Annotated in this window: 56 protein-coding genes (2 of these 56 only partly in view); 34 read left to right on the top strand and 22 right to left on the bottom strand. The window is 70.7% G+C overall.

Annotated elements, in window-relative coordinates:
* Nucleotides 1-51 carry the end of a hypothetical protein gene (locus AB0G04_RS26200; protein WP_360987662.1) on the top strand. 573 nt of this gene lie to the left of the window's left edge, so the window shows 51 of its 624 coding nt (coding positions 574-624); the start codon falls outside the window, past its left edge; it ends in the stop codon at nucleotides 49-51.
* 48 nt (nucleotides 52-99) lie between these two features.
* On the opposite strand, the gene AB0G04_RS26195 is transcribed toward AB0G04_RS26200, so the two are convergent.
* A complete protein-coding gene (locus tag AB0G04_RS26195; RefSeq protein WP_360987660.1) occupies nucleotides 100-885 on the bottom strand; it encodes a GNAT family N-acetyltransferase in 786 nt (261 codons plus the stop codon).
* Between the two features lie 101 nt (nucleotides 886-986).
* Here AB0G04_RS26195 and AB0G04_RS26190 point away from each other — a divergent pair, with 101 nt between their 5' ends.
* The 4 genes from AB0G04_RS26190 to AB0G04_RS26175 all read left to right on the top strand — a co-directional run bounded on the left by AB0G04_RS26190 (nucleotide 987) and on the right by AB0G04_RS26175 (nucleotide 6,838).
* Complete coding sequence (locus tag AB0G04_RS26190) at nucleotides 987-2,342, top strand: BNR repeat-containing protein (protein ID WP_360987658.1); 1,356 nt, start codon at nucleotides 987-989, stop codon at nucleotides 2,340-2,342.
* A 219-nt stretch (nucleotides 2,343-2,561) separates the two neighbouring features.
* Entirely contained in the window at nucleotides 2,562-4,796 is a 2,235-nt protein-coding gene (locus AB0G04_RS26185; RefSeq protein WP_360987656.1) for a beta-L-arabinofuranosidase domain-containing protein, read from the top strand.
* A 438-nt stretch (nucleotides 4,797-5,234) separates the two neighbouring features.
* On the top strand, nucleotides 5,235-6,158 hold the full coding sequence (locus AB0G04_RS26180; RefSeq protein WP_360987654.1) for a hypothetical protein: 924 nt from the start codon (nucleotides 5,235-5,237) through the stop codon (nucleotides 6,156-6,158).
* 158 nt (nucleotides 6,159-6,316) lie between these two features.
* Nucleotides 6,317-6,838, top strand: a complete 522-nt coding sequence (locus AB0G04_RS26175; protein WP_360987652.1) for an AAA family ATPase — start codon at nucleotides 6,317-6,319, stop codon at nucleotides 6,836-6,838.
* Here AB0G04_RS26175 and AB0G04_RS26170 read toward each other — a convergent pair.
* The gene (locus AB0G04_RS26170; RefSeq protein ID WP_360987650.1) at nucleotides 6,825-7,790 is read right to left on the bottom strand and encodes a helix-turn-helix domain-containing protein; all 966 of its coding nucleotides are present in this window, start codon (nucleotides 7,788-7,790) and stop codon (nucleotides 6,825-6,827) included. The two genes, AB0G04_RS26175 and AB0G04_RS26170, sit on opposite strands and share 14 nt — an antisense overlap.
* A 94-nt stretch (nucleotides 7,791-7,884) precedes the next feature.
* Between AB0G04_RS26170 and AB0G04_RS26165 the strand changes: the two genes are divergently transcribed.
* From AB0G04_RS26165 to AB0G04_RS26155, 3 genes are read left to right on the top strand one after another with little or no spacing between them, the layout of a single operon-like run.
* Nucleotides 7,885-8,523 (top strand): isochorismatase family protein, encoded by a 639-nt coding sequence (locus AB0G04_RS26165; protein WP_360987648.1) that lies wholly within the window; start codon nucleotides 7,885-7,887, stop codon nucleotides 8,521-8,523.
* A gap of 21 nt (nucleotides 8,524-8,544) precedes the next feature.
* Nucleotides 8,545-8,754 carry a hypothetical protein gene (locus AB0G04_RS26160; RefSeq protein WP_360987646.1) on the top strand — a complete coding sequence of 70 codons (210 nt, stop codon included), beginning with the start codon at nucleotides 8,545-8,547 and terminating at the stop codon, nucleotides 8,752-8,754.
* Nucleotides 8,755-8,762: 8 nt separating this feature from the next.
* Nucleotides 8,763-9,596: a hypothetical protein gene (locus AB0G04_RS26155; RefSeq protein ID WP_360987644.1), complete on the top strand. Its 834-nt coding sequence runs from the start codon at nucleotides 8,763-8,765 to the stop codon at nucleotides 9,594-9,596.
* Nucleotides 9,597-9,669: 73 nt separating this feature from the next.
* Here the strand turns inward: AB0G04_RS26155 and AB0G04_RS26150 are convergent, their stop codons facing one another.
* Entirely contained in the window at nucleotides 9,670-12,000 is a 2,331-nt protein-coding gene (locus tag AB0G04_RS26150) for a glycoside hydrolase family 9 protein (RefSeq protein WP_360987642.1), read from the bottom strand.
* A gap of 138 nt (nucleotides 12,001-12,138) precedes the next feature.
* Here AB0G04_RS26150 and AB0G04_RS26145 point away from each other — a divergent pair, with 138 nt between their 5' ends.
* From AB0G04_RS26145 to AB0G04_RS26130, 4 genes are all read left to right on the top strand, one after another.
* Complete coding sequence (locus AB0G04_RS26145; RefSeq protein ID WP_360987640.1) at nucleotides 12,139-12,849, top strand: hypothetical protein; 711 nt, start codon at nucleotides 12,139-12,141, stop codon at nucleotides 12,847-12,849.
* Nucleotides 12,850-12,925: 76 nt separating this feature from the next.
* Nucleotides 12,926-14,299, top strand: coding sequence for a cellulase family glycosylhydrolase (locus AB0G04_RS26140; protein ID WP_360987690.1), 1,374 nt, complete (start codon nucleotides 12,926-12,928; stop codon nucleotides 14,297-14,299).
* A 113-nt stretch (nucleotides 14,300-14,412) separates the two neighbouring features.
* The gene (locus AB0G04_RS26135) at nucleotides 14,413-16,185 is read left to right on the top strand and encodes a HEAT repeat domain-containing protein (protein WP_360987638.1); all 1,773 of its coding nucleotides are present in this window, start codon (nucleotides 14,413-14,415) and stop codon (nucleotides 16,183-16,185) included.
* Between the two features lie 57 nt (nucleotides 16,186-16,242).
* Entirely contained in the window at nucleotides 16,243-17,247 is a 1,005-nt protein-coding gene (locus AB0G04_RS26130; protein ID WP_360987636.1) for a MerR family transcriptional regulator, read from the top strand.
* A gap of 463 nt (nucleotides 17,248-17,710) precedes the next feature.
* Here AB0G04_RS26130 and AB0G04_RS26125 read toward each other — a convergent pair whose 3' ends face one another.
* A complete protein-coding gene (locus AB0G04_RS26125; RefSeq protein ID WP_360987634.1) occupies nucleotides 17,711-18,490 on the bottom strand; it encodes a response regulator transcription factor in 780 nt (259 codons plus the stop codon).
* A 231-nt stretch (nucleotides 18,491-18,721) separates the two neighbouring features.
* Here AB0G04_RS26125 and AB0G04_RS26120 point away from each other — a divergent pair, with 231 nt between their 5' ends.
* Nucleotides 18,722-19,069, top strand: a complete 348-nt coding sequence (locus AB0G04_RS26120; RefSeq protein WP_360987632.1) for a hypothetical protein — start codon at nucleotides 18,722-18,724, stop codon at nucleotides 19,067-19,069.
* A gap of 3 nt (nucleotides 19,070-19,072) precedes the next feature.
* Here AB0G04_RS26120 and AB0G04_RS26115 read toward each other — a convergent pair whose 3' ends face one another.
* The 5 genes from AB0G04_RS26115 to AB0G04_RS26095 form a co-directional block, all read right to left on the bottom strand.
* Nucleotides 19,073-20,089 (bottom strand): phosphotransferase family protein, encoded by a 1,017-nt coding sequence (locus tag AB0G04_RS26115; protein WP_360987630.1) that lies wholly within the window; start codon nucleotides 20,087-20,089, stop codon nucleotides 19,073-19,075.
* Nucleotides 20,086-20,820 (bottom strand): SDR family oxidoreductase, encoded by a 735-nt coding sequence (locus AB0G04_RS26110; protein WP_360987628.1) that lies wholly within the window; start codon nucleotides 20,818-20,820, stop codon nucleotides 20,086-20,088. The genes AB0G04_RS26115 and AB0G04_RS26110 overlap by 4 nt, the downstream gene beginning before the upstream one ends.
* A complete protein-coding gene (locus AB0G04_RS26105; protein WP_360987626.1) occupies nucleotides 20,813-21,586 on the bottom strand; it encodes an SDR family NAD(P)-dependent oxidoreductase in 774 nt (257 codons plus the stop codon). Before AB0G04_RS26105 ends, AB0G04_RS26110 begins: the two co-directional genes overlap by 8 nt.
* On the bottom strand, nucleotides 21,583-22,806 hold the full coding sequence (locus AB0G04_RS26100; protein WP_360987624.1) for an acyl-CoA dehydrogenase family protein: 1,224 nt from the start codon (nucleotides 22,804-22,806) through the stop codon (nucleotides 21,583-21,585). The genes AB0G04_RS26105 and AB0G04_RS26100 overlap by 4 nt, the downstream gene beginning before the upstream one ends.
* Nucleotides 22,807-23,352: 546 nt before the next feature.
* Complete coding sequence (locus tag AB0G04_RS26095) at nucleotides 23,353-24,297, bottom strand: FAD-dependent oxidoreductase (protein ID WP_360987622.1); 945 nt, start codon at nucleotides 24,295-24,297, stop codon at nucleotides 23,353-23,355.
* A 24-nt stretch (nucleotides 24,298-24,321) separates the two neighbouring features.
* Here AB0G04_RS26095 and AB0G04_RS26090 point away from each other — a divergent pair, with 24 nt between their 5' ends.
* Together AB0G04_RS26090 and AB0G04_RS26085 are read left to right on the top strand one after the other, a co-directional pair.
* Complete coding sequence (locus tag AB0G04_RS26090) at nucleotides 24,322-25,266, top strand: inositol-3-phosphate synthase (protein ID WP_360987620.1); 945 nt, start codon at nucleotides 24,322-24,324, stop codon at nucleotides 25,264-25,266.
* 51 nt (nucleotides 25,267-25,317) lie between these two features.
* Nucleotides 25,318-25,956, top strand: coding sequence for a hypothetical protein (locus AB0G04_RS26085; RefSeq protein ID WP_360987618.1), 639 nt, complete (start codon nucleotides 25,318-25,320; stop codon nucleotides 25,954-25,956).
* Here AB0G04_RS26085 and AB0G04_RS26080 read toward each other — a convergent pair.
* Together AB0G04_RS26080 and AB0G04_RS26075 are read right to left on the bottom strand one after the other, a co-directional pair.
* Nucleotides 25,944-27,422: a GGDEF domain-containing protein gene (locus AB0G04_RS26080; RefSeq protein ID WP_360987616.1), complete on the bottom strand. Its 1,479-nt coding sequence runs from the start codon at nucleotides 27,420-27,422 to the stop codon at nucleotides 25,944-25,946. The two genes, AB0G04_RS26085 and AB0G04_RS26080, sit on opposite strands and share 13 nt — an antisense overlap.
* A 54-nt stretch (nucleotides 27,423-27,476) precedes the next feature.
* Complete coding sequence (locus AB0G04_RS26075) at nucleotides 27,477-28,064, bottom strand: TIGR03086 family metal-binding protein (RefSeq protein WP_360987614.1); 588 nt, start codon at nucleotides 28,062-28,064, stop codon at nucleotides 27,477-27,479.
* 53 nt (nucleotides 28,065-28,117) lie between these two features.
* Here AB0G04_RS26075 and AB0G04_RS26070 point away from each other — a divergent pair, with 53 nt between their 5' ends.
* The 4 genes from AB0G04_RS26070 (at nucleotide 28,118) to AB0G04_RS26055 (ending at nucleotide 31,511) form a co-directional block, all read left to right on the top strand.
* Nucleotides 28,118-28,534, top strand: coding sequence for a MarR family winged helix-turn-helix transcriptional regulator (locus tag AB0G04_RS26070; protein ID WP_360987612.1), 417 nt, complete (start codon nucleotides 28,118-28,120; stop codon nucleotides 28,532-28,534).
* 74 nt (nucleotides 28,535-28,608) lie between these two features.
* A complete protein-coding gene (locus AB0G04_RS26065; RefSeq protein ID WP_360987610.1) occupies nucleotides 28,609-29,178 on the top strand; it encodes a hypothetical protein in 570 nt (189 codons plus the stop codon).
* Nucleotides 29,175-30,662, top strand: a complete 1,488-nt coding sequence (locus AB0G04_RS26060; RefSeq protein ID WP_360987608.1) for a glycoside hydrolase family 43 protein — start codon at nucleotides 29,175-29,177, stop codon at nucleotides 30,660-30,662. Before AB0G04_RS26065 ends, AB0G04_RS26060 begins: the two co-directional genes overlap by 4 nt.
* 261 nt (nucleotides 30,663-30,923) lie before the next feature.
* Nucleotides 30,924-31,511 (top strand): DUF4360 domain-containing protein, encoded by a 588-nt coding sequence (locus AB0G04_RS26055; protein WP_360987606.1) that lies wholly within the window; start codon nucleotides 30,924-30,926, stop codon nucleotides 31,509-31,511.
* 6 nt (nucleotides 31,512-31,517) lie between these two features.
* Here AB0G04_RS26055 and AB0G04_RS26050 read toward each other — a convergent pair whose 3' ends face one another.
* The gene (locus AB0G04_RS26050; RefSeq protein ID WP_360987604.1) at nucleotides 31,518-32,255 is read right to left on the bottom strand and encodes a GntR family transcriptional regulator; all 738 of its coding nucleotides are present in this window, start codon (nucleotides 32,253-32,255) and stop codon (nucleotides 31,518-31,520) included.
* A gap of 156 nt (nucleotides 32,256-32,411) precedes the next feature.
* Between AB0G04_RS26050 and iolC the strand changes: the two genes are divergently transcribed.
* From iolC to AB0G04_RS26020, 6 genes are read left to right on the top strand one after another with little or no spacing between them, the layout of a single operon-like run.
* Nucleotides 32,412-33,359 (top strand): 5-dehydro-2-deoxygluconokinase, encoded by a 948-nt coding sequence (iolC, locus tag AB0G04_RS26045; RefSeq protein ID WP_360987602.1) that lies wholly within the window; start codon nucleotides 32,412-32,414, stop codon nucleotides 33,357-33,359.
* Complete coding sequence (locus AB0G04_RS26040) at nucleotides 33,352-34,245, top strand: aldolase (RefSeq protein WP_360987600.1); 894 nt, start codon at nucleotides 33,352-33,354, stop codon at nucleotides 34,243-34,245. The genes iolC and AB0G04_RS26040 overlap by 8 nt, the downstream gene beginning before the upstream one ends.
* Entirely contained in the window at nucleotides 34,242-35,012 is a 771-nt protein-coding gene (gene iolB, locus AB0G04_RS26035; protein WP_360987599.1) for a 5-deoxy-glucuronate isomerase, read from the top strand. Before AB0G04_RS26040 ends, iolB begins: the two co-directional genes overlap by 4 nt.
* On the top strand, nucleotides 35,009-36,874 hold the full coding sequence (iolD, locus tag AB0G04_RS26030; protein WP_360987597.1) for a 3D-(3,5/4)-trihydroxycyclohexane-1,2-dione acylhydrolase (decyclizing): 1,866 nt from the start codon (nucleotides 35,009-35,011) through the stop codon (nucleotides 36,872-36,874). The genes iolB and iolD overlap by 4 nt, the downstream gene beginning before the upstream one ends.
* 8 nt (nucleotides 36,875-36,882) lie before the next feature.
* Nucleotides 36,883-37,761 carry a TIM barrel protein gene (locus AB0G04_RS26025; protein ID WP_360987595.1) on the top strand — a complete coding sequence of 293 codons (879 nt, stop codon included), beginning with the start codon at nucleotides 36,883-36,885 and terminating at the stop codon, nucleotides 37,759-37,761.
* Entirely contained in the window at nucleotides 37,758-38,804 is a 1,047-nt protein-coding gene (locus AB0G04_RS26020) for a Gfo/Idh/MocA family oxidoreductase (protein WP_360987593.1), read from the top strand. The genes AB0G04_RS26025 and AB0G04_RS26020 overlap by 4 nt, the downstream gene beginning before the upstream one ends.
* On the opposite strand, the gene AB0G04_RS26015 is transcribed toward AB0G04_RS26020, so the two are convergent.
* The 4 genes from AB0G04_RS26015 to AB0G04_RS26000 form a co-directional block, all read right to left on the bottom strand.
* On the bottom strand, nucleotides 38,794-40,380 hold the full coding sequence (locus AB0G04_RS26015) for a methyl-accepting chemotaxis protein (protein WP_360987591.1): 1,587 nt from the start codon (nucleotides 40,378-40,380) through the stop codon (nucleotides 38,794-38,796). The two genes, AB0G04_RS26020 and AB0G04_RS26015, sit on opposite strands and share 11 nt — an antisense overlap.
* A gap of 85 nt (nucleotides 40,381-40,465) precedes the next feature.
* Nucleotides 40,466-42,568 carry a glycogen debranching protein GlgX gene (gene glgX / locus AB0G04_RS26010; protein ID WP_360987589.1) on the bottom strand — a complete coding sequence of 701 codons (2,103 nt, stop codon included), beginning with the start codon at nucleotides 42,566-42,568 and terminating at the stop codon, nucleotides 40,466-40,468.
* 129 nt (nucleotides 42,569-42,697) lie between these two features.
* Nucleotides 42,698-42,871: a hypothetical protein gene (locus tag AB0G04_RS26005; protein WP_360987587.1), complete on the bottom strand. Its 174-nt coding sequence runs from the start codon at nucleotides 42,869-42,871 to the stop codon at nucleotides 42,698-42,700.
* A gap of 56 nt (nucleotides 42,872-42,927) precedes the next feature.
* On the bottom strand, nucleotides 42,928-43,578 hold the full coding sequence (locus AB0G04_RS26000; RefSeq protein ID WP_360987586.1) for a HAMP domain-containing sensor histidine kinase: 651 nt from the start codon (nucleotides 43,576-43,578) through the stop codon (nucleotides 42,928-42,930).
* 48 nt (nucleotides 43,579-43,626) lie between these two features.
* Between AB0G04_RS26000 and AB0G04_RS25995 the strand changes: the two genes are divergently transcribed.
* The gene (locus AB0G04_RS25995; RefSeq protein ID WP_360987584.1) at nucleotides 43,627-44,253 is read left to right on the top strand and encodes a response regulator transcription factor; all 627 of its coding nucleotides are present in this window, start codon (nucleotides 43,627-43,629) and stop codon (nucleotides 44,251-44,253) included.
* 37 nt (nucleotides 44,254-44,290) lie between these two features.
* On the opposite strand, the gene AB0G04_RS25990 is transcribed toward AB0G04_RS25995, so the two are convergent.
* Entirely contained in the window at nucleotides 44,291-45,484 is a 1,194-nt protein-coding gene (locus tag AB0G04_RS25990; protein WP_360987582.1) for an Nramp family divalent metal transporter, read from the bottom strand.
* Between the two features lie 161 nt (nucleotides 45,485-45,645).
* Here AB0G04_RS25990 and AB0G04_RS25985 point away from each other — a divergent pair, with 161 nt between their 5' ends.
* On the top strand, nucleotides 45,646-46,563 hold the full coding sequence (locus AB0G04_RS25985; protein ID WP_360987580.1) for a manganese catalase family protein: 918 nt from the start codon (nucleotides 45,646-45,648) through the stop codon (nucleotides 46,561-46,563).
* A 75-nt stretch (nucleotides 46,564-46,638) separates the two neighbouring features.
* Here AB0G04_RS25985 and AB0G04_RS25980 read toward each other — a convergent pair whose 3' ends face one another.
* On the bottom strand, nucleotides 46,639-46,881 hold the full coding sequence (locus AB0G04_RS25980; protein WP_360987578.1) for a hypothetical protein: 243 nt from the start codon (nucleotides 46,879-46,881) through the stop codon (nucleotides 46,639-46,641).
* Nucleotides 46,882-46,914: 33 nt separating this feature from the next.
* Nucleotides 46,915-47,217 carry a hypothetical protein gene (locus tag AB0G04_RS25975; protein WP_360987577.1) on the bottom strand — a complete coding sequence of 101 codons (303 nt, stop codon included), beginning with the start codon at nucleotides 47,215-47,217 and terminating at the stop codon, nucleotides 46,915-46,917.
* Between the two features lie 87 nt (nucleotides 47,218-47,304).
* On the opposite strand from AB0G04_RS25975, the gene AB0G04_RS25970 reads away from it, so the two are divergent.
* A complete protein-coding gene (locus AB0G04_RS25970; protein WP_360987575.1) occupies nucleotides 47,305-48,147 on the top strand; it encodes a DUF3626 domain-containing protein in 843 nt (280 codons plus the stop codon).
* A gap of 44 nt (nucleotides 48,148-48,191) precedes the next feature.
* Here the strand turns inward: AB0G04_RS25970 and AB0G04_RS25965 are convergent, their stop codons facing one another.
* Nucleotides 48,192-48,836 carry a ThuA domain-containing protein gene (locus AB0G04_RS25965; RefSeq protein ID WP_360987573.1) on the bottom strand — a complete coding sequence of 215 codons (645 nt, stop codon included), beginning with the start codon at nucleotides 48,834-48,836 and terminating at the stop codon, nucleotides 48,192-48,194.
* A 49-nt stretch (nucleotides 48,837-48,885) separates the two neighbouring features.
* Here AB0G04_RS25965 and AB0G04_RS25960 point away from each other — a divergent pair, with 49 nt between their 5' ends.
* Both AB0G04_RS25960 and AB0G04_RS25955 read left to right on the top strand, forming a co-directional pair.
* A complete protein-coding gene (locus tag AB0G04_RS25960; RefSeq protein WP_360987571.1) occupies nucleotides 48,886-49,008 on the top strand; it encodes a hypothetical protein in 123 nt (40 codons plus the stop codon).
* 15 nt (nucleotides 49,009-49,023) lie between these two features.
* Nucleotides 49,024-49,548, top strand: coding sequence for a DUF4262 domain-containing protein (locus AB0G04_RS25955; protein WP_360987569.1), 525 nt, complete (start codon nucleotides 49,024-49,026; stop codon nucleotides 49,546-49,548).
* 25 nt (nucleotides 49,549-49,573) lie between these two features.
* On the opposite strand, the gene AB0G04_RS25950 is transcribed toward AB0G04_RS25955, so the two are convergent.
* Nucleotides 49,574-50,332 carry an aminoglycoside adenylyltransferase domain-containing protein gene (locus AB0G04_RS25950; protein ID WP_360987567.1) on the bottom strand — a complete coding sequence of 253 codons (759 nt, stop codon included), beginning with the start codon at nucleotides 50,330-50,332 and terminating at the stop codon, nucleotides 49,574-49,576.
* Between the two features lie 106 nt (nucleotides 50,333-50,438).
* Here AB0G04_RS25950 and AB0G04_RS25945 point away from each other — a divergent pair, with 106 nt between their 5' ends.
* From AB0G04_RS25945 to AB0G04_RS25935, 3 genes are read left to right on the top strand one after another with little or no spacing between them, the layout of a single operon-like run.
* A complete protein-coding gene (locus tag AB0G04_RS25945) occupies nucleotides 50,439-51,089 on the top strand; it encodes a class I SAM-dependent methyltransferase (protein ID WP_360987565.1) in 651 nt (216 codons plus the stop codon).
* A gap of 58 nt (nucleotides 51,090-51,147) precedes the next feature.
* Nucleotides 51,148-53,376 carry a bifunctional diguanylate cyclase/phosphodiesterase gene (locus AB0G04_RS25940; RefSeq protein ID WP_360987563.1) on the top strand — a complete coding sequence of 743 codons (2,229 nt, stop codon included), beginning with the start codon at nucleotides 51,148-51,150 and terminating at the stop codon, nucleotides 53,374-53,376.
* Between the two features lie 29 nt (nucleotides 53,377-53,405).
* Nucleotides 53,406-54,872, top strand: coding sequence for a DHA2 family efflux MFS transporter permease subunit (locus AB0G04_RS25935; protein ID WP_360987561.1), 1,467 nt, complete (start codon nucleotides 53,406-53,408; stop codon nucleotides 54,870-54,872).
* On the opposite strand, the gene AB0G04_RS25930 is transcribed toward AB0G04_RS25935, so the two are convergent.
* A complete protein-coding gene (locus AB0G04_RS25930) occupies nucleotides 54,859-55,479 on the bottom strand; it encodes a maleylpyruvate isomerase family mycothiol-dependent enzyme (protein ID WP_360987559.1) in 621 nt (206 codons plus the stop codon). The two genes, AB0G04_RS25935 and AB0G04_RS25930, sit on opposite strands and share 14 nt — an antisense overlap.
* Before the next feature lie 195 nt (nucleotides 55,480-55,674).
* Here AB0G04_RS25930 and AB0G04_RS25925 point away from each other — a divergent pair, with 195 nt between their 5' ends.
* Nucleotides 55,675-55,701: the 5' portion of an ABC transporter permease gene (locus AB0G04_RS25925; protein WP_360987557.1), read on the top strand. It continues 2,835 nt past the right edge of the window; 27 of the gene's 2,862 nt are visible here — the first part of the coding sequence; its start codon is at nucleotides 55,675-55,677; the stop codon falls past the right edge of the window.

The raw sequence follows: 55,701 nt of genomic DNA, 5'->3' as shown, positions 1-55,701 counted from the left end.
GCCGGCAGGAATCGTATGAACCTCTTCCGCTCCCGGTCGCACCTGGCATGACCCGGACGTCGTCCTGGAGCAGCCGGAACGCGTACAAGACCCTGGTAATCAGTTCTGCAGGTAAAAGCATCGGCCGGGGTGTATCGGCGCCAGCTCGAAGCCGATCGAGTGATGAAGGTGGTAACCGTCCGGTGAGGGAAAGGTGACGGCCCGGACGGCGCCCCGGCGGGTGGCGGCGGCAAGCCTGACCCTGGTGAGCGCGGTTCCGATCCCGTGGCGGCGCCAGGGTTTCGCGACGCAACAGTGAACCAGCCACACACCGTCATCGAACTGGAACGAGGTCGCTGCCCCGACCGGAACACCCTGATGGCAGGCGGTCCAGTGCCGGATCGGCTGGCCCCGGCCGAATCCCAGGCGGGCCGCAGTCTCGACGCGCCGGTCAAGTTCACCGGGTTCGTCCCACCAGCCGTCTTCGGCGTACACGCGCTGGTTGCGGCGGAGATCCGGAACATCGTTCACTTCAAGGATCTGCCATTCCCGTACGGCAGGATCCGCGGCCTCAGTGTCGAAGCCGGGCAGGAGGCGGCCCATGTTGTTGCCGGTGCGCTCGGGGTGCAGTCCCTGGGCGATCAGCCGGGCGGTCAATTCCGCCTCCGGTGTTCCGGTGACGAGCACCGAGGCGGGTACGGCCTTCGCACGCAGCCAGCCGAGCAAGGTGTCCAGCTCGGCGGAGTCCGGCATCGACGCGCCGATGACGGCGCCGTTCTCGGTGTTGGAGTCCAGACCCGTCGACACCGCGAACCCGTCGCCGGTGCTGATCTGCGCGAAGCCGCGGGCGGCCAGGTGACGGAACCACGCCACCTGGGCCCGTAACGCCATCCCGGAGATGTCCACGAGCGCAGAGTAAACCGCCGCCGAGGCATTGACGGGCATGAAACGGCGTCCTACCGTCTCGGGCACCGCTCCGTCCCCCTTAGTTCTCGCTGTGAGGACCCATGAAACGATTCATCCCTCTACTCGTGCTGGCTTCTGTTGTCGTCGCGTTCCCCGCCGCGGCTGCCGCACCGACCGTCGCCCACACGTCCACCACGATCCTGACCACCAGCGGCCGGACCGCCCTGACCTACACCGGCTACATGAACGGCGAGTCGTTCCAGCAGGACGGCATCGTCACGTTCAACGGCTGGCAGTACGCCGCCTTCTGGGATCAGAGCGGATACGTCAACCTGTCCCGCCGCCTGCTGCCGTCCGGCGGCTGGTCGAACCTGCGGCTCACCGACTACGCCACCACGTCGACCGACTCGCACAACACCATCAGCATCGGGATCGCCCCGTCGGACGGCACCATCCACCTGGCGTTCGACACCCACTCGTCGCAGTTGCGCTACCGCAGGTCGGTCGCCGGGCTGGCCACCTCTCCGGCGGGCGCCGCCTGGTCCACCGGCAGTTTCGGGACCGTGCAGACGCGGCTGACCGGCACGAGCATGGACGTCGTCACCTACCCGCAGTTCTTCGCCCATCCGGACGGCACGCTGCAACTGGCGATCCGGACCGGCTACAGCGGCACCGGCGACGAGGTGCTGTACGAGTACCGGCCGGGCGCCTGGACGTACCTCGGGGAATTCATCGACGGCACCACGGCCGGCAACAACGCCTACCTGTTCGGCATCGAGTACGACAACTTCGATCCGGCCGCGCCGCTGCTGCACGTCACGTGGACGGTCCGGGAGACCTCCAACGCGAGCACCAACCACGACATCTTCTACGCCTACAGCAAGGACAAGGGGCGTACGTGGCGCAACAACGCCGGCACCGTGGTCGCCACCACCGCAAGCGCCCCGCTGGCCTCCGGTGCGGCCGGGCTGCGGGTCTGGGGGATCGGCCAGAACCGTGGACTGATCAACCAGGAGTCGCAGGTCGTCGACGCGGCCGGGGTCGTGCACGTACTCGCCTCCCACCTGCCGCCGTCGGCGGCGGACAACAGCGACTTCACGGTGGCGCGGGAGAAGGCGGTCCTGGTGCACTACTGGCGGGACAAGGCCGGCAAGGGCTGGCACCAGACGTACACCCCGTTCCTGGAACGCTCGTCCCGTGGTGACATCGCCGTCGACTCGCGGGACAACCTGTACGTGGTGAGCGGTGACTCCAGCACCCGCAGGCTGCACATCCAGACCGCGTCGAAGGCGTCCGGCTGGACCGACTGGGTGATCCGCCATACCTCGGCGGCGGTCTACTACAGCGACCCGCTGATCGACCATCAGCGCCTCAGGGGTCAGAACGTACTGAGCTTCTTCGCTCCCCGGTACGGGGGCAGCCGGATCGACGTCCAGGACTGGACAGCGAACGGCTGATAGAGCGATCACATCGACCGCTGGCACATCACTGATCGGACGGCAGCGGGGAGCCGGTTGCCGTCCATCGCTTTCCACCAGCGAGAATCCGTTACTCCCGGCCACCTCGGACAGTCGCGCGCAGGAGCCTTGACACATGCTTTGTTATCGATAACATTCTGCGCGTAACACAGGCGTAACTCCCCGTTCCCCTCCGCCTGAACCCGAGGAGACATCCCCATGCTTCCCGTCACCCGTCGCAGCATCCTCGGCGCCGCAGCCGGCGGAGCTGTGCTCTCGGTAGTGCAGCCCGCCGGCCCGGCCGCCGCCGCCGCCGAGACCGGCGTCTCGGCCTACCAGTTCCCGCTCGGTCAGGTGCGGCTTACCGCCGGCCGCCTCATGGACAACCAGTCGCGCACCCTGGCCTACCTGCGGTTCGTCGACGTCAACCGGCTGCTCTACGTGTTCCGCGCCAACCACGGCCTGTCCACCGGCGGGGCCGCGGCAAACGGCGGCTGGGACGCGCCGACCTTCCCGTTCCGTTCGCACGTGCAGGGCCACTTCCTGACCGCCTGGGCGCAGGCCTGGGCCGTCCTCGGCGACACCGTGTGCCGGGACAAGGCCAACTACATGGTCGCTGAGCTGGCGAAGTGCCAGGCGTCGAACGGTTACCTGTCCGGGTTCCCGGAAGCCGACATCACGGCCGTGCACAACCGGACCCTGACCAACGGCAACGTCCCCTACTACTGCATCCACAAGACCATGGCCGGCCTGCTCGACGTGTGGCGCCACCTCGGCAACGTCCAGGCGCGCGACGTGCTGCTGCGGCTCGCGGCGTGGGTCGACACCCGTACCGCCGCGTTGTCGGCCACCCAGATGCAGGCCATGCTGCAGACCGAGTTCGGTGGCATGAACGCCGTCCTCACCGACCTGTACCAGCAGACCAACGACACGCGCTGGCTGACCGCGGCCCGCCGGTTCGACCACGCGGCCGTCTTCAACCCGCTCGCGGCGAACACCGACAACCTGAACGGGCTGCACGCCAACACGCAGGTGCCGAAGTGGATCGGCGCGGCCCGCGAGTACAAGGCCACCGGCACCACCCGCTACCGCGACATCGCCCGCAACGCCTGGAACATCACGGTCGGCGCGCACACGTACGCGATCGGCGGCAACAGCCAGGCCGAACACTTCCGCCCGGCCAACGCCATCGCCGGCTACCTCACCAACGACACCTGCGAGCACTGCAACACGGTCAACATGCTGCGCCTGACCAACGAGCTGTGGGTGACCGAACCGGACCGGGCCGCCTACTTCGACTACTACGAGCAGGCGCTGCTCAACCACGTGCTCGGTGCGCAGAACCGATTCGACAGCCACGGCCACGTCACCTACTTCACGCCGCTGCGCCCGGGTGGCCGCCGCGGTGTCGGACCGGCGTGGGGCGGCGGCACGTGGAGCACCGACTACAACAGCTTCTGGTGCTGCCAGGGCACCGGCGTCGAGGTCAACACCCGGCTTGCCGAGTCGATCTACTTCTACAGCGGCACCACCCTCACGGTGAACCTGTTCGCCCCGTCGGTGCTCTCCTGGACTCAGCGCGGCATCACCGTCACCCAGACCACCACCTTCCCGGAGAGCGACACGTCGACGCTGCGGCTCACCGGGACGATGAGTGGCTCGTGGAGCATCCGGATCCGGATCCCGTCCTGGACCAGCGGCGCCGCCATCACCGTCAACGGGGCCGCGGTCACCACCAGCGCCCCCGGCACCTACACCACGATCACCCGTACCTGGGCGGCGAATGACACGATCGTCGTGCGCCTGCCCATGCGGATCGTGCTGCGCTCCGCCAACGACAACCCCGGACTGCAGGCCATCACGTACGGGCCGACCGTGCTGGCCGGCAACTACGGCGACACGGCACTCACCTCGCCGCCGTCACTGACGGTCTCCTCGGTCACCCGGACGACCGCCACCGCGAACGGCACGGCCGTCAACCTGGTGCCGTTCTACGACGCGCACGGCATCAACTACAACATCTACTGGCTGACCACCCCCACCTACAAGCTGGTCAACAACGCCACCGGCCTGGTCCTCGGCATCAAGGACATGTCGGTGGCCAACGGCGGCCTGGCGGTGACCTGGGGCGACACCGGCACACTCGACCACCGGTGGGTACGCATCGCCGACGGCACCGCGGTCCGGTTCCGCAACGTCAACAGCGGCAAGGTCCTCGGCGTGCAGGACATGTCGACCGCGGACAACGCCGTGGTCGTGCAGTGGGACGACAACGGCACTGCCGACCACCGCTGGACGCTGGTGGATCAGGGCAACGGCGTCTACAAGATCCGTAACGTGAACAGCGGCAAGCTGCTCGCGGTCCTGAACGGTGGCACGGCCTGGGGTGCCCAGGTGGTTCAGGATGCCGACAACGGCTCCGCCGACAACCTCTGGCGCCTGACCGCGATCTGACCCTTTACCCCGGCAACGGGCCATGCGCGCCCGTTGCCGGGGTGGCGTCAGTTCCCAGCGATGCCGGCGGAGCCGGGAAACATGGTGGAACGGCGAGAGTACGTGGTGTGGAGCGACCGCCGGCCGAACCCGGTCTCGATGGCGGGCTCATACTCGCCGCCGGGTATCCGCGCAGCCGATTCCGCCGGTTCCATCCGGGTCGGCTCATAATTCGGCTGAATGGTCACACCATCGGCGAAGTCCGGGTGCGGTGACAGCCGGAATGGTCCAGTCGTCCTGTATCGACTCGGCCGGGGGGCTCGCGTGAAGAGAATGTCAGGTCCGACGGCGTTCGGGATCAGTGTGCTGACCGGGGCAATGTTCGGCGCGGGTATCAAAGCGCCAGTCCTGGCGGAGCCGGGCGGGCGGAACACGGCCTGCCCGCCGCATTGCGGCCCGGTGACGCTGCCCAAAGGGACCCCGGACGTTTCCAAGCTCGACCCCACCCAGATGAAGGTGCCCGACCTGTCGAAGTTCGATCCGACCAATCCCAGCTCACCGATCAGCATCAATGGCGCCCTGGGTGGCGACGACCCCAACGACGGCATCACCACGCTCCCGAGTGGGCTCCAGGTCGGGTCCGACACCGGGCAAGCACTCGACCCGTCGAAGCTGGACCCGTCGAAACTGGACCCGTCGGACATCGGCCTCCCGGCGCTCGACCCGTCGGCTGTCGTGCCGGAGAAGCCGGAGGACATGCTGCCGGGCAAGCCGGAGGATCTGTGGCCCCAGGACGGGCGGCACATTCCGGTGGGTCCCTACCTCGACGACCGTCTCACCAGTCTCGGCAGTGGCGTGCAGAGTGTCGTGAGCCCTCCCCGGCGTACCCACATCGACGACACCGGCTATCACGACATCGGGAGCAGGGACGGCGACTGGATCAAGGCGTATGCGGTCAACCGGGACAACCCGCGGTACAACGGCCGGTGCGAGCGTTCGCGTAACGCGTACGTCACGGTGCACTACGGCGACGGCAAGCGGACGCCGCGGTACATGCTGAGGGTTTCCATCAAGCCCGGCCCGGTGTACGACGACTATCGCGGCTGGAACGAGTTTGCCGGCGCTCGCACGCTGTGGGGGCCGGCGGTGTTGTATCCGCCGCGCAACCTGTCCTCCGGGGGTTACATGGGTGTGGCCAGCGGGAGTGTCGGGACGCTGGCCAGCGGGGCGCTCGGCGTCGAAATCATCGACCCGGCGACCCGGAACGTCTTGCACCGGCAGATCTCCGGCTGGTTCGTCATCAGCTGCGGCCTCGACCAGGACATCTATCTGAACGACATCCCGAACCTCCGCCCAGCTGACTGGCCCGGACCGCAGTATTGACGGATCGGCGCGGTGCACGATCGCCGCGAGCCGGCGGAGATGCGCGGAGGATTCGAAGCGGTCAGGGTTCCGCCACACGGCGGGGCCGGACGCGGCGGCCTGGTCGACCAGCAGGTCGGTCGGCTGCAGAGCGGGCGGAGACGGTTAGCATCGGGCCGATGATCGTCTGGATCAACGGCACCCATGGCGCGGGCAAGACAACGACCGCCGCTCTCGTGCAACCACTGATCCCGGATTCCCGGGTTCTCGACGCCGAGAAGGTCGGCGAGACCCTGATGGACATCACGCCCGGCCTGCCCGGGACCGACAACTTCCAGCACTGGCCCCCGTGGCGTCAGCTCGTGGTCGACACCGCCCGCCGGGTGCTCGACTACACCGGCGGAACTCTGGTGATGCCGATGACGGTGCTGGTCGAGCCGTACTGGCGGGAGATCAGCGCGGGTCTCGCCCGGCACGGCATCCCGGTCCGGCACTTCGTCCTGCACGCCGACCAGGACACTCTGCGCGGGCGCATCGAGCGCGAGCATGTCGTGCCGTCGCCGTTCCGGCTCCAATACCTGCGGCCGTACGCCGAGGCGGCGCGCACGTGGCTGCATGCCGAGGCCGAGGTCGTCGACACCACACATCTGACGGCGGACGAGGCCGCCCGCCGGATCGCCGGGGCCGTCAGGAGCCGGTAGCCGCGCGGGCGTCGAACCTCCGGCGGTACTCCGACGGCGAGGTGTCGAACGCTGCCGCGAAGTTCTGCCGCAGCGTGACCGCGCTGCCGAACCCGCACGCCACCGCGACCTGGTCGATCAGCAGATCGGTGGATTCCAGCAGCCGGCGGGCCTCGTCGAGGCGCCGGCGTTTGACCCAGGCTGCCGGGGTCTCGCCGGTGGAGGCCTGGAACGTCCGGATGAAGGTGCGCCGGCTCAGGTGTGCCACGTCGGCGAGGCGGTCCACGGACAGGTCGCCGGCCAGGTGCCGCAGCGCCCACTCGATGGTCGCGGCGATCGGGTCGCCGGTGGAGTGTTGCGGCAGCGGCCGTTCGATGTATTGGGCCTGCCCGCCTTCGCGGTGCGGGGCCACCACGAGGCTGCGGGCGACCCGGTTGGCGGCCGCCGCGCCGAGCCGGCGGCGGACCAGATGGAGGCAGGCGTCGATCGCCGAGGCGGTACCGGCCGACGTCAGCACGTCACCGTGGTCGATGTAGAGCACGGACGGGTCGACCTCGACGTCCGGGTGGCGCGCGGCGAGCATGCCGACGGCCTGCCAGTGTGTGGCAGCGGTGCGCCGGGACAGCAGGCCGGTGTCGGCGACGGCGACGGCGCCCAGGCACAGGCCGGCCACTGTGGCGCCCCGGTCGTGGGCTCGCGTGAGGGTCTGCCGGAGTGCCGGCCCGGTGACCCGGCCGTCCTCGAACCAGGACGGGACGACCACGATGTCGGCGCTGTCGGCCACCGCCGGGCCGCGTATCTCGCCGATCGGGTAGCCCTCGGCGGTGCGGACGGTGCCGGCGCGGTCGGCGAACAGCACCGTCGTCCAGTCGTCCAGGCCGAGCCGGGTGACCTCGTCGAAGACCAACTGGGGAACGGAGAGGTGGAACATCGTGATGCCGTCGAAGGCGTAGACGGCGACGGACAGTGGCACGGATCCATCGTAACGCCGCACATGTGCCAATGGCCGCGGGCGTCGGGTGCCCGCAGACTCGAGGTGTCGCTGAAACAAGACTTCAAGGAGAGCCATGACCACCCGGAAGCGCGCACTGATCGTCGTTGACCTGCAGCAGGAGTACTTCGGCGGTCTGCTGGAGATTCAGTACCCGCCGCACGCCGACTCGCTGCCCCGGATCACGCAGGCGATCGACGCGGCCACGGCCGCCGGCATCCCGGTGGTCGCGGTGCAGCACACGATGGGCGACGCCGCGCCCGTGTTCAACCCGACGCAGCCGGGCTACCTGCTGCATCCGGAGGTCGAGGCTCGTCGTACGGATGCATGGAAGTCCGTGGTCAAGCGGTTCAGCAGTGTGTTCGCGGGCACCGATGTGGCGGACTGGCTGCGCGAGAACGACATCGGCACGGTGACCCTGGTCGGTTACATGACCAACAACTGCATCCTCGCCTCGGCCGTCGAGGCGGAGAGCCACGGATTCACCGCCGAGGTCCTCTCCGACGCGACCGGCGCCGTCCACCTGGCCAACGAGGCCGGCTTCACCGATGCCAAGACGGTCCACACCTCCCTCATGGCGTTGTTCAACTCGAACCTCGCCGCCGTGACCGATACCGCGACCTGGTCGGCGGCGGTCGCGTCCGGAGATCGGCTGCCCGCGCCCGACCTGGGCGCCTCCGCCGCCGCGGGAGCGCGGCACGCCGGTCAGGGGTGAACCCGATAGGCTGACCGGACCATGCCGCCAGTCCGCCTGCCCGACCTGTGGTCGATGCCCTGGCGCGATCTTGATCCCGTACGGCGGGAGTTCGACTTCGCCGAGTTGTTCGCCCTGATGCGGTCGCTGCCGCCGGCCGGTGAGATGCCCTCCCCGGGCGCCGACCGATTGCTGATCGACCTCTGGCTCGACCGGATGACGGCGGCCGGGTCCCGGTGTGGCGGGGTGTGAACCTGAGCGTGACCACGCTGGGGGAGACGCTTGCCGCACTGACCGGAGCCGTGCTCGCCTGGCATCGGCTCCTGGTGGAGCTCGGCACCGGCTCCGGCGGCCGGTTCGCCGCGGTCGAGCCGGTCAGCGGCAAGGGCAGCCGCGACGGGCCACCGTTGTGGCGCGCCTTGACCCGTCCCGGCCGGGTCAGCGTCGTGACCGGCCCGCAGCGGGTTCGTCTGCCGCACGCGTCCGCGTTGAACTGGGCGGACGTCGATCCCGCCGGGCGGCCTTTCGACCCTCCGGTGGTCTCCGCCGGGGACCTGCCCGCACCCGATGCCGACCGGCGTCTCCGCTTTCTCTGGCTGGAGACCACGGAGGAACAGCTCGTCGAGCGGTACGGCATCTGGGTGGTCGGCTTCCGCTGGTCCTCCGGTGAGGACTCCGGTGGCCCGGTCACCGTCTGGTGCTGCGCGTCGCATTCGCTGACCACGCCGGAGGCGACCGCCGCCACGATCACGGCCGCGCTGGTGGAGTGGCACGCCTGGCTGGTGGACATGGCCCGGCGGTTCGACCGGTTCCTGCCCCTGGCCGACGACGACCTGGACGGCTGGGAGCGCGCGGCCGCCGCCCTGATCACGGCGGTGGGCGAGACCACCCGGTACGACTCCAGCTGGTACACGTGCTGCGAGACGGTGCTGCGCTGGTTCCTGGAGGCGGCCGGCATCGAGCCGTTGCGGCGGGAGGAACTGATCGACCACGCGATCGGCGGCCGTTTCAGCAGCTGGGTCGAGCCGTCCCGCGATTCGGTCCGGGCGGCGGCCGAGGACTTCGCCTTGCGGATGGCCGTCGACCGCGATTGATCACCTCAAGGTGGACCCGTGCACGGCGTCGGCCGCCGTCACCCACGGGGATGGTGACGGCGGCCGACGGGGATCAGGCGATGGTGCAGGCGGTGCCGTTGAGGGCGAAGGATGCGGGTGCCGGGTTGGAGCCGGTGTGCGTGGCGTTGAAGCCGAAGCTCACCGTGCCGCCGGCCGGCAGGCTGCCGTTCCATCCGGTGTTGGTGACGGTCACCTCGGTACCGGTCTGGGTCACGTTCGCCGACCAGCCCTGCGTGACCTTCTGGCCGGCCGGGTAGGCGAAGACCAGGCTCCAGCCGTTGGCCGCGACGGGACCGTTCGTGATCGTCACGGTCGCGGTGAAGCCGGCGCTCCAGCTGTTCGCGCTGTAGCCGACCTTGCAACCTGGGGCCGGTGACTGCGACGGCGACACGGACACCGACGGCGACACCGAGGCCGACGGGGAGACCGATACCGACGGGGAGACCGAGACCGAGGGGGAGACCGACGGTGACGGGGGAGTGCCGCCCGGCTCGGCACCCCAGACGAGCGTTCCGGCGTCGTAGAGCGGCACGCCGGCGTTCGGCCCGGCAGCCGCCTGGTACGACGGGTCGTTCGCCGGGTTCCAGGTCCCGCCCTCGACCACACCGATCTTGAGCTGGACCTCCATCCGGTGCGCCGACTGCCCGGCCGGCGCGATCGTGTGGCCGGTGCAGTCGACCTCGACGTACCAGACGTCACCGGAGTGCTGCTTCGCCGCGGCTGGGCCGGGACATCCCTGCGTGTACGGCGAGCTGACCTGCAACGCCGAGTTGTCGTCGCGGGTGAAGTAGTAACGGAACTTCCCGGCGGTCAGCGCGCGGGCCGGGAACGCCGACTTGTTGTAGACGACGACCTTCACGCCGGTCGACCGGGTCTCGTTCTGCATGACGGTCGTCTCGACCGACAGCTCCGGGATGTCGGGCTTCTCGGCCACCGGGAACCCGGTCAGCGGAGCCCCGCCGAACTCGCCGTACAGCCGCGCCACCGCCGAGGTGAACCCGGCGTTGTAGTCGGTCGCGACCTCGTTCATCACGTAGTCGCCGCGGTTGTCGGTGTACTTGTCGTCGGGTGAGGACGGGCCGCCGACGAGGGCGCCGTACAGCACGTGCCGGGTCTCGGCCGGCACCTGCTGACTGTCCCACCAAGAGCCGTGGGCCGTACGGTGATGGGGGTTCTTCGGGGAGTTGTCGCCGTACCCGATCACATAGCTGGAGCTTCGCGGGTTGTCGCCGAGGGCGTAGTTGATCTGCCGGACCGCGAAGTCGTGGTAGCGCTGCTTGCGGGTCGCGTCCTGGAGATGGTCGCTGTGCACCAGCGCGACGAACGCGGTGTTGGCGGCGTACCGCAGCGCGCCCCACGAGTCGACGACCACCATGCCGCCCGGTGACGTGCGCACCTTCTCGCCGTTGACGCCGACGGTGAACCAGTCGAGCCAGCGGTTGGCGTCGTCGAGGTACTTCTGCTTACCGGTCAGCCGGGCCAGCAGCACGTAGTTGCCGTACTGCTTGTTGTCCCAGGAGATCGTCCACTTGTACATCTTGGTGCTGGTCTGGTTCTCGTTGCCCTGCGCGTCGTACCCCGCCTCGGCCTTGGCCAGGTAGGCGGCGTCCCCGGTGGCCCGGTGCAGCCAGATGGCGCCCCACACCAGTTCGTCGGCGTAACCGCTCCACGACCGGTAGAACGCCGTGACGTCGGTGATGCACTCGTGGTAGCTCTTGCGCACCCGGTCGGCGAACGAATACAGCTGCTTGGCGTGGGTGAGCAGGGTGTCGGCGTACGCCGCGTCGGTGGGCCGGAAGACCATCGAACTGGCCGCCATCGCGGCCGCCGTCTCCGCGGCGAGCTCACTGCCACCACAGGTCGCGTCGATCTTGTACGCCGGACGCGCCATCGGCATCACCTCGGCCGGGCCCCACCACTTGTGGTCGTCGTCGCCCTTGCCGACCTGCCCGTACAGCACGTCGGCCGACGGGTGCGCCTTGATGAACCAGTCGTTGGGCACCCGCAGGTTGTTCAGCAGGTGGGTCAGTTGCCCGGAGGAGGCGTACGCGTCGCGGTTCTCGACGGCACCCCAGGCGAGCATGGTGGTCGTGAACGCCATCGGCAGGCCGAACTTGACGTGGTCACCGGCGTCGTACCAGCCTCCGGTCAGGTCGAGCCCGGCGTCGGCGCCGTCGGTCATCGCCGAGTCGCCGCGCCAGGAGACGCGGTTCCAGGACGGCTTCTTGCCGGACACCTGGGCTTCGTAGAACAGCAGCGACTTCTGCAGGGCCTCGCCGTAGCGGTACGGCGGTGCCGCCGCAGCGTCGGAGGGAATGGCGACCCAGAGCAGGCCGGCGGTGAGCGCGGCGGCCGACAGGACGCCGGCGAGCTTCTTCAACATGGCGGTTCCCACCTCGGAGGACAGTGACCGACATCGTTACATGGGAGCGCTCCCAGTTCAATGGTGTGTCCACCGTGTTACGACAAGGCGCGAACTTCTCAGCGCATCAACGGATCAGCGGCGGGAAGAAGGTGGGGCATGAGATTGACACCGCTTGCCGGAGCGGCCGTGGCCGCCGCCCTGGGTGTACGCCTGGTTCGTGCGCGACGACAGCGTTCCCTCCACCCGCTCGGCCGCTCGATGGCCGGTGAACTGGAGGTATGGGGCTGCCCGCGTCCGGCCGGCGCCGAGTTGCTCGACCGGCCGGCGCGGCACGCGGTGATCGTACGGCTGTCGAAGGGTCTGGGAACCCGCCGGGACCGGCCCGACGTCCGCGGGATCGCCATCCGGATCCCGGGGCCGGACCGGCCGTTCGACCTCCTGCTCTCCACCGTCGGTCCCGGGCGATGGGGGCGCCGGGTGCCGATGCCGCGCCGCACGTTCGACGCCGACTACGGCTCGATCGCCGCCTACCGGGCCGGTGCCGGCCGCCTCTATCTGGCCGCCGGGCCGGATCCGGACGGCACGCCGGTGGGTGACGACATCGAACTGGTCGGGCGGGCGCCCGCCGACCTGCTGCTCTACGCCGTCCGCGACAGCGGTGCGGAGGCCTTCGGGCGGGTGCGCCTCGGTGACCTGCTGGACCGGGACACCGACGCGGCGCTCAGCTTCGACCCGATCCGCAACTCGTCACCGGACCTGCACCCGACCGGCCTGCTGCACGGGGTCCGGGCTCTCGCCTACCCGGCGAGCCAGCGCTGGCGCGGCGCGGTTCCCGCCGGGGAGACCGCCGCTGGACAAAGACTGTAAAGCTACTTAATAATTAGCCCTCCGTCGATCTATGCGGAGGATCCCCTTGCGCCGCACCCGTTCCCTCATCCTGTCCATGGCCGCGGCGGCAATCGCCGCCGGCCTCGCCCTCTTCGCCGTCAGCCCGGCCTCCGCGGCCGCCACCACCGCCACCTTCGCCAAGACGTCCGACTGGGGTTCGGGCTGGCAGGGCGAGTACACGATCACCAACGGCGGCACGTCCGCCATCACCTCGTGGCGGGTCGAGTTCGACCTGCCGGCCGGCACCGGTGTCGGCTCCTACTGGGACGCGCTGCTCACCAGCTCCGGGCAGCACTTCACCTTCACCAACCGGTCCTGGAACGGCACCGTCGCACCCGGTGCGTCAGTCAAGTTCGGCTTCCTCGGTACGGGACCCGCCGCGCCGACCGGATGCAAACTCAACGGTGTGTCCTGCACCGGCACCACCGGCCCGTCCCCGTCGCCGTCCAAGTCCCCCTCGCCGTCCCCGTCGGTCAGCACGCCGCAGCAGCCGGGTACCACCCCGGTGGCCCGCAACGGTCAGCTCAAGGTGTGCGGACGGCAGCTCTGCAACGCGCAGGGCAAGGCGATCCAGCTGCGTGGCATGAGCACGCACGGCCTGCAGTGGTATTCCAGCTGTGTCAACGACGCCTCCCTGGACGTACTCGCCAGGGAATGGAACGCCGACATCCTGCGGATCTCGATGTACATCCAGGAGGGCGGCTACGAGACCGACCCGGCCGGCTTCACCGCCAAGGTCAACGACTACATCGAGAAGGCCACCGCGCGCGGCATGTACGCCATCGTCGACTGGCACATGCTCAGCCCCGGCGACCCCAACTTCAACCTGGCCCGTGCCAAGACCTTCTTCCAGCAGATCGCCGCACGGCACAAGGACAAGACCAACGTTCTGTACGAGATCGCGAACGAGCCGAGCGACGTGCACTGGTCGGCCATCAAGTCGTACGCGGATCAGCTCATCCCGGTGATCCGGGCCCAGGACCCGGACGGCGTCGTGCTGGTCGGCACCGAGGACTGGTCCTCGCTCGGTGCCTCCGGCGACGGCCAGGGCGTGTCCCGCATCCTGGCCAACCCGGTGAACGCCACCAACATCATGTACACGTTCCACTTCTACGCCGCCTCGCACGACGACTACTACCTGAACACCTTCCGGGACGCGATCAGCAGGCTTCCGATGTTCGTCACCGAGTTCGGCACCCAGGAGGCCACCGGCGACGGCGGCAACAACTTCGCCCGCGCCCAGCAGTATCTCGACCTGATGGCCCAGAACAAGGTGAGCTGGGTGAACTGGAACTATTCCGACGACATGCGTACCGGCGCGGTCTTCACCCAGGGCACCTGCGCGGCCGGGGCGTACTCCGGAACCGCCCCCCTCAAGGCGGCCGGCACCTGGATCCGCGACCGCATCCGTACCGCGGACGACTTCTGATCCCGAACGGCGCCTGATGCCGGCGGCGCGCATCCTCCCCGGGTGCGCGCCGCCGGCACCCCCTATGATCGGCTCATGACCTACCGAAAGGGCGCCGCGCGCCTCGCACCGTGATGAGCCCGGCCCCGGCGTCGCCGCGGGACCTACGGGAATGGCTGGAGACGAGCCTCACCTCGGGTGACGTCCTGGCCGCCGGCAGCGACGTGCGGTCCCACGTCTTCCATTGGGTGCGTGCCGAGCGGGACGGCCCGCTGACCCGCCAGCTGCTGGCCTTCACGACCGACCGGCGCGCATCGGTACGCCGGGCGCTCTTCGAGTTGTTCGACGACCTCGGTTTCGCCCGTGGCGCCTGGCCCGTGGTCGCCGACGCTGCCGAGGCCGCTCTGCGGGACGAGGATCCGCGGGTGCGGCGTATCGCGGCGGCTGTGTTCGCGCACGTCGCCGAGCCCGGCCGGGTGTTCGAGGTGCTCATCGCCTCGCCCGATCCTGCTGTCCGGATCGCTCTCGCTGAGGCGGCGCGGCACGAACTGGCACGCCATCCGGCCGTCGTGGAGCGTCTGCGCTCCGATCCGGTCGCCGCGGTCCGGTTGCTCGCCGTCGTCGCGGCGTTCAGCGAGGACGACCCCGCTGCGTGGCCGGCGCTGGACGAGGCGGCCCGTGCCGAGCTCGAAGGGTGCACCGGTGTACTGGGGGTGGAGGGCCGCCCGTTCTCGTGCACCGCGGCCGGGCACTGGTCCCGCGCGCTGACCGGCCTCGACCGCGAGGAGGACTGTTACCGGTGGGCGGAACGCCTGACAGGCCGATCAGAAGCGGCACAGATCAAGCTCGAGGGCGTACGCATGTCGCGCGCGGCGATGCGTGTGTGGCGAGCCGCGCCCGCCCGGTTGACGCCGGCTCTCGCACCCCTGCTGCGCGACGACTGCGACGAGGTACGGTCGGCGGCGCTGCGAGCGCTGACAGCGTCACTCACCGCCTCCCGCCTGGCCGCCGACGAGCTGGTGGCGGTACTGGACGATCCCGAGCTGGGTGCACCGGCGGCCACTGCGCTGGGTCGTGCAGGCGACGGCCGCGCGATGCCGTACCTGGTCCGGCTGATGCTGACGGGCAGCGACGAGCCGGGTCTGGGCGAGGCGTTCCGGGAACTCGCCGGGGCGGGGGCCGATCCGCGAGAACCGGTCGCCGCCGCCCGGCGTGTCCTGGCCGCGCAGCCGGACTCCAGCGAGCCGGATCTGCCGATGCGGGTGCTGGCAGCGTTCGGCCCGGCCGCCGCTCCCGTACTCCCGGAACTCATCGCCCGGCTCGAAGGAGCCGAGAACGACACACCGGACCGGACGATTCACGTCCTGGGACGGATCGGGCCCGCCGCCGCGGCCGCGGCACCACTGTTGCGGCAGTATCCGACAGTGGGCGCGACACTCGCCCTGCTCCGGATCACCTCCGACCGGACGGTGGCCGAGCGGTATCTCGCGGGCCGGCCGGAGGAACTTCGCCGCGGCGGGATCTCGGCGGCGATGCTGACCTGGCTTGTCGAGCACGGCGGCCTCGACGCCCGTCAGCAGGGACAGTTGCGCAGCGCCTTCCGCAATCCGGGGTCCGGGCAGGTCGACACGGCCGGCGCCCGGTGGCTCCATGAGGGTCCCGCGATCGCGGATGAACTGCTGGAGGTGTTACCTCAGTACCTGTCGAACGACCTGTACGGGACCAGGGTCCTGCGCGTGCTCGCGGCGATGGGCCCGTACGCGCGGCCGATCCTCGACCGGCTGGACGCGTTCGCCTCGTCGCGGCACCGCGCCGGGATGAACCTCGGCGACGAGGACACCGAGATGCGCGCCGACGAGACGCTGCTGGCCGCGGTCGTGGCGGCCCGCCGGCAGATCGCCGGATGAGACGGCGCCGGATGCCGCGCTTGCATCTCAAGCGGCTTGAGATCGCATAGTGGCGCTGTGAACACGAACGAGCTCTACGCCATCGGGGACGTCGCCCGGCGGACCGGTCTCAGCGTCAGCGCCGTCCGGTACTACGCCGATGCCGGTGTCGTCACGCCGACCGTCAGCACCCCGGCCGGCCACCGCCTGTACGACGTGTCGGCCATCGCCCGCCTCGAACTGGTCCGTACCCTCCGCGAACTCGACGCGAGCCTGGACGACGTGCGGCGGGTGCTCGGCGGGGAGGCGACGCTGTCCGAGCTGGCCGCCACCCATCTGGCCCTGCTCGAAGGCCAGGAGGCGCGCCTGCGCAGCCGTCGCGCGGTGCTGTCGGCCATCGTGCGGCAGAACTCCACCGCCGAGCAGGTGACGCTGATGCACAAGCTGGCCGGCATGTCCGACGAGGAACGCGATCGGCTCATCGACGAGTTCTGGGCCGAGGTCTCCACCGGCTGGGAACCCCCGGAGCGGATGCTCGCCTGGTGGCGGGCGGCCCGGCCGGAACTTCCCGACCATCCCACCGCCGCCCAGCTGGGGGCGTGGATCGAACTGGCCGAACTGGTCGGTGATGCCGAGACCCGCAAGGCCGTGCGCCATGAGCTGCACGAGGCGTGCACCACCGGGGCCGGACCGCTGATGACCACCTCGCCGATGCTCGACCGGCTGGAGGCGGCGCAGCCGATCGGTCAGGAGGTGATGGACGCGGCGGCGGAGGGGGTTCCGCCGGACGCCCCACGGGCACGGGACATCGCCGACCGCTGGATGCGATGGCTGACGGGAATCTTCGCCACCCCGCACAGCCCCGGAATCCCGGACACCCGGGAGTTCCGGCTCCAGGCAGCCGACCACATGCTGAGGGGTGCGGAGTGGGACCGCACACCGCCCGAGCCGCAGGGACCGTACGACCGTTACATGGCGCTGGTCACCGAGGTGAACGGCACCACGGAGGAACGGTTCCCCTTCGAGTGGCTGGCCTCGGCGTTACGCGCGTCGGCTCACCCGCTGAAGTTGAACCCGACGTAGCCGAAGCCCTGCGCCTTCAGGTAGAGCTGCCACCGCTCGCCGGGTTCCACGCCCGTGAGCAGGCGGTTCCAGGCGCCGTTGTCGTTGAGGTAAACCCAGCCGCCGCCCCGGTCGCCGGCACCGCGGCGGTGGTTCCGAGGTGTCCGGGCTGGTCAGGATGACGGGCCAATGGATCGACGACCCGAACGACCCGGAGATCGCCGAGGACGCGATCCTGCAGTCCTCAGCCGTCAGCCCCGGGAGTGGACCACCGCCGGATGTCGCCGCCCGGCGGGACCTTCGGCCCATGGGGAGGGCCGAAAGGCCCATGGGCGCTGCGCGTCTTGCCGGGCGACCGCGGCAGCGAACCCTCCAGGAATCGGCCTGACCAGGTGCTTTCACCGGCTGTGCAGCACCGCTGTCTCAAGCCGCCGGAGACAGCGGTGCTGCACAGCCGGATCTTCGACGTCACCGCCGAGGTGGCCTACGAATTCGCGGCCGACGTGATCGGGGCCCGGTCCCACACCATCGCGGATGCCATCGCGTCGTCGTCGACCACCGGGACGCCCGCGTAGGCGTCGCCGTTCCGGCGGGAGTTCCCGGCGCCCGGTACGACGAACTTGTAGCCCACCTGGCGGACCGTGCCGATCATCGTCTCGCAGTGCGGTCCGAGTTTCGCCCGCAGACGACGGACGTGCACATCCACCGTGCGGGAGCCGCCGAAGTAGTCGTAGCCCCAGACCTCGCGCAGCAGCTGATCGCGGCTGAACACCCGGCCGGGTCGCTGGGCGAGGAACCTGAGCAGTTCGAACTCCTTGTAGGTCAGCGCCAGGGACTCGCCGCGCAGCCTGGTCGTGTAGCTGTGCGGGTCGATGGTCAGGTCACCGACGCGGATCATCTCCTGCCCGCTCGTCGTCCCGGCCTCGCGCCGCTTCACCACCATGCTCAGCCGCGTCTCCACCTCCGTCGGACCGGCGGTGGTCAGGAGGAAGTCGTCGACGCACCAGTCGGCCGCGACGGACACCAGGCCGGCTTCGCGAAGCAGGGCGATCAGCGGCGCATCGGGCACGTGCGCCCGGATCAGACGGCATGTCGCGCGGGCATGGTTGAGCTGGTCACTGGCGTCGACCAGAACCGCGGCCACGTGCGGGCCCTTGATCGCCTCGGCCCAGGCGTCCGGCGCCGCGGTCTGGACCGCGTGCGGCAGCAGATCCAGTGCGGGCAACACGTCGAGACGGCTGTCGGTCAGCAGGACAATGTTCATGACACCCTTCCGTGGCACCCTGAAGCGCGCGGACGCCGCCCGCGGAAGGGCGTGCCGGCCGGTGGTGCTGCGCTTGCCCGCACGTTAGTTGCGGACTGTTACCGGCGGATATCGTGCGTGCGCCGCCGTTGAACCGGGTGCCGTGGGTGTTCCGGCCTCCACCTATCGGCTCTTGATCATCCGATGGTCGGCGGAGCGACGCCCGGCGGTGATCCGGCCAGGATAGGTCTCATGATCATGAACGACGAGGCCCGGACCGTACGGTCCCGCGGCGAGCGGCACCGCGGTCCCGCCGGCGCCCTGATGGCGTTCGCCGTGCTGCTCTGCCTCGCCGGGTACACGTTCGCCGACTCGGCCTACCTCATGTCGAACAACTGCTTCGACGACACCGGTCAGATCGTCTGCCCGGCCGGCGGACCCGGCTGGCTGCGACCGCTGCCGGGTTACGCGGTGCTCGCGGGTGTGGTCGCCGGGTTCGCCGGCCTCGCCGTCGGCCGTCCGCTCCGCAGGCCCGCACTCGTCATCGGGTTCGGCCTGGTCGCCGCCGCGCTGATCTGCGGCCGGGTGCTGGCGGTGTAGCGGTCAGGCCGTCCGGATGATTCGCAGGCAGCGGCGTTCCAGCATCACGGCGGCGATCCAGAAGTGCCGGAACGCCGGGTTACGGGTCTGCCGGTGGTAGTAGCGGTAGTAGATCTGCTGGACGATCCCGGCGAGCCGGAACAGGCCGAAGACCTCGTGGAACGCGGTGAGCTCGAGACCCGTACGCCGGTGGTAGTGATCGATGACCTCACGGCGGGTCAGCATGCCGGGCGTGTGGGTGGGCTGGCGCCGGAACGCCCGGAAGAGGAACCCGTCGTCGGCCTGCACCCAGTAGGCGAGCGAACTGCCGAGGTCCATCAGCGGGTCGCCGATGGTGGCCATCTCCCAGTCGAGCAGGGCGATCGGGCGGGCCGGGTCGCCGGGTGCGAAGACCACGTTGTCGAACCGGAAGTCGTTGTGGATCAGGCAGCTGCCGCTGTCGGCCGGCTGGTTGGCGTCCAGCCAGCGGATCACCTTCTCGAACGAGCCGACGTTGCGGGTCCGGGCCCGGCGGTAGCGTTCGGACCAGCCGGCCACCTGCCGGGCCACGTAACCGTCGCCACGCCCGAGACCGTCGAGCCCGGCCGCGGCCGGGTCGATGCCGTGCAGATCGACCAGCAGGTCGATCACCCGCGTGCAGAGCTGCCTGACCTCGCCGGGTGGCAGGTCGACGCCGAGCTCCTTGCGCGGGATGCGGCCCTCGACGCGCTCCATCACGTAGAACGGCGAGCCGATCACCGACTCGTCCTCGCAGAGCGCCACCATCTTCGGCACGTACGGGAAGACCGGCGCCAGGGCGGACTGGATCCGGTACTCACGTGCCATGTCGTGCGCGGTCGCCGCTTTCCGGCCCGCCGGCGGGCGCCGCAGGATCAGCTCACGGTCCGGGTACTTCAGCAGGTAGGTGAGGTTGGAGGCGCCGCCGCGGAACTGCCGCACCTCGGGCGTCTGATTCGAGCCGAGCCACGCCGTCACCGCTGCGACGTCGAAGGCGTCCTCGGCCCTGACCGGGGTGGTCACACCATCTTCCGTACGACCGAGAGGGGAAGCAGCCGCATCGCGGCGCCGACCGGAACCCAGGGCCACGCCGGCACGTACGCCTTGGCCTTGCGTTTCTCGATGGCGGCGACCATCGCGCGGACGCCCGTCGCGGTGTCGACCATGAACGGGGTCTTCTGCTGGACGTGCTCGTTCATCTCCGACCGGATGTACCCGGGGTAGATCACCGACACGTCGACGCCGGGGATGCGCTCGGAACGCAGCCCTTCGGCGAGCGCGGCGACACCCGCCTTGGTGGCGGCGTACGTGGTCATCGATTTGCGCATGCCACGCAGCGCCGACATCGACGAGATGATCACCAGGTGGCCGCGTTTCTGAGCCCGGAAGATCTCCAGCGCCGCCTCGGACTGGGCGAGCGCACCGAGGAAGTTGACCCGCGCGGTGTCCCGGTTCGCGTCGGCGCGGCCGGTGCCGAGCGGTGCGCCCTTACCGAGTCCGGCGTTCACGACGACCCGGTCGATGCGGCCGAACTCGGCGGCGAACTCGCGGAAGACCGTGAACACCGCCTCGTCGTCGGTGACGTCGAGCTGCCTCACGGCGACCTTGGTCGGCAGTTCGGCGCGCAGTGCCTCGAGACGGTCGACGCGGCGCGCACACAGGGCCAGGTCGTAGCCGAGGGCGGCGAACTGGCGGGCCATCTCCTCGCCGAGGCCGGCGCTGGCCCCGGTGATCAGGACGACTCCCTTACTCATGCGTCGCCTCCGCACGTTCGTCGCGGCGCAGCTTGGCACCAAGAGCGAACATCCGGCGGTCGTAGAGGAACCGGGCGAACCGCTTGGCCCGGTACGCGGTCCGGCCGTCCGAATCCGGCAGGATCAGGAACTTGCGGGCGTCCACCGCACGGATCACCCGGACGGCGATCTCGTCGGCGCCCCGCCGGGCCTCGTTGATCAGCCGTACCGCGCCCGCCTCCATCTGCGGATCGTCACCCGACAACGACTGCGCCAGGTTGGTACGGAAGAACGACGGGCACACCACCGACACGCTCACACCCCACGGCCCCAGCTCGTAGCGCAGCGATTCCGACAACGCCACCACCGCCGCCTTACTGGCGTTGTAGCTGCTCATTGACGGCGGGTGCATCAGTCCGGCGGCCGACGCCACGTTCACGATGTGGCCGGAACCCTGCTCCTTGAACAGCGGCGTGAAGGTACGGCAGCCGTTGACCGCGCCGAGCACGTTGACCGACAGCACCCGCTGCCAGTGGTCGGCGCTGAGCCGGTCGATGCGGCCGCCCGCGGCGATACCCGCGTTGTTGACGAGCACGTCCAGGCCGCCGAACTCGTCACGGACCCGTTCCAGGGCGCTCGCCCAGTCGGCCTCCGAGGTGATGTCGAGGCGGTGTGCGGCCGACGCGGCCACATCGGTGACCAGTACCCGGTCACCGCGCTCGGCGAACCGGGCGGCCAGGGCGGCACCGAGACCGGACGCGCCGCCGGTGATCAGAACACGTTTCATCGGGTTGCTCCATGTGCGGCTAGTTCGAGTCGGGCGACCAGCCCGCGGTGGACCTCGTCGGGGCCGTCGGCGATCCGCACCGCGCGGGCCGCCGTCCATGCCCCGGCCAGGGGGAAGTCGCTGGACAGTCCGGCACCGCCGTGGATCTGCATGGCGAAGTCGATCACCTGCTGGGCCACGTTCGGTGCGAGGATCTTGATCTGGCTCACCTCGGACACCGCCGCGAGCGGGCCGCCGGTGTCGAGTTTCCAGGCCGCGTGCAGGATCAGCAGGCGGGCCGCGTTGATGGCGATGCGGGCGTCGGCGACGCGTTCCCGGTTCCCGCCCAGATTCATGATCGGCTTGCCGAAGGCGGTCCGGGACAGGCCCCGCTCGCAGGCCAGATGCAGCGCCCGCTCGGCCAGGCCGATCATGCGCATGGCGTGGTGGACGCGTCCCGGCCCGAGGCGGCCCTGCGCGATCTCGAAGGCCCGGCCGGGACCGGCGATGATGTTGGCGGCCGGGACGCGTACGCCGGTGAACGACACCTCACCGTGCCCGAACGGCTCGTCGAGGAAGCCCATGGTGTCCAGCATCCGCTCGACCTTCACCCCGGGGGTGTCGATCGGGACGAGAACCATGGAGTGGCGGGCGTGCCGCTGTGCGTCCGGGTCGGTGAGGCCCATCACGATCAGTATCCGGCAGTCCGGGTGGCCGACGCCGGTGGTCCACCACTTGCGGCCGTCGAGCACCACCTCGTCACCGTCGAGAACCGCGGTGAGTTCCATGTTCGTGGCGTCCGACGAGGCGACGCCGGGTTCGGTCATGGCGAAGCCGCTGCGGATCTTGCCGTCAAGCAGGGGTCCCAGCCAGCGGTCGCGCTGCGCGGCGGAGCCGTACCGCAGCAGTACCTCCATGTTGCCGGTGTCCGGGGCGTTGCAGTTGAACACGTACGGCGCCAGGAACGACCAGCCCGTTGCCTCGGCGATCGGCGCGTAGTCGACGTTGCTCAGGCCGTCGTGATCGGCCGGCAGGAACAGGTTCCACAGGCCACGGGCCCGGGCGCGGCTCTGCAGCTCGCGCACCTCGGCCGGCACCTGCCAGACCGGCGGCCGGCCGGTCCGCCGGGCGTGCGCGGCGCGTGCCTCGAGCTCGTGTTCCACCGGCGCGACCTCGTCGGCGATGAAGGCCCGCACCGCCTCGGTGAGTTCGGCGGCGCGCCCGGAGGGGGAGAAGTCCATGCCCACACCGTAGAACCCGGCCTTCGACGGGTCTTGATCCAAAGCGACAACAATGTGATGCGGTACGACCGGAGCAGCTTCCCGCCGCCCGGTGAGCCCCGCGTCGGTGAGGAGCCGGATCACCCGGGCCGGTTCCCCACGCTCCTGCTCGCCCTGATGATGGTGACGGGGTCGAAGCCAGTAGTGGCCACCGCCGCCCCGCCGAGCACCCACTACACGGGCGCCCTCCCAAACGGCGGCACCTGGGTCGCCGAGGTGCCGGCCCGCTGGAACGGCACACTCGTGCTGTTCAGCCACGGGTTCGGCACTCCCGAAGCGATCGACGCGCCTACCCCGAAGTACAGCGGGCGATGCTCGGCCGCGGGTACGCCCTGGTTGGCTCTGGCCGTTGTGTCGGGGTGGTTGAGGCAGCGGTGGTGCGGAGCTGGGTTTTGGGGCTGGATCTGGTTGTTGTGTCGGGGTGGTTGGGGCAGGGGCGTGTGTGGCTGGGGGTTTGTGGCTGGGGGTCTCGGCGTAGCTGAGACAACGGTGAGAGCCAGCTGGGGGTTAAGGGATCAGGGCGGCTGTGCGGGCCGCGTCGCCCCAGGACAGGGTGAAGCCCGCCCCGCCATGGCCGTAACAGGCGAACACCGGGCGGTCGTGGCCGGGCACCGCCTCCAGGCGTACCGTCGGCCGGCCCGGCCGCAGGCCCACCGCCCGCGACAGCACCGGCTGCCCCGCCAGCTCCGGCACCATGGCGGTCACCCGGCGCAGGATCGCCGCCTCGGTTTCCGGGACGATCCGCTCGTCCCAGGCCCCGGTGTCCCCGGTGCCACCGCAGACCACGTCGTCGCGGCGCGGCACCACGTAGGTGAGACCGTCCGGATGGTCGGCGTCGGTGAACCACTCGGTGAGGCCGGGATTGGCCAGCCGCACCACCTGCCCGCGGATCGGGAAGCACTCGTCGTCGTCGCCGAGCAGCGCCGCCGACCTCAGCCCGGCCGCCACCACCAGCGCGTCCGGCTCGTCGGTCCGCAGCACCTCGTCTACCGAAGCCGCCTCGGCCACCCGGAAACCGACACCGAGCGCCGCCACGGTCTCGCGCAGCCAGTTCAGGTAGACGCCGGTCTCGACCAGCGGCACCGTGCACCGCACACCGGTCGCGCCGGCCGGCAGGTCGGCGGGATCGGCGGGGCCGGTCCGCGGAACGGCCCGCGTCCACGACGTGTCCGGGTGGGGCCGCCGGGACAGCACCGTGCCGGGACGCATGTGCACACCGGTTCGCGGATCAGCGGCCAGCCGCTCCAGCCGCCGGTAGGTGACCGCGGCCGAATCAAGTACCCGGGTGGAATGGTCGACGTCGTGCGGGAACCAGATCGCCGCCGCTACGCCGGACACGCTCGCCGTCGCCTCCCGTGCCGCGACGACGCGGACGGTGTGCCCGGCTGTCGCCAGCTCATGGGCGATGCTCAGGCCGATCACCCCGGCGCCCACCACCGTCACGCTGCCCACGGGATCACACGATAGCGTCACGCCATGATCGAGAAGGCGCGCGTCGCTGTCGTCGGGGTCGGCAACAACACGTCAGCGCTGGTGCAGGGCATTCATCTGTACCGGCGGACCGGGCACGTGGTGGGCGTACGCAGTCCGGAGATCTCTGGTCTCGGGGTCGGTGACGTCGATGTGGTCGCGGCCTTCGCGGTCTCCGCCGGCAAGGTGGGACGGGATCTGCACGAGGCGATCTTCGCCTCGCCGAACAACTTCCCACGGCTCGCCACCGACCTGCCGCCCGCCGGCGTCGTCGTCCAGGCCGGTCTGACCGACGAGACCGGCGTCGAGCGGATCGCCGGGCTGCTCGGCGAGGCCGAGGTGGTGCTCTACTCGGCACCGAGCGGCCGCCCCGGCATCGCCCGCGCCTACGCCGAGGCGGCACTGCTCGCCGGCGCCGGGTTCATCAACACCACGGCTGATCCGGTCGCGCGTGACCGTACCCTCATGGAGCGCTTCGAGGCCGACGGCCTGCCGTTGATCGGCGACGACCTGGCCAGCCAGTTCGGCACGTCGGTCGTGCACGGGACGTTGCTGCGGCTGCTTGCCGAGCGCGGTCTCACCCTGGTCAGCTCTTACCAGGTCAACCTCGGCGGTACGGAGGACATCCGCAACCTGGTCGAGCATCCCGGCAGCAAGAATCAGTCGAAGAGGAACGCGCTGGGCGGCGACGAACGGGTCGGGCTGGCCCCGCTCGGCTATCTGCCGCACCTGGGTTCGCAGAAGGTCTCCCACCTCAACATCGAGGCGCTGGGCTGGGCCGGAACCGAGGTCAGTCTCGACGTCAAGCTCCGGGTCCACGACCCCAGCGGTGCCGCCGGCGTCAACATCGACCTGCTCCGGGTCGCGGCCGCCGCCCGTCGTGCCGGCCGCGGCGGTTACCCGGCCGAGACGGCCGCACTGCTCAAGTCCCCGCCGGGTTCGGCGGTCTGAGCCGAGATCCCGCTCGACGCCGTGCCGGTCGCGTGTGGCTAGTCTGCGGCCATGGCTTTGACCCCGGACGATTTCTACCAGCATGCGCTCGCGGCTGCGGACACCGAGCGGCGCCTTCCCCTGTCCCGGATGACGGGCTGGGAGATCAGCCCTTTCGAGCAGGACGGACTGCGTGTCACCCCGCTCCGGCCTCCGGTGGTGCCCGAACCTTCGCGGCACGGCGAGGATCCCGCCGGGTGCGGCATGTGTGACGACCGGGACAAGGGCATCTGGTTCAACGAACGCTGGCGGCTGCAGCGGGTTCGGAGTTCCGGGGTGCCGCTGGTGCTGATGCTCTACCCGCGTGACCACTACGACCTGGCCGACCTGCCCGACGAGATGGCCGCCGAGCTGGGCCTCCTGGGCACCCGTGTGGTCCGGCACATGCAGGCGCTGCCGCACATCTCTCGGGCCCACATGTACCGGTTCGGCGACGGTGCCGCCCATCTGCACCTGTGGTTCTTCGCCCGGCCCGCGGGCCAGACCCAGTTGTACGGATCGTGGCTGCTCGTCTGGGACGACCTGCTGCCGGAGTACCCGGCGGACCTGGCCGACGCGGACGCCGCACTGGTCGCCGACGCACTGGTCGCCTCCTCCGGCGGCTCCCGTACCCCGCTGTCCGGCCTCACACCCGAGGATCAGGCCGGCTGAAGGTCGCTGTCGTCCGGCACGGCCGGGGGAGCCGCCGGCGTGCCGGCCATCACCCAGCGGCCCCGGCCCTGCCTCTTGGCCTCGTACATCGCCATGTCGGCGGTACGCAGGACGTCGCTGTCCCGGGTGGGGGTGTCCGAGCCGTACGCGGCGATGCCGACGCTGGCACCGACGTCGAGCGGTTTGCCGGCGTACCGGATCGGCTGGCTCACGTCGCCGAGCACGCGTTCGGCGAGCCGGATCGCGTCGGCCTCGGGCAGGTCCGGGCAGAACAGCACGAATTCGTCGCCGCCCAGCCGGACCACCAGGTCGGTGGCGCGGACCGCGCCGGACAGGCGCTGCGCGACGGTGGACAGGACCAGGTCGCCGGCCTGGTGCCCGTGGGTGTCGTTGACCTCCTTGAAGCCGTCCAGGTCGACGTAGAGGACCGCCACGGGCCCCGAACGCTGCGGCAGGACCCGTTCGAGTTCGTCGGTGAGGACGGTGCGGTTCGCCAACCCGGTCAGCGGGTCATGCCTGGCCTGGTAGGCGAGCTGCGCCTGGGCCCTCTCCTGCTCGCGGACCGCGATGGTGAACCGGGTGAGCACGAAGGCGGTGCTCAGCGCGGTCGCGATCAGTACGGCGACCGCGTTGACCTGGAGACCGGTCTTGACCAGGCTCAGTGTCGGCGCGGTAAGGAACGCCAGCCCGAGGAAGAGGACCCGGGACGGGTGCAGGACGTTGACGCGCTGCCCGGGGCGGGTCAGTTCGGCGCGCGCCGGGTGCATGCAGGCGGCGGTGATCAGGGCGTTGCCCAGCATGATCAGCGGGCCGATGCGGGCCACCAGGTCGTAATCCAAGAAGTACGGCAGCACGTTGTACGACACGTCGATGACCAGGTAGAGCACGACCGCACCGAGCAGCAGCCGGGTCGGTGCGCCGCGCTCACCCGGTGACAGGGTGATGAAGAGGACCGCGGCGAGCAGCGCGACGTCGGCGATCGGGTAGAGCGCCGGCACGATCGTCTCGGCCAGGCCGTACCCGCTGCCCAGGCTGGGCATGATCAGGAACTGCCAGGCTGCCAGTGCGGCGGCCACGGTCAGGGTGAGCCCGTCGAGGACGGCACCGCGCAGCTGGCCGGGCGCCCGGCGGCGGGCCATCATGGTGAGCGCCACCGCGAGCAGCGGGTAACCGGCGAGCCAGAAGGCGTCGGCCACGCCGACCGGCGGGACCTTGGCGAGGTAGTAGTAGACCAGCTCGATCACGTCGCCGATCAGCCACAGCGTCTGGGCCATGGCCGCCGGCACCCATGGCCGCCGGTCGGGTCCGGACGGGGTCCGGACGACCGCCAGCCACGCCGCGGTGCACAGCGTCAGGTAGGTGGCGAGGTAGAGGATGTTGCCGACGGTGGTGTTGTACGTGATCACCAGTCCGGTGACAGCCGACACCGCGCCGCCGACGAACACCCAGATCTTGCGGGACTCCATGACGGGACGGTCGGCACATTCGCCCCCTACCTGCGGAAAATTGGCCCTTGTGAGTCAGGGCATAGGCGTCCGGCCGAGGGCGGCGAGCAGGCGGTGGAACGGGCCGGCGTCGTCGGGGAGGGGCACCGCGGGCCGGAACGGGAACTCGGGGGAGAGCCGCTGCTGGTCGTCGGGGACGGCCAGCGCGATCGGCAGCGCCGCCGCCACGAGGTCCGGTTCGGGGCTGAACGTGACGCCACGGGCCTGCGCGACGTCCCAGGAGTGGACGAGGTAGTCGACGAGATGGAAGCCGACCGCCATCGGGGCCGGGATGGTGTGTGGCGCGATCTCCGGCATGGTGAACGGGGTTTCCGCGGCGGTGGTGAACGCGACGAGCACGTCCCGCGCGGCCTGGCGGTACTCCTCGATCGGATCGGTCGCCGGCAGTGTCCGCCACGGCGCCGGGTCGGCACCGTGCCCGATGGCGGCCGCGGCGAATCCGCGGTGCTGGGCGGTCATGTGGGCGATCAGGTCGGCCAGGTTCCAGCCGGTGCACGGGGTGGGCCGGGACAGGTCGGCCGGAGTGACCGGGGCGATCAGGTTGATGCTGTGCTCGACGGCGGTGCGGTCGAAGGCGAGAAGCTCCGCATATTCGATAGGCATGCGCACATCATCTACACGCGCTTATCGTTTCCGCAAGCCGGTATCGTCAGCGCGTGACCAGCGCCCGCCCCGACCTCGCGGAAATGATCGGTCCGCTCGGGCGCACACTTCTCGCCATCGAGGCGCCGATCCTGCAGGCCAACGGACTGGCCATGTGGGCGTACGCGGTGCTGCTGCATCTCGGCGAGCAGCCGGTGCGCACCCAGAACGCGCTGGCCGACGGCATCGGCGCCGATCGGACCCGGATCATCAAGATCCTCGACGACCTCACCGCGCGTGGCCTGATCCGGCGCTGGCCCGACCCGGCCGACCGCCGAGTCCGACTGCTGGCGATCACCGACGAGGGCCGGCGGCTGCGCGACGCCACCCGGACCGCCATCCAGGCGGCCGAGGAAGAGTTGCTGGCACGGCTGACGCCGCCCGAGCGCGAGGCGTTCCTGTCCGCTCTGCGGAAGCTGAGCGAGACCTGAGCCGTACGGAGTGAGCCGCCGCCGGCGACCCACATCGATCGAGATATGCTGATGCCTCCGAAGGGGGCTACGGGGTGCTGTTCTTCGATCGCCGGCCGGAGCCGGTAACGGGTACGCCCCGCTGGGCGGTGCTCGCGGCATGGGCGACGGTATGGTGCGTGATCCCGTCGGCGGTGTGGCGCTCGGCGGCGGGGCTCGGTGCCGGGCTCGGCATGTCCGACGAGTGGCGCGAACTGCAGGGCATCCCCGGTCCCGGCACGGTCTACGTACTGTCGCTCAGTGTTCTGTCGATCGTGTTCGCGTCGTTGACCCTCGGCCTGGTGTATCCGTGGGGCGAACGGGTCCCCGCCCGGGTGCCTCTGATCGGCGGCCGCCGGTATCCCACGTGGCTGGTGGTCGCGCTCGTCGTGGCCGGTGTGGTGCCGCTCGCCGTCATCGTGGTGATGAGTGCCGCGAGCTGGGACGTCCTCCTCGGGGTGGCCGGGAGACCGTCGCCCGGCTGGGTCATGCTGGCGACGGCCTGTTACCTGCCCGCCGCGTTGTGGCCCGGTCTGGTCGTGGCCGTGACCGTCGCCTACGTGCGGCGGCGGGCTCAGGGGCGAGCCCCGGCGCCCGGTGCACCAGCGGTCAGGGAAACGGCATGACCTTCGCCAATCCGGTGATCGCCGGCATGCATCCCGACCCGAGCGTGTGCCGGGTCGGCGACGACTACTACCTGGCCTGCTCCAGCTTCGAGTACTTCCCCGGCGTGCCGGTCCTGCACAGCCGCGACCTGGTCCACTGGGAGCAGATCGGCAACGCCCTCGACCGGCCCGGGCAACTGGTCCTGCCGGCTTCCACCCCGTCGTCCGGCGGCGTCTACGCACCCACGCTGCGTCATCACGACGGGCGGTTCTGGCTGATCACCACGAACGTCGCCCCCGGGGGCGGCACGATGATCGTCACCGCCCTGGATGCGGCCGGTCCGTGGTCGGACCCGGTCCGGGTGGCCGGCGTCGGCATCGACCCCGACCTCGCCTGGGACGACGAGGGCAACTGCTGGTGCACGTACGCCGGCATCTCCCAGGTGCGTATCGACCCGCTCACCGGGCACGTCCACACCCGGCCCCGCAGACTGTGGTCCGGCGGGCCGGACGCCCAGGCCCCGGAAGCCCCGCACCTGTACCGGATCGGCGACCACTGGTACCTGCTGATCGCCGAGGGCGGCACCGAACGCGGGCACGCCGTCTCCGTCGCCCGCGGACCGGCCCCCGACGGTCCGTTCGAACCGTGCCCCGCCAACCCGATCCTCACCCACCGCGGCACCGGCCGGCCGATCCAGAACACCGGTCACGCCGACCTCGTCCAGGCACCGGACGGCACCTGGTGGATGGTCCTTCTCGGGGTCCGGCCCGGCGGCGGCACCCCCGGCTGGCACGTGATGGGCCGGGAGACCTTCCTCGCCCCGGTCACCTGGCACGACGGCTGGCCGGTCGCCGGTGACCTGCTACCGGAGATGACCGCGTCCTGGCCGCTGTGCCCGCCCGCCACCGAGCCCGCCCGCGACGACTTCGACGAGCCGGCCCTGCACCCGCGCTGGCTCTCCTTGCGCTCCCGCCCGGACAACCGCTGGTCGCTGACCGACCCGGCCGGTCATCTGACCCTGCGCGCCCGCGACCGGTCGCTCGACGACCCGCGGGTCACCTTCGTCGGGCGCCGTCAGCAGCACCCGTCCTGCACGGTCCGCACCATGGCGGACGCGTCCACCGGCCGTGGCGGGCTCGTGGTGCGCCTCGACGAACGTCACCACTACGAACTCGAGGCCGGCGACGGCGCGGTACGGGTGACCGCCCGCCTCGGCTCGGTGCTGCACACCATGCCCGCCCGGCCGATGCCCGCCGGGCCGGTCCGGCTGCGCATCGACGTGGTCGCGGCCAAGCCCGGCGACGGCCATCCCCGCCAGGAACCGGACAGGGTGCGCCTCGGCGTCGAGCACCCGGACGGCGCCTTCGAGGTGCTGGCCGACCTGGACGGGCGTTACCTGTCCACCGAGGTCGCCGGCGGCTTCACCGGCCGCGTCCTCGGCATGTACGCCGTCGACGGGACCATGCGCTTCGACTGGTTCGACTACCAGCCTGTTCCGGCATGACGGCCGCCACCGGGTGAACCTCCGGCAGATCAACTGCTGATCATGGAGGACACCGGCTCGGACAGTAGCCCTTACGGCCTCATCTGGCGGAAATGCCGCGAATGACCCGGGCGCGAGGAGCGCAACCGGTGCCGGAAACGCCGTCATGGGCCTCCCGGCGTCAGCCGAAGGTCGGGGCTTTGCCCGTGTACGCCCTCCGGGGCAGCGGCCGGTGCCACGATAACGGGCGTAGGTCGATAAATCGCCGTTAAAGGGGCTGCCATGTTCAATGTTCTCGCCGCCGGTTCCGCCTTCCTCGCTTCGCTGGTCATGTCCGCGTCCGCGGCGCCTGCGCCGCCGCCGGGCGGAAAGACCACCGTCAAGGTCGTGTCCGCTCTCGGCTCCGGCTGTCCCGCGGGTTCCGGCGGTGCGAAGGCGCTGCCGGGCAAAGGCTCGTTCACCGTCGCGTTCCCGGACTTCACCGCCTCGAGCGGCGGCGATGCCCTCGAGCGCCGGAAGAACTGCCAGCTGCTCCTGGATGTCAGGGTTCCGCGCGGCTATACGTACGCGGTCTCCCGGGTGACCGTGCACGGCTCCGGGAAGCTCGGCCCGGCCGGCCGGGCCGACCTGACCACGCAGCTCTACTTCCAGGGCCACAGTGAAACGGACGGCCTGCGCCATGAGATCAACGGACCGCTCAACGGGAAGTGGCAGCGCGACGACCGGATCAGCCCGAAAGCGCGGCAGTTCCGCCCGTGCGGGGAGAACCGTTACCTGGCCGTCAACGTCAGCCTGATGCACGGCGGCTCCGGCGGCTTCGTCTCCGCGGACGGCCGGCTCGGACTGGAGTTCGCCCGCAAGAAGTGCTGACACCGGTCAGCGGTTGAAGACGGTCACCTCGATGGCGTAGTGGTCGGCGCGGTACAGGTGGTCGGCGAACTCGACGGCCGCGCCGTTGCTGTCGAACGAGGTGCGCTGCATGCTGATCAGCGGCGTGTGGTGGCCGATGTCGAGGAGCCGGGCCTGGGCCGGTGTCGCGGCCTTCGCGGTGATGCGCTGCCTGGCTACCGCGGGCCGGCCGTTCCACTCGCCCATCAGCCGGTACAGGCTGCGGGTCGCCAGCGCTTCGGAGTGCAGGCCGGCGAAACGGGGCGGCAGCCAGTTGCGCAGCAGGGCCAGCGGGACGCCGTCGGCCGAGCGCAGCCGTTCACAGTGCACGAGCCGTTCGGTGGGCGGCAGGCCGAGCATGCGCGCGGCGTGCCGGTCGACGCAGTCCACATCGAACGCCAGCACCCGGGTACGCGGCTGCCGGCCGGCCGCGGCGAGGTCGTCGTACAGGCTGGTCAGGGCGACGCGGCGACGGACCTGGACGTCGGTGACCCGGGTGCCGACGCCACGTTTGCGGGTGAGCAGGCCCTTGCTGACGAGTTCCTCGATGGCCCGGCGGATGGTGGGCCGGGAGATGTCCAGGGCTTCGGCCAGCTCGATCTCGGTGGGCAGGCGCTCGCCGGGCACGAGTTCGCCCCGGTCGATGGCCTCCTCGAGGCGGCGGCCGAGCTGGAAGTAGATCGGGACGGGGCTGGTCCGGTCGATCTCGAGCGGCGGCATGGGCATCGCGAACACCTTGCGCTGAGCTGACGATCGCGGCAGTTTGTCAGTGCGTTACGAAGAATGTCAATACAAACTCTTGACGTGATCAACACCTCGCCGGAGGCTGCTCCCAAGTGCGGCGGAAACGCTCCTGACATATCGACGTGATGCGGAGGTGTGATGCGGGACTTCGAGGTCGTCACCATGGGCCGTGTCGGCGTCGACATCTATCCCTTGCAGACCGGGGTCGGCCTCGAGGACGTCACCTCGTTCGGCAAGTTCCTCGGCGGCAGCGCCACCAACGTCGCGGTGGCCGCCGCCCGGCACGGCCGCCGCACCGCGGTGATCACCCGGGTCGGACCGGATCCCTTCGGCAGGTACGTCCACCGTGCTCTCACCGAGCTCGGCGTCGACGACCGGTTCGTCTCCGCGGTACCGGGCCTGCCGACGCCGGTCACCTTCTGCGAGATCTTCCCGCCGGACGACTTCCCGCTCTACTTCTACCGCCAGCCGACCGCCCCCGACCTGATGATCGACGCGGACGAACTGGACCTGGACGCGATCACCGTCGCCGGCGTCTTCTGGGCCACGGTCACCGGGCTGTCCCAGGACCCGAGCCGGTCCGCGCACCACGCCGCCTGGCGGGCCCGCGGCCGCCGCCCGCTCACCGTTCTCGACCTCGACTACCGGCCGATGTTCTGGGTCTCCGAGCAGGCCGCGCGAGAGGCCGTACAGGAGGCGCTGCCGCACGTCAGCGTGGCCGTCGGCAACCTCACCGAGTGCACGGTCGCGGTCGGTGAGGACGATCCGGACCGGGCCGCCGCCGCTCTGCTGGACGCCGGTGTGACCCTCGCCGTCGTCAAGCTCGGTCCCGGCGGCGTCCTGGCGCGTACCTCCGCGGAGGAGGTACGGGTGCCGCCCGCCGAGGTGGACGTGGTGAACGGCCTCGGCGCCGGCGACGGGTTCGGCGGCGCCCTGTGCCACGGGCTGCTGGCCGGCTGGCCGCTGGATCGGATCATCCGCTTCGCCAACGCGGCCGGGGCGATCGTCGCCGGCCGTCTCGAGTGCTCGACCGCGATGCCCACCACGGCCGAGGTCGAGCGGGTTCTGGAGGCCGGACGTGTCTGACCTGGACTTCGCCGCACTCCGCGGTCTGCGGGCGACCCGCCCGGAGGCGGTGGCCGAGGCCGCCGCCGGCCGGGTACGCCGTCCGCTGCTCGCCGACGCGGACGGCCGGTTGCTGCTGATCGCCGCCGACCACCCGGCCCGCGGCGCACTCGGTGTCCGCGGTGACGGCGCGGCCATGGCCGACCGGTACGAGTTGCTGCGCCGGCTGCGGACGGCGTTGCGCCGCCCCGGCGTCGACGGGGTGCTCGGCACCGCCGACGTGCTGGAGGATCTGCTGCTGCTCGGCGAGCTGGACGGCAAGATCGCGATCGGTTCGATGAACCGCGGCGGGCTGCATGGCACGGTGTTCGAGCTGGACGACCGGTTCACCGGCTACGACGCGGCGGCCGTCGCACGGATGCGCTTCGACGGCGGCAAGATGCTGGTCCGGATCGACCCTGACGACCCGGCCAGCGTACGCACCCTGGAGGCCGGCGCGCGAGCGGTCGGCGAACTGGCCGCGCACGGGCTGATCGCGCTGGTCGAGCCGTTCCTGTCGCGGCGTGGCGACAGCGGTGTGGTGAACGATCTGAGCCCGGCGGCGGTGGCCCGGTCCGTGGCGATCGCCGCCGGGCTGGGCGGGACCAGCGCGTACACGTGGCTGAAGCTGCCGGTCGTCGACGACATGGAGACGGTCATGGCGGCCACCACGATGCCGGCGCTGCTGCTCGGCGGTGACCCGTCGGGCAGCCCCGAGGAGACGTACGCGTCGTGGGGCCGTGCCCTGACCGTGCCCGGCGTGCGCGGACTGATGGTGGGCCGGGCGCTGCTCTACCCACCGGACGGCGACGTGGCCGCCGCCGTTGACGCCGCGGTCAAGCTGGTCCGGGCGGGGGTGGCGGCGTGATCCGGCTGGACGTGACGCCGGAGTCGGCGGGCTGGGGATACAGCGGCCTGCGGGTCGTGGCGCTGGCCGCGGGGGAGGAGTACAGCTGCTCCACCGGCGGCGACGAGGTCGTGGTCGTGCCGTTGTCCGGCGGGGTCGCGGTCACCGCCGACGGCGAGGAGGTGCTGCTCGCCGGGCGGGACAGCGTTTTCGACGGTCCCACCGACGTGGCGTACGTGCCGATCCGGGCCCGGCTGACCCTGCGCAGCGACGCGGATGGCCGGTTCGCGCTGGCCACCGCGCGGGCGACCCGGCGGCTTCCGGTGCGGCACATCCCGGTCGCGCGGCAGCGGATCGAGATGCGCGGTGCGGGCACCTGCTCTCGTCAGGTGAACAACTTCGCCACCACCGACGTGCTGGACGCCGACCGGATCATCGCGTGCGAGGTGCTGACGCCGGGCGGCAACTGGTCGTCGTACCCGCCGCACCGGCACGACGACCTCGAGGAGATCTACTACTTCGAGGTGGCCGGCGGCGGCCCCGGTTATCAGCGGGCCGCCGATGTGCGGGAGGTACGCAGCGGCGACGTGGTCCTGATCCCGGACGGCTGGCACGGGCCGTCGATGGCGGCGCCCGGCTACGACCTGTACTACCTCAACGTGATGGCCGGACCCGGTGAACGGGCCTGGGTGATCGAGGACGAACCGGAGCATGCCTGGGTGCGTGACACCTGGACCGGTCAGCAGATCGATCCGCGGCTGCCGTTCGGGAAGGGACGGAACCGATGAGACTCACCGTGGGACAGGCCGTCGTGCGGTTCCTGGCGGCGCAGCGCACCGAACGCGACGGGACGGAACACCGGCTGATCGAGGGCTGGTTCGGCATCTTCGGGCACGGCAACGTCGCCGGGATCGGGCAGGCGCTGCTGGAGGCGGAGCTGACCGAACCGGGCGCCGTGCCGTACCGGCAGGCCCGCAACGAGCAGGGCATGGTGCACGCGGCCGCCGGGTTCGCCCGGATGCGCAACCGGATGTCGACACTGGCCTGCACCTCCTCGATCGGGCCGGGTGCCACCAACATGGTGACCGGGGCGGCGCTGGCGACGGTCAACCGGCTGCCGGTATTGCTGCTGCCCGGCGACGTGTTCGCCACCCGGGTCGCCAATCCGGTGCTGCAGGAACTGGAGGATCCGCGCGGCTTCGACGTCAGCGTCAACGACACGCTGCGTCCGGTGTCGCGGTTCTACGACCGGATCTGGCGGCCGCAGCAGCTGCCGGCGGCGCTGCTCGGCGCCGTGCGGGTCCTGACCGACCCGGCGGAGACCGGTGCCGTCACCCTCGCGCTTCCCCAGGACGTGCAGGCCGAGGCGTACGACTTCCCGGAGGCCCTGTTCCGCCCGCGGGTCTGGCACGTGCCGCGGACGCCTCCCGAGCCGGGCGCGCTGGCCCGCGCGGTCGCGCTGATCCGCGGTGCGCAACGCCCGCTCGTCGTGGCCGGCGGTGGCGTGATCTATGCCGAGGCGACCGAGGCGTTGCGGGCCTTCGCCGAGGCCACCGGCATCCCGGTCGCCGAGACCCAGGCGGGCAAGGGCTCGCTGTCGTACGACCACCCGCTCAGCCTCGGTGCGGTCGGAGCGACGGGCACCCCCGGAGCGAACGAGTTCGCCCGGGAGGCCGACGTGGTGATCGGTGTCGGCACCCGGTACAGCGACTTCACCACGGCATCACGCAGCGCCTTCGCCGACCCGGAGGTGCGGTTCGTCAACGTGAACATCGCCGCCTTCGACGCCGCCAAGCACGCCGGGGAGGCCGTGGTGGCTGATGCGCGGACCGCCCTTCTCGCTCTGACGGGCGAGCTGAGCGGCTTCCGGACCAGCACCGATTACCAGGAGAGAGCGGCCAGGGCGGCAGCCGCGTGGGACGCCACCGTGGAACGCGCGTACCACCTCGGCAACGCGCCGCTGCCCGCCCAGTCCGAGGTGATCGGCGCCGTCAACGACGCGGCCGGTCCCCGCGACGTGGTCGTCTGTGCGGCCGGCTCGATGCCGGGTGACCTGCACAAACTGTGGCGTACGCGGGACCCGAAGGGCTACCACGTGGAGTACGGCTTCTCCTGCATGGGCTACGAGATCGCGGGCGGGCTGGGCGTCGCACTCGCCGCCCCGGACCGCGAGGTCTTCGTCATGGTCGGCGACGGCTCCTACCTCATGATGGCGCAGGAGCTCGTCACCGCCGTACAGGAGCGGGTGAAGTTGATCGTGGTCCTGGTGCAGAACCACGGCTACGCCTCCATCGGGCGGCTGTCGGAATCGGTCGGCGCGCAGCGGTTCGGGACCGCCTACCGGTACCGCGACGACGACGGGCGCCTCGGCGGCGGCACCCTTCCGGTCGACCTGGCCGCCAACGCCGCCAGCCTCGGCGCGAACGTACTGAGAGCGGGCACGGCCGGCGAACTGCGGGCCGCTCTGGCCAAGGCCCGTGAGACCCACGGCGTCACCGTCGTGCACGTCGACACCGACCCGCTCGTGGACGCCCCGGCCAGCGATTCCTGGTGGGACGTGCCGGTCGCTGAGACGTCCGCGCTGGACTCGGTACGGGCGGCACGCGCGGCATATCTCGACGGCAAGACGACCCAGCGCGACTACCTGTAGGAGACGAGATGACGGATCTGGCGAACCGTGTCGGTGGCGCCCCCATCTCCTGGGGCGTCTGCGAGGCACCCGGCTGGGGGCACGAACTGCCCGCCGACCGGGTCCTCTCCGAGATGGCGGGGCTCGGGCTGCGCGCCACCGAGCTCGGTCCCACCGGCTATCTGGGCAAGACCCCGGCCGATGTACGGGCGGTGCTGGAGCGCAACGGGCTCCGGCTGATCGGGGGCTTCCTGCCCGTACCCATGCACGTCTGCACCGAGGAGGATCTCCGGGAGGCCGCCGCGGCGATGGACACCCTGGCCGCCGCCGGGTCTGAGGTCGTGGTGCTGGCGGCCCGGTCGTCCGACGGCAGCTACGACCACAAGGTGCGGCTCACCGACGACGAGTGGACGGTCCTGTTCGCCACGCTGCGGACCCTGCAGCGGATGGCCACTGAGCGCGGTCTGCGGCCGAGCCTGCACCCGCACGTCGGCACCGCGATCGAGAACCGTGACGCGGTGCTGCGTCTGCTCGGCGGCAGCGACGTACCGATCTGCCTCGACACCGGCCACCTGCTGATCGGCGGCATGGAGCCGGTCGAGCTGATCGAGCTGGCCGCCGCCCGGATCACCCATGTGCATCTCAAGGACGTCGACCTGGGAATCGCGGCCGGTGTCCGGGACGGCACCCGCAGCTATCTCGCCGGGGTGCGGGCCGGGCTCTACACGCCGCTCGGAGCCGGGAACGTCGACGTACGCGCGATCATCAGCGCCCTCGAGACCGCCGGCTACCGCGGGTGGTACGTGCTGGAGCAGGACTGTGCCCTCGACGGCGCACCCGGTGCGGGCTACGGCCCGATCGCCGACGTGCGCCGCAGCCTTGCCTTCCTGGCCGAGGTGGCGCAATGACCACCATGCTCGAGCCGGGGCAGGCCGGTGCCGCGAGCGGAGGATCCGCGGTGAAACGGATCGGCATCATCGGCACCGGCATCATGGGTGCCGACCACGCCCGCCTGCTCACCGGCGCGGTCTCGGGCGCGAGCGTCGGCGGCGTGTTCGACGTCGACGCGGACCGCGCCGGTGGTGTCGCGGCGCGCAGCGGAGGGGCGCGGGTGTTCGCCGACCCGCACACGCTGATCGATGACGACGACATCGACGCGGTGCTGATCGCCTCGTCGGACGCCACCCACGAGGAGTATGTGCTGGCCTGCGTGTCCGCCGGCAAGCCGGTGCTCTGCGAGAAGCCGCTCGCGCCGAGCGCCGGGGCATGCGCCCGGATCCTGGAGGCCGAGGCCGCTCACGGCAGCCGCTTGATCACCGTGGGATTCATGCGGCGGTTTGATCCGGGCTACACCGCGCTGAAGGCGATGCTCGACGACGGGGCGGTGGGCGCACCGCTCATGATCCATCATGTGCACCGCAACCCGGCCGCGGTCCCCGGCCTGCCCGGTTCCGCGCTGATCACCAACTCGGCGGTGCACGAGCTGGACATCACCCGGTGGCTGTTCGGCGAGGAGATCGTCGAGGTCGCCGTGCACACCCCACGCCCGAGCACCCGGGCCGGCGGCACCCGCGACCCGCAGCTGCTGGTCCTCACCACCGAGTCCGGGATACTCGCCGACGTCGAGATCTTCGTCAACGCCCGGTACGGCTACGAGGTGCGCTGCGAGCTCGTCGCCGAGGAGGGCACCGTGACGCTTGACGCGCCGCCGCCGACATCGTTGCGCCGCGGCGGGCTGCACGCGCGCGAACTGCCTGCCGACTGGCGGCCCCGGTTCGCCGAGGCGTACCGCCTGGAATTGCAGGACTGGGTCGACGGGACGCACCGGGGCGCGAGCGCCTGGGACGGTTTCGCGGCCACTTTCGTGGCCGAGGCGTGCGTAGCGGCGCTGGACAGTGGTGAACGGCGCACGGTACGCCTGCCGGACCGTGCGCCGCCGGTCAGTGCTTGAATCCGTCGACCAGTCGGGTCAGGTCGTCGGCCATCGACGTCAGGTCGGCGGCGGCCCGCTGCGTGACCCGGGCACTCGCCACGGTCGCGGTGGCGATCTCCGCCACCCCGGAGACGGTGAGCGCCACGTCGCCGCTGTTGTTCGCGGCGTCGGCCACCGACCGGGTCATCTCGGCCGTCGTCGCGGTCTGCTCCTCCACGGCCGACGCGATGGTCGTCGTGTAGTCGCTGATCTGCCCGATCACCTCGGTGATCTCACTGATCGCCGTGGACGCCGCCTCGCTGGAGGACTGGATCGCACCGATCCGGGCGGTGATGTCCTCGGTCGCCTTCGCCGTCTGCTGCGCCAGCTCCTTGACCTCACCGGCCACCACGGCGAAACCCTTGCCGAGCTCGCCGGCCCGGGCCGCCTCGATGGTGGCGTTGAGCGCCAGCAGGTTCGTCTGCTCGGCGATCACCGTGATCAGGCGCACCACATCGCCGATCTCCGCGCTCGCCGTGCCGAGCTCGGCGACCCGCGCGGTCGTCTCCCGCGCCACCGCCATGCCCTGCTGGGCCACCTGCGCGGCCTGCCCGGCGCTCGACGCGATCTCGGTGATCGACGCGGTCATCTCCTCCGACCCGGCCGCGAGGGTCTGCACCCCGGCGTTGACCTCCTCGCTGGCCCGCGACGCGGAATCCGCCCGGTTCTCCGCCTCGGCGGCGCCGGTCAGCAACTGCGTGCTCACCGACGACAACTCCGTCGCGGACGCCGCCAGGGTTTCGGCGACGTGCGCCATGCGTTCCACGCTCGCGGCCACCGTGGTGGCACCGGCGTCGAGTTCGGCGGCCATCCGGCCCAGCTCGTCGCGGCCGGCGACGTCCGCCCGTACCGTCAGGTCGCCGGAGGCCAGGGCCTTGGTGACCCGCCGTACCGACGTCAGGGTGCCCATGATGCCGCGCACCACGAGCATCGCCATGCCCATGGCCGCCGCGAGACCCGCGAGCAGCAGAACGATCATCGAGGTTCGCGCCGACCGGTAGGCCGCCGCGGTGTCGGCACGCTTGGCCGCGGCCACGCCGGTCTCGATTGTCACCAGGTCGTCCAGGGCTCCGGTCAACGCGGTCAGCGCCGGACGGGCCGCCTCGTCCCGGACGGCCTCGAACCCTCGCAGGTCATGGGCGACCGCGAGCGGCATGAGGCGCTCGTCGCGGACCTCACGCAACTGCGTCAGCGCGGTACGGAACTCCTGCACCGCCTGCTCCCGGCCGGTCATGTCGGTGGCGGTGTACTCGCCGAACACCCGGTCGACGGCCTTGTCCGCGTCGGCCATCGCCGTCCGGTCCTCGGCCGCGGCCGCCGGTCCGCGGCTCACCAGCAGGTCCATCACCGCCGCCCAGGACCGCTGGGTCTCCTTCTGCACGGTGCCGAGCTGCGCGACCGGCACCAGGTTGTCGCTGTACAGGTACTCGGCGGCGTCGGCCATCTGCGACATCCGCTGCATGCCGACCACCCCGATGGAGGCCGCCGCCACGCCGGCGACCCCGACCGCCGCGTAGATCTTCAACCGCACCGAGAGATCGTTGAACCAGCGCATCGGACACCTGTCTGCCGCATGGAAAAGCTCTGCTGCTTACACCATCGGCACCGGGCCGGTAGGGCGTAGCCATGCGGACGCCCGGTCAGTACCGGCGGCGCAGCACCATGACGCTCCGGTCGGTGGTTCGGACACCGGTCTGCGCCTTGACGATGCCGTCCGGCCCGGCGTGGGTGGCGCACAGGGGGTCTGCGGTGTCCAGCACGATCTCCCACATTTGCCCGTACGCCTCCTCGGGCAGAAGGAACTCGACCGGCTCGGCCGAGGCGTTGAACAGCAGCAGGAACGAGTCGTCGACGATCCGTCCGCCCAGTTCGTCCGGCTCGTGAATGCCTTCCCCGTTCAGGAACACGGCGATGGTACGCACGTCGTGCGCCGCCCAATCCGTCTCCTCCATGGGCCCGCTGTCGTGGCGCAGCCAGGCGATGCCCGGCAGGTTCGCGTCACCCGTGGACTCGCCGGTGAAGAATCGCCGCCGCCGGAAGAGCGGATGGTCGGCCCGCAGCGTGGTGAGCTGCCGGGTGAAGGACGTGAGCACGTCGTACCGGCTCGCGTTCTTCCAGTCGATCCAGGAGATGTCGCTGTCCTGGCAGTAGACGTTGTTGTTGCCCCGCTGCGTGCGCCCGAGTTCGTCGCCGTGCGCGATCATCGGCACGCCCTGGCTCAGCAGCAGGGTGGCCAGGAAGTTGCGCTTCTGCCGTTCCCGGAGCACGTTGATCCCGGGGTCGTCGGTCTCGCCCTCGACGCCGCAGTTCCACGACCGGTTGTGGCTCTCGCCGTCCCGGTTGTCCTCACCGTTGGCGTCGTTGTGCTTCTCGTTGTACGACACCAGGTCGTGCAGGGTGAACCCGTCGTGCGCGGTCACGAAGTTGATCGACGCGATCGGGCGCCGGCCGTCGTCCTGATAGAGGTCGGAGCTGCCGGTGAACCGGGACGCGAACTCGCCGAGGCTGGACGGCTCACCGCGCCAGAAGTCGCGGATCGAGTCGCGGTACTTGCCGTTCCACTCCGTCCAGTTCGGCGGGAACCCGCCCACCTGGTAGCCGCCGTCACCGACGTCCCACGGCTCGGCGATCAGCTTGACCTGCGACACCACCGGGTCCTGATTGACCAGGTCGAAGAACGCCGCCAGCCGGTCCACCGCGTGGAACTCCCGGGCCAGCGAGGCGGCCAGGTCGAACCGGAAACCGTCGACGTGCATCTCGATCACCCAGTACCGCAGCGAGTCCATGATCAGCCGCAGCGACTCGTGATGCCGGACGTTGAGGCTGTTCCCGGTGCCGGTCGTGTCGTAGTAGTAGCGCTTGTCCTCGTCCACCAGCCGGTAGTAGGCCGGGTTGTCGATGCCCCGGAACGACAACGTCGGACCGAGGTGGTTGCCCTCGGCCGTGTGGTTGTAGACGACGTCCAGGATCACCTCGATACCCTGCGAGTGCAGCGTCTTCACCATGGCCTTGAACTCCTGCACCTGCCCGCCCCGGCACCCGAAGGACGAGTAGCCGTTGTGCGGCGCGAAGAACCCGATCGTGTTGTAACCCCAGTAGTTGGCGCCGCCGTTGTCGTGGACGAACTGGTGCACCGGCATCAGCTCGACCGCGGTGACGCCCAGCCGCTTCAAGTGCCTGATCATCACCGGGTGGGCGAGGCCGGAGTACGTCCCGCGGACGTCGTCCGGGATACCGGGATGCTGCATCGTCATCCCCTTGACGTGCGCCTCGTAGATCACCGTCTGGTGGAACGGCGTACGCAGCGGCCGGTCGTTGCCCCAGTCGAAATACGGGTTGACCACCACCGACCGGGGTGTGAACGGTGCGGAGTCGTCGTCGTTGCGGGAATCCGGATCGTCGAACCCGTAGGCGAACAGCGCCTGCTCCCACGCATAGTCACCGTCGATCGCCTTCGCGTACGGGTCGAGCAGCAGCTTCGACGGATTGCACCGCAAACCCTGCGACGGGTCGTACGGGCCGTGCACCCGGAAGCCGTACCGCTGGCCCGGCACCACCCGCGGCACATACCCGTGCCAGATCAGCGCCTCCCGTTCCGGCAGGTCGATCCGGGTCTCCCGGCCGTCGTCGTCGAACAGGCACAACTCCACGCGCTCGGCGATCTCGGAGAACAGCGCGAAGTTCGTGCCGCCCCCGTCGAAAGTGGCTCCCAGCGGATACGGGTTCCCCGGCCAGATCAACATCGTGTACCTGCTCCCTCACCCGCAGTGATCTTTTCATCGCGGGCGGATGTCTACCCTCGTTCCTGGCGATCAAGCCTGCGACCTGCATCGGAACCGCAGGTTGAGCCGGCCGGACCCGGGGCGCCCTCCTCAGGGCTTCTGCACGCGTGCGGCGGTGACCCGGCTCCGTAGCACCTGGGCCGCACCGAGGAACGCGATCGCGACACCGATCAGGCCGGTCCGCGCGTCCATCGGTGCCTGCAGGAGCAGAGCCACCAGCCAGGCGGACAACAGGGACGTACGAATGACGTGGTCCGTTCTCATGCTGCCGGTGTGCCCCGGCCGATGGCCCGCGCGGGCCGGACCCGGGCCTGCGGGGGTCAACCCCGGTATCGCGGCAGCGTGACCTCCATCGCGAGCCCGCTCGGGTGCAGCGCTCTGGCCCGGACCGTCCCGCCGAGGTCCGCCAGCCGCTGACGCACCACCCACAGGCCGACCCCGTGGTCGCCGGGCGGCGGCGTCCGGCGCTCCAGCGCGGCGCGGAGGACCGCGGTGGGGCCGCCCTGGTCGATGACGGCGAGACGCAGCCGCCGGGCACGCACCGCGGACCGCAGCCGGACCGGGCCGCGCGAATGGCGTACCGCGTTGCCGATCAGATTGATCAGGATCTGCCGGGTGTGCCAAGGATGAACCGGCCAGTGCAGCGCCGACCGGGTGGCGGTCACCGCGAGCAGCCCCGGCGGCGCGCTCTTGGCGGCCGAGGACAGGAACGTGCCGAGCGGTGCGGCGGCCGGCCGGTCGCCCGTCCCGCCCCGCGCGGCGGCCGCGATCTGACCCAGGACCGCCTCGGCATAGGCGGCATGCTCGGCGGCCAGGCGGGTCAACTCGCCGCGGCGCGGTTCGGGCGGCTCGTTCTCGAGAGCCCGGATCAGCCCGGACAGCATCGTCATCGGTGGCCGCAGTTCGTGACAGACGGTGCGTACCAGCAGCTGATCCGGGTCGGGTGCGGCACGCCGGAAACTCAGTCGCATGACCGGCTCCGGGACGGGCAACCGGGCGCCATGCGTACCGGGATCCGAGTGGCGGTCATCGATGATCACAACCTTTTCGTACGGGGACTGGAACTGCTCCTGCCCGAGGTGAGCCAGGGCCGGGCGAGTGTGGTGGCGACCGCTGGTGACGCGGCGTACGCCGCAAGCGTGGTGCGCCATGCCGTGCCGGACATCGTGCTCGTCGACCTGCACATGCCGGCGCCCGGCGGGATCCGGGCGATCCAGTCGGTACGGCGGGCCGCACCGAGGGCCCGCGTGCTCGCCATGTCCGGCGACGAGGACCCCTCGGTCGCGATTGACGCGCTGCGGGCCGGAGCGAGCGGGTTCCTGCCGAAGAGCAGCGACGCCGCCGACCTGCTCCAGCCGCTGCTGTCGGCGATCGACGGCTGGGTGGTGCTGCCGGAGAATCTGCTCGCCGCGCTGATCGAACAGGATCCGCGGCGTACGGCGCCCGTCGTCACCGATTCACTGGACGCGGCCGACCAGGATCTGCTCCGGATGATCGCGAGCGGCACGTCCACGGTGGAGATCGCCGCCCGGTTGCACGTGTCGGAACGGACCGTGAAGCGCCTGACCGCGGCGCTGCTGCGGAAACTACGCGTCTCCAGCCGGGCCGAGGCGTCCGCTCTGGCCGGCAGCGCCGGGCTGATATAGGTCGGCATGCGCGCCCGGCTTCCCCGTCCTGAACGGCTCAACCGAGCATTCTCACCACCAGGAAACAGTTCAGGGCGATGATCAGGGCAGCCGCCGCCGACGCGGTGACCGTGGTCACCGGCCGGTTCACCTGATCGCCGAGCACATCCCGGCGGCGGGTCAGCCAGATCAGGGGAACCAGCGCGAACGGCACTCCGAACGACAGCACGACCTGGGACCAGACGAGAGCGGCCGTCGGATCGGCACCGATCAGCAGCACCGCCATCGCCGGGGCCATCGTGACCAGCCGGCGGACCAGCAGCGGGATGCTACGGCCGATGAAGCCCTGCATCACCACCTGGCCCGCGTAGGTGCCGACACCCGAGGACGCCAGCCCGGAGGCGAGCAGGGCGATCGCGAACGCCAGCGCCGCATGCCCGTCCAGCGCCGACCCGAGCCCGGCATGGATGCCCTCCAGGGTGTCGGTGCCGCCGATCGACGAACCGAAGAACAATTGGGCGGCAACCACCAGCATCGCGAGGTTGACCAGGCCGGCCATGCCCAGCGCCAGCAACGTGTCGGCACGCTGGCAGCGGATCGCCTCCCGCCGCCGGGCCGGGTCGGCGGCCGCCGGGGCACGGGACTTGGTGAGGGCCGAATGCAGGTAGATCACGTGCGGCATGACCGTGGCGCCGAGGATGCCGGTGGCGAGCAGCACCGTGTCGGTGCCCTCGAACGACGGCACCAGACCGGAGGCGAAGGCAGCCGGATCGGCGCCCGAACGCAGCGCGTTGTAGAGGAAGCCGAGCAGGATCACCCCGAGCAGGGCCCCGATCACCGTCTCGAACCGGCGTACGCCACGACGGTGCAGTTCCAGCAGCGCGAACGCCACCACACAGGTGACCAGCCCGCCGAGCGGCAGTGGCATGCCGAACAGCAGATACAGTGCGACCGCCCCGCCCACGATCTCGGCGAGGTCGGTGGCCATCGCCACCAGTTCGGCCTGCACCCACAGCCCGCGCGCCACCGGCCGGGGCAGATGTTCCCGGCACAGCTCCGGCAGGTCGCGTCCGGTGACCAGGCCCAGTTTCGCCGACAGCGACTGGATCAGCATCGCCATCAGGTTCGCCGTCACGATCACCCAGACCAGCAGGTAACCGGAGGTCGCTCCGGCGGTGAAGTTGGTGGCGAAGTTGCCCGGATCGGCGTAGGCGATCGCGGCCACGAAAGCGGGGCCGAACCACGGCGCCACGCGGACCACACGGTTCTTCAAAGGAAGGGCTAGGTCGAGAACCACCATGTGGCCCGGGTTGCCCCGCCCGCCGGGCCCGTCCGGGCCGCGGGCGACCTCACCGGGCCATCGAGGCGGGTAGCTGGATCGGCGAGCAAGTCCGTACCCGAGAGGAGCACGTGATGTTCAAGCACGTCGACCACCTGCAGTTCCAGGCCAAGCCGGAGAAGCCGGACGCATTGCTGGCGCGCAAGATGCAGGAGCTGGTCGGTGGCCAGTTCGGCGAGATGACCGTGATGATGCAGTACCTCTGGCAGGGCTGGTCGTGCCGGGTGCCCGGCAAGTACAAGGACATGATCATGGACATCGCGACCGAGGAGATCGGTCACGTCGAGATGCTCACCACCATGCTGGCCCGGCTCCTCGAAGGCGCCCCGGGTGAGGCCACCGAGAAGGCCGCCGCCGCGAATCCGCTGCTGGCCGCGGTGCTCGGCGGAATGAGCCCGCAGCACGCCATCGTCAGCGGTGGCAGCGCCCTGCCCCGTGACTCCGAAGGCACGCCGTGGAACACCGGGTACATCGTGGCCAGCGGCAACCTGCTCAGTGACTTCCGGTCCAACGTGGCCGCCGAGGCACAGAGCCGGCTGATGACCAGCCGCGTCTACAACATGACCGACGACCGCGGGGTCAAGGACATGCTGGCGTTCAACCTGGCCCGCGACACGTACCACCAGCAGCAGTGGCTCCTCGGGATCGAGCAGCTGATCGAGGACGGCTTCACCGAGAACGGTCTCGAGGACTCCAACGCCGAGAACGAGCACCCCGAGGCGAACCACACGTTCTACAGCTTCGACCCGGAGAGCAGGGCCGGGGAGGGCCGGTGGGCGCGCGGTCCCGCACTGAACGGGAAGGACGAGATCGTCTACGTTCCGGACGCGCAGCCGCTCACCGACGACCGGCCCCTCGGGCCGGCGCCCGACCCCAAGCTGTACGTCACATACGACGGCTCGATGGGCAAGGGCAAGCCGGGAACCGGCGCGGGCGCGCACGCGCAGGGCGTCGCCAACGTCGTCAACAAGATCAAGGGCGCGCTGGAGTGAGACCCTTCGCGTAGACCGCCGGGGACGGTGAACCCTGCCCCGGCGGTCTGCGCTCGTGCCTGCACATGCCCTCGATCACCGGGGAGCCTCGCTCTCCGCCGGGTGGGACGGGCTTTCCGCCGGGTGGGACGGGCTCTCCGCCGGGTGGAACGGGCTCTCCACCGGGCTGAACTGCCGGAAGCCCGGAGCGGCGGCGCCCGGCGACTCGCCGGTGTGCTCGTCCGCCGGGCCGGAGAAGAGGAGCGGGACCACGACGGGGCGGGACCCGCCGGAAGGCGGCGGCGGGAAGTCGCTGAGGGGCTCGGTGAACGGGACCACGGTCTGCCTTTCCGTCGGTGGCGGGGAACAGGGTCAGCGGCGGGGGAACAGGGTGAGTTGCTCGGTGAGCGGGAGGGCGGCCAGCTCGTCGGCGCCCTGACGCCGCAGGCAGCGGCGGCAGGTGACCGGCAGGCTGGTCGGGCGCAGCGCGGCCAGCTCACCGCCGCTGACACCGACGTGACACAGCGGAGCCGGGACCTCGAGCTCCGAGATCCAGCGCACCGTGGCGACCGCGTGGACCGCGCTGCCGCCGCGCACGTAGGCGTTGCGGCCGGCGAAGTCGGCGACGGCACGCGCCACGACGGCGGCGAGAAGCTCCCCAGCGGACGATGTCACGACGCCATCATGCCCCGCGGGTATGACAATTCCGCACTCGCAAAAACGGGTTTCGTCGCGGATCCGGGGTTCGGCAGGATGATCCACATGGTTCTCCCGGACGATCTGCATCCGTACGCCGTGCGCGCGCTGCAACATGTCACCGGACTGTCGGCCGGGCCGCCGGTGGATCCCGCGCTGCGGGTGACGCTCAACTTCCACCCCGACCGGGTCAACGCGGGGCGCCACGTGCTGCGGGAACTCGCCGACGGCGGCACCTATCTGTCCCAGTTCGTGACCGGCACCGGCAACGGCGGGCTGACCGCGTACCCCGGCGGCGACCGCTGGCTGTGGGAGCAGCGGATGTTCGGCGGCTGCTACGACGAGGCCCCGGCACCTCTGCGGCCGGTCTACGGCGCCTTGAACTTCCGTCTCCGGCCGGTCGGCGGCGCGCCCCGGTTCGGATCGGCCCATCTGCGGCTGACCGCTGACGCCGTCGCCCGGTCCACGTTCTGCTATCCGGACAGCTACCTGCAACCGTCGGCGTTCGCGGTGGCCGGCCGGATGTCGCTGATCGACCTGGCTCTCGCCGACGAACAGGACATGCTCGACGACTACGTCGAGGCGCACGTGCACGGCCCGGTACGCCTCGACCGTGACGTGGAGGCGCTGGTCCTGGACCCCAGTTATCGCGGCACCGAGGTGGAGACCCTTGCCTGCCGTCTGGCGTGCCCGGTCGAGTGGCATCCCGGTCTGCGGCTGCCGGTGGCCGAGCTGCGCCGCCACCCCGAGTACCGCGGCCCCGAATTCGTCGAGCTCGGCACGGCGATCGCCGTCGACGGCCACCTCACCCCGCGGATCATCGGCGACGCCGCCCGGACCGGCCGGTACGACCAGCAGTCCCTCAAACGCGTCTGGCATTACCTGGCGCGGTTCGGCGGACCGGCCTGACCCGCCTGACCCCGACCGGACCGGCCTGACCCCGGCTTGACCGGTCAGCGGCCGGCCGCCCAGAGCAGGCCGCGGCCGGTCAGCGTACGGGTCTGCGGGACCAGCAGATCGTCGGGGGAGTGGCCCAACGTGGACACGAAGACCCGGCCCGCCCCGAACCGGCGCAGCCACACGACCGGCATGACGGCACCCGCAGTCTCGGGCGCCTCCGGATGCCCGGCGAACGTGGTGGTGGCCAGCACCTCGAGCGACGGGTCGACATGGCAATAGTACTGCTCGGTGTGCACGGGGAAGCTCTCCAGCCCAGCGACGATCGGATGATCACCGCTGATGTCCACGGTGTGGTCGACGAAGCCACCCGGATGGCACAGGAACCGGCCACCGATCATGAACTGGTAGCTCGAGGCCTCGTACCCGGTGGCCAGAATCCCGCCGTGCCAGCCGGCGAATCCGGCGCCGGACCGCACCCGCCCGACCAGACCCTCCTCCTGCTCGGCGGTGAACCGGCCGCCGGTCCAGCACTGGATGATCAGATCCGTCCCGGCGAGAAGATCCCGGTCGGTGTAGACGTCCAAAGTGTCCGACGTGTGCACCTCGAAGCCGTTGCCGGTCAGCAGGTCGCGGAACAGTTCGGTGCAGGCGACCGGTTCGTGGCCGTCCCAGCCGCCGCGCACCATCAGAGCTCTCATCGGAGCACCGTACCTCCGTCCCCGCGGCCTTTCGCGTAGCTTGACCACCGTGAAGGTCCTGCCTGGTGAGTGGATCTTCACGCCGTTGATGCCGGGACGCGCCATGTCGCCGGTCGTTGCCGTGACCGGTGCCGGCGGGCGGGTGACCACGCCCGTGCTCAGGGTGGCGTGAGTCTACGATCTGGCGGTGCCCGACGTGTCCAGCCGTGAATGTCACTGCCTGCTCTGTGATGGGGACGGCGCCCCCCGGAGATGGTGGCGGTCGCCTGAGCGGTCCTGGCCGCCGCGTGAACGCCGCAACGCCCGGCTGGTCCGCGAGTACGGCTGGGGCGTCACCGGCGTCGCCGGACTCACGCTGCCCGACTGGGCGTACTCGATCGGGCTCTGGCACAGCTTCGGCAGTGTCGAGGTGTGCCTTCCCGGCGTGCCGCAACAGCGGGCCATGACGATCGTCAACGAGGTGGGCAAGCTGGTCCGCGACGGGTTGGAGCTGACCCCGGAGGTCCGGCTGTCCGGCATCGCCGACGGCCGGGAGCTCACGCTCGCACCGGTGCACAGCAGCTGGTACGAGCGCCTGTTCGGGGCAGCCGTCGACTACTACCAGCGGCCCCCGTTCCCGGTCGTGCAGCTGCGGTGGGCCGGGGACCCTGGCGGGCAGCCGTCGCTCTGGTTGCCGTTCGAGGAGCACCCGGCCGGCCCGTGGACCGTCTGAGCCGGGCCCGGAGCGGTGTGCCGGGTCAGTGCTCGCGGCTGAGGCCGTCGTCGATCGCCCAGATCAGGAAGTCGTACGTCTCCCGGCCGCGTTCGGTCGTGTCGTCGTAGGCGGTGGGCTCCCGGGGCCGCTCGCGGATGCGGAGCGCGTCGTGGGCCAGCCGGTGCCAGCGGGCGTCGAGTGACGAGACGATGTACCGGCCGGCGCCGCTCTTGGAGGTGAGTTCGCCGGTGGCGAGCAGGTGATGCAGGCGCGCGACGCCGAGCACGACCCACACGACCGACGGCTCGTGGCTTCCGAGCAGTTCGGTGCCGGCGGCCTCGATCTGCGGGACGAACGAGCGCCAGTACGTGTCGAGGTTGTTCCGGGTGAACGCGTACAGCTCGGCCGGGTCGGTGTGCACCGGCGGCAGCTCGCCGCGGATCACGACGGCGCGTTCGGCCAGTTCGTGCCAGGTGACCGGGTTGATGTCGATGCTGCCGTCCGGGTCGAACTCGCCCTGGAAGAACGCCGGACGCCGGCCGACGGTCAGCGCTGAGACGGCCAGGTCGTCCGCCGAGCAGTGGAAGCCGTCGAACACGACCTCCGGGTGCCGCACCCTGGTCGCGTGGTGCGCCTCGGCGAGAGCGGCGTGGTCGGGCGGCCGTTCCCACACGGCTACGAAGTCCACGTCGCTGCCGGCGAAGAACTCGCCCCAGCAGATCGACCCGTGCAGGAACAGGCCGCTGAGCGCGCCCGGCTGCCGGGTGTCGACCTCGGTGAGAAAGGTGCGGGCAACATCCACTGCGGGCACGTTAGCCACATCCGTCAAGGTCGCCGCGACGGATCGGTACGTGGCCTCGCGGCGGCCGGGGCTTGAGCCGGGCCCCGCGACGGCGCATGGTGGGAGCGTGACCGATGACGCCTTGGCCGAGCAGCTCGACTACTACCGCCGACGGGCGGGGGAGTACGACGAGACCGCCTACGGTGACGTCGCGACGGCCCGGGAACGCATCGCGCGCCTGGTCGCCGGCATGCGGCCGGCCGGCGACGTCCTGGAGATCGCCTGCGGCACCGGGCTGTGGACCGAGGCGCTCGCGACGTGGGCCGGCACGCTGACGGCCGTCGACGCGGCCCCGGAGACGGTGGAGATCGCCCGGTCACGAGTCCGTTCGGCCAACGTCGAGTTCGTGGTGGGCGACGTGTTCTCGTGGACTCCGGGCACCCGGTTCGATGTCGTGTTCTTCTCGGCGTGGCTGTCGCACGTACCGGTGGGCCGGTTCGACGGGTTCTGGCGCGCGCTGGAGGGGTTCCTCGCTCCCGGCGGGCGGGTGCTCTTCATCGACGAGCACGCCGACGTGCGCGGGAAGGAGACTTTCGTCGCCGACGGGATCGTGGAGCGGCGGCTGCGGGACGGCAGTACGTTCCGGGTGGTCAAGCACTTCCTGGAGCCGGACTCCCTGACGCGCCGGCTGCACCGGCTGGGCTGGGACTGCGTCGTCGGCCGGGACGGCGACTGGATCCGCGGCGAGGCCGGCCGCATTCCGCCGGCGGCACAGTGACGATCCTTGCATCGGTGATGTTCTCAAGTGCCGTCCGGCGCTGCCGAATGGGCGACACGTGGCAGCGGCTCAACGATGGCTCTGGTGGGCAGCCGGCGGCGCATTGGCGACCGGCGGCTACTACGTGCTGCCCGCCAACACCGTGGCGTCGCTCGTCGCTTACAACTCGATCGGGTTGCTCGCTGGGATCCTGATCCTGGTCGGCGTGCGATGGCACCGGCCCGGTCAGCCGGTCGCGTGGATCCTGTTCGCCGTCGGCCAGATCCTTTCGGTGTGCGGCGACTTCGTCTGGTGGTACCTGCAGAACGTCATGGACGTGGAGCCGTACCCGTCGGTCGCCGATGTGTTCTACCTGCTGATGTACCCGCCGTTGATCGGCGGGCTGCTGTTGTTGCTGCGCTGGTGGCGTGGCAACGAATCGGGTGGGGTGATCGACGCTGCGATGGCGGCCGTCGGTCTCAGCCTGGTGCTGTGGGTCTTCGTGCTGCATCCGGTGGCCACCGACGACTCGGTGTCGATTCTCGAGCGCGTCGTCAGTACCGCCTACCCGGCGCTGGACCTGTTGCTGCTGGTCATGGTGGCACGGCTGCTGATGGGTGGCGGAGCGCGGACCCCGAGCGCCGATCTGCTCGGTGGAGCCGCGGGCCTGCTGCTGGTGGCGGATGTCGGGTTCTCGGTGGCCAGTCTGCACTTCGACTACGAGGGGCGGGGGTTCGACTGGGCCTGGCTGCTGTCGTACGTGTTGTGGGCCGCGGCCGCCCTGCACCCGTCGATGGCCGCGCCCGCCGGGGGTGGCGACGCCTTCGACGTCCCGCGGTCGAACCGTACCCGGATGGTGGTCCTGGGTGGCTGCTCGGTGCTGGCGCCGACGCTGCTGTTCGTTCCGTCGATCGGTGCCGAGGCGGTCAACCGGGTCGTCATCGGGGCGGGCGCCGTGGTGTTGTTCGTCCTCGGGGTGGCCCGGATGGCCGGTGTCATGGGCAAGGTCCGGGGGCAGGCCGTCGAACTGCAGCGGCTCGCCATGCAGGACGATCTGACCGGGCTGGGCAACCGGCGCTCGTTCTACCACGCGCTCCGCGGGGCGCTGCCCGCCGGCCGGGCCCAGGTCGTCCTGGTCGGGCTGAGCCGGCTCCGGGACATCAACGACGAGCTGGGCCATGCCGTAGGCGATCAGGTGATCACCGAGATCGGTGGCCGGGTGCGGGTGCTGGCGGGGCCGGCGGCCACCGTGGCGCGTCTGAGTGGCGACGAGTTCGCCGTGCTGCTGACCGTGGCGAGCCCGGTCGAGGCGGACGCGATCGCGGCCCGGCTCATCCGCGCCGTGCATGATCCAGTCCGTGCCGTCGGTAACGAGGTGCTGGTCGGGGCAGGGATCGGGGTCGCCGACGGTGACCGCGGCACGGACGCGGCGGAGGTGCTGCGGCGTGCGGGCGTGGCGATGTGTGTCGCCAAACAGACCGGTGAGACGTTCCGGCGCTGGTTGCCGGCCTTCGACGAGCAGTCCCATGAGCAGGTACGGCTTGGCGCGCAGATGCGCCACGCGCTGGACACCGGCCAGTTCCATGTGGTGTACCAGCCGATCGTGGCGCTGCCCGGTCAGCGGACCGTGGCCGTGGAGGCGCTGGTTCGCTGGCAGCATCCGGAGCGCGGCCCGATCAGTCCGGCTGTCTTCATTCCGGTGGCCGAGCGCAACGGCCTGATCGTGGAACTGGGCGCGTGGATTCTGCGGACCGCCTGCGAGCAGCTGGTCCGGTGGACGGCGGCGCTCGGCCCGCTGGCGCCGGACCGGGTCAGTGTCAACGTGTCGGCCCGCCAGCTGGCCCGGCCGGGGTTCGCGGCCTGGGTCGCGGCCGTGCTTGTCAACACCGGCCTGCCCGCGCACCGTCTCACCGTCGAGGTGACCGAGACCGCCGTGTTCGAGGGCGGTCCCGCGGTGACGGCCCTGCACGAGCTCCGGTCGCTCGGTGTGCGGATCGCCCTGGACGACTTCGGCACCGGGCACTCGTCACTGGGGCTGCTGCAGACCGTCCCGGTCGACATCCTCAAGATCGATAAATCGTTCGTGGACCGGATCACCGAGGCCGGCCGGCACGCCGTCATCGCCGAGGCGATGATCCAGGTGAGTCACGGTCTCGGGCTGGACGCGGTGGCCGAGGGTGTGGAGACGGCCGAGCAGGCGCAGGCCCTCAGCCGTCTCGGTTACCGCCTGCTGCAGGGGTACTACTTCGGCCGGCCGGTCGCCGAACCCGACTTCACCGCGAACGGGCATCTGCTGACCACGTCGTGACCCGTCCGGCCGGCGGTAGGGTTCCGGCCATGGATCTTCCGGCGGGGGCGCCGCTGAGGTACCGATCGGCGGCCGGCCGCTGGGTGATGCTGGCCACCGTCCTCGGTTCCAGCCTCGCCTTCATCGACGCGACCGTCGTCGGCATCGCGTTGCCGGCGATCGGCCGGGATCTGGGCTCGGACGCCGCCGGCCTGCAGTGGACGGTCAACGGCTACGCCCTCAGTCTGGCCTCGCTGATCCTGCTCGGCGGTTCGCTCGGTGACCGGTTCGGCCGGCGGCGGGTCTTCCTGGCCGGGGTCAGCTGGTTCGCGGCCGCCTCGCTGCTGTGCGGTGTGGCGCCGACCGTCGAGTTGCTGGTCGCGGCACGAATCCTGCAGGGCATCGGCGGGGCGTTGCTCACTCCGGGCGCGCTGGCGATCCTGGAGGCGTCGTTCGCGCCCGAGGACCGGTCGCGGGCGATCGGCGCGTGGTCCGGGCTGGCCGGCATCGGCGGGGCGCTCGGCCCGTTCCTCGGCGGCTGGCTCGTCGAGATCGGGAACTGGCGATACATCTTCCTGATCAACGTACCCGTGGCGCTGCTGGTGCTGTGGGTCGCCGACCGGCACGTGCCGGAGTCACGCAACCCGTCCGCGGCCCGCGGGTTCGACGCGATCGGCCTGTTCACCGGCGCCGCCGGGCTGGGCGGCCTCACGTACGGCTTCACCGCGTGGCCGGCCGCCGGGCCGGGCGATCCGGCCGTACTGGCTGCCCTGGCCGTGGGCGTGGCCGGTCTCGCCGCCTTTGTGGTCGCCGAACGCCGCTCCCCGCACCCGATGCTCCCGCTCGCGATCTTCCGGTCGCCGGCGTTCAGCGGCGCCAACGTGGTGACCTTCCTGGTCTACGCCGCGAACGGTGGAGTGTTCTTCCTGGTGGTGGTCAACCTGCAGGTGGTCGCCGGGTTCCCCGCGCTGGCCAGCGGTCTCGCCCTGCTGCCGGTGACGGTGCTGATGCTGCTGCTGTCGGCGCGGGCCGGCGCCCTGGCACAGCGGATCGGCCCGCGTCTGCCGATGACCGCGGGGCCGCTGATCTGCGCGGCGGGGTTGACGTGGCTGGCCGGTGTCGGTCCGGGTGCCTCCTACTGGGCCGACGTACTGCCGCCGGTGATCATTTTCGGGCTGGGTCTGGCCCTGCAGGTGGCGCCGCTGACCGCTACGGCGCTCGGCGCCATCGACGACGCCTACGCCGGCGTGGCATCGGGCGTCAACAACGCGGTGGCGCGGGCCGCCGGTCTGCTCTCGGTGGCGGTGCTTCCGCTGGTCGCGGGCCTCGGTGCGGGCAGCCTGACCGATCCGGTCACCCTGGAGCCGGTCTACCGCACCGCGATGCTGGTGTGTGCCGGTCTGATGACTGCCGGCGGTGTCGTGGCCTGGCTGCTCATCCCCGCCCGCCTGGCCGCGCACGAGCCGGCCCGCAGCTTCTGCGACCCGTGCGCCCCGCCCATGGTCAGACGCGACTGAGGGACTCGAGCCCGTCGCCGGACAGCTCCGCGAGCGCGGCCCGGCGCCCGGTCAGGGCCAGCATCACCGCTTCGGCGGGACCCCGGACCAGCCGGCCGCCGCCCCACGCCCAGCCGAGGTCGGTGGCCTCGAACCGCAGACCTTTCAACCGATTTTTCGGTACGAAGCCGACCGCGCGCCCGCCCACCAAGAAGTCCAGCGACACCCGCAGACGGTCCGGCCGCAGGTCGTGCGGCAGTCCCAGCGGCCGGCGGATGTCCTGGCCGTGCACCTGCAGATCGGTCAGCTGGCCCGGGTATCCGACGATCGGCGGCCGGAACGGGTTCTCCGCGTGTTCGCGCAACAGGGCGGCGAGCTCGCCGGCCGGTCGCGCGGCCATCCGGGTGGCCAGGCGTGCGTTGGCCCGATGGATCCGGAAGCCGCTGCGGACCAGCACGAGCAGCGTCGCCGACGCCGGTGCGGCGACCGCCGCGACCAGGTGACCGACGACCTCCTTGACACTCCACGCACCGCACAGGCTCGGTGTGCTGAGCTGCCGATCATCAAGCGAGTCGACGAGGTCGGCCATCCGGCGGCGCTCGTCAGCGATCATCCCCGTGACGTCCACGGTCGCACGCTATCCCATCGGTTCGGACAAGTACCCGACGACGGTCCGATGTCGACCGCGGGTCGGCCGGCCCGGGTCCACCCGGGTGAGGCGTTATCGCTCACATCTCCACGTCAGGCTGATGAACAAAGAGCCAAAACGCTCGTAGCGGAATTCGGGTGAACGCTCACACCGGCCGGACCGGAGAATCGGGCGATGCTTCGGATGGCGGCCGCACAGTGG

The organism is Actinoplanes sp. NPDC023801 (genome assembly GCF_040639655.1).
Classification (GTDB): Bacteria; Actinomycetota; Actinomycetes; order Mycobacteriales; family Micromonosporaceae; genus Actinoplanes.
This window is presented reverse-complemented; position numbering and strand designations above follow the sequence as displayed.

Bases quoted from the DNA above. Each gene is read 5' to 3' on its own strand.
- AB0G04_RS26190 (WP_360987658.1), top strand. From the start codon at position 987: ATGAAACGATTCATCCCTCTACTCGTGCTGGCTTCTGTTGTCGTCGCG.
- AB0G04_RS26185 (WP_360987656.1), top strand. From the start codon at position 2,562: ATGCTTCCCGTCACCCGTCGCAGCATCCTCGGCGCCGCAGCCGGCGGA.
- AB0G04_RS26175 (WP_360987652.1), top strand. From the start codon at position 6,317: ATGATCGTCTGGATCAACGGCACCCATGGCGCGGGCAAGACAACGACC.
- AB0G04_RS26165 (WP_360987648.1), top strand. From the start codon at position 7,885: ATGACCACCCGGAAGCGCGCACTGATCGTCGTTGACCTGCAGCAGGAG.
- AB0G04_RS26160 (WP_360987646.1), top strand. From the start codon at position 8,545: ATGCCGCCAGTCCGCCTGCCCGACCTGTGGTCGATGCCCTGGCGCGAT.
- AB0G04_RS26150 (WP_360987642.1), bottom strand. From the start codon at position 12,000: ATGTTGAAGAAGCTCGCCGGCGTCCTGTCGGCCGCCGCGCTCACCGCC.
- AB0G04_RS26145 (WP_360987640.1), top strand. From the start codon at position 12,139: ATGAGATTGACACCGCTTGCCGGAGCGGCCGTGGCCGCCGCCCTGGGT.
- AB0G04_RS26140 (WP_360987690.1), top strand. From the start codon at position 12,926: ATGGCCGCGGCGGCAATCGCCGCCGGCCTCGCCCTCTTCGCCGTCAGC.
- AB0G04_RS26135 (WP_360987638.1), top strand. From the start codon at position 14,413: ATGAGCCCGGCCCCGGCGTCGCCGCGGGACCTACGGGAATGGCTGGAG.
- AB0G04_RS26125 (WP_360987634.1), bottom strand. From the start codon at position 18,490: ATGAACATTGTCCTGCTGACCGACAGCCGTCTCGACGTGTTGCCCGCA.
- AB0G04_RS26120 (WP_360987632.1), top strand. From the start codon at position 18,722: ATGATCATGAACGACGAGGCCCGGACCGTACGGTCCCGCGGCGAGCGG.
- AB0G04_RS26110 (WP_360987628.1), bottom strand. From the start codon at position 20,820: ATGAGTAAGGGAGTCGTCCTGATCACCGGGGCCAGCGCCGGCCTCGGC.
- AB0G04_RS26105 (WP_360987626.1), bottom strand. From the start codon at position 21,586: ATGAAACGTGTTCTGATCACCGGCGGCGCGTCCGGTCTCGGTGCCGCC.
- AB0G04_RS26100 (WP_360987624.1), bottom strand. From the start codon at position 22,806: ATGGACTTCTCCCCCTCCGGGCGCGCCGCCGAACTCACCGAGGCGGTG.
- AB0G04_RS26090 (WP_360987620.1), top strand. From the start codon at position 24,322: ATGATCGAGAAGGCGCGCGTCGCTGTCGTCGGGGTCGGCAACAACACG.
- AB0G04_RS26085 (WP_360987618.1), top strand. From the start codon at position 25,318: ATGGCTTTGACCCCGGACGATTTCTACCAGCATGCGCTCGCGGCTGCG.
- AB0G04_RS26080 (WP_360987616.1), bottom strand. From the start codon at position 27,422: ATGGAGTCCCGCAAGATCTGGGTGTTCGTCGGCGGCGCGGTGTCGGCT.
- AB0G04_RS26075 (WP_360987614.1), bottom strand. From the start codon at position 28,064: ATGCCTATCGAATATGCGGAGCTTCTCGCCTTCGACCGCACCGCCGTC.
- AB0G04_RS26060 (WP_360987608.1), top strand. From the start codon at position 29,175: ATGACCTTCGCCAATCCGGTGATCGCCGGCATGCATCCCGACCCGAGC.
- AB0G04_RS26055 (WP_360987606.1), top strand. From the start codon at position 30,924: ATGTTCAATGTTCTCGCCGCCGGTTCCGCCTTCCTCGCTTCGCTGGTC.
- AB0G04_RS26050 (WP_360987604.1), bottom strand. From the start codon at position 32,255: ATGCCCATGCCGCCGCTCGAGATCGACCGGACCAGCCCCGTCCCGATC.
- iolC (WP_360987602.1), top strand. From the start codon at position 32,412: ATGCGGGACTTCGAGGTCGTCACCATGGGCCGTGTCGGCGTCGACATC.
- iolD (WP_360987597.1), top strand. From the start codon at position 35,009: ATGAGACTCACCGTGGGACAGGCCGTCGTGCGGTTCCTGGCGGCGCAG.
- AB0G04_RS26025 (WP_360987595.1), top strand. From the start codon at position 36,883: ATGACGGATCTGGCGAACCGTGTCGGTGGCGCCCCCATCTCCTGGGGC.
- AB0G04_RS26020 (WP_360987593.1), top strand. From the start codon at position 37,758: ATGACCACCATGCTCGAGCCGGGGCAGGCCGGTGCCGCGAGCGGAGGA.
- AB0G04_RS26015 (WP_360987591.1), bottom strand. From the start codon at position 40,380: ATGCGCTGGTTCAACGATCTCTCGGTGCGGTTGAAGATCTACGCGGCG.
- glgX (WP_360987589.1), bottom strand. From the start codon at position 42,568: ATGTTGATCTGGCCGGGGAACCCGTATCCGCTGGGAGCCACTTTCGAC.
- AB0G04_RS26005 (WP_360987587.1), bottom strand. From the start codon at position 42,871: ATGAGAACGGACCACGTCATTCGTACGTCCCTGTTGTCCGCCTGGCTG.
- AB0G04_RS26000 (WP_360987586.1), bottom strand. From the start codon at position 43,578: ATGCGACTGAGTTTCCGGCGTGCCGCACCCGACCCGGATCAGCTGCTG.
- AB0G04_RS25985 (WP_360987580.1), top strand. From the start codon at position 45,646: ATGTTCAAGCACGTCGACCACCTGCAGTTCCAGGCCAAGCCGGAGAAG.
- AB0G04_RS25970 (WP_360987575.1), top strand. From the start codon at position 47,305: ATGGTTCTCCCGGACGATCTGCATCCGTACGCCGTGCGCGCGCTGCAA.
- AB0G04_RS25965 (WP_360987573.1), bottom strand. From the start codon at position 48,836: ATGAGAGCTCTGATGGTGCGCGGCGGCTGGGACGGCCACGAACCGGTC.
- AB0G04_RS25935 (WP_360987561.1), top strand. From the start codon at position 53,406: ATGGATCTTCCGGCGGGGGCGCCGCTGAGGTACCGATCGGCGGCCGGC.